Annotated in this window: 52 protein-coding genes and 3 pseudogenes; 36 read left to right on the forward strand and 19 right to left on the reverse strand. The window is 42.4% G+C overall.

The genetic code is table 11. The features are described from left to right. From ONT08_RS11165 to ONT08_RS11200, 8 genes and pseudogenes are all read left to right on the forward strand, one after another. Positions 1-755: hypothetical protein (locus tag ONT08_RS11165; protein WP_264959949.1), on the forward strand; the 755-nt coding region annotated here is incomplete at its 5' end. 29 nt (positions 756-784) lie between these two features. After that, positions 785-1,849: an NAD-dependent epimerase/dehydratase family protein gene (locus tag ONT08_RS11170; protein WP_264959950.1), complete on the forward strand. Its 1,065-nt coding sequence runs from the start codon at positions 785-787 to the stop codon at positions 1,847-1,849. A 39-nt stretch (positions 1,850-1,888) separates the two neighbouring features. Further along, entirely contained in the window at positions 1,889-3,604 is a 1,716-nt protein-coding gene (locus ONT08_RS11175) for a thiamine pyrophosphate-binding protein (protein ID WP_264959951.1), read from the forward strand. Further along, entirely contained in the window at positions 3,601-3,744 is a 144-nt protein-coding gene (locus tag ONT08_RS11180; protein ID WP_264959952.1) for a hypothetical protein, read from the forward strand. The genes ONT08_RS11175 and ONT08_RS11180 overlap by 4 nt, the downstream gene beginning before the upstream one ends. A 122-nt stretch (positions 3,745-3,866) precedes the next feature. Further along, entirely contained in the window at positions 3,867-5,090 is a 1,224-nt protein-coding gene (locus ONT08_RS11185) for a transposase (protein ID WP_264959370.1), read from the forward strand. Between the two features lie 60 nt (positions 5,091-5,150). After that, positions 5,151-6,227: a polysaccharide pyruvyl transferase family protein gene (locus ONT08_RS11190; RefSeq protein ID WP_264959953.1), complete on the forward strand. Its 1,077-nt coding sequence runs from the start codon at positions 5,151-5,153 to the stop codon at positions 6,225-6,227. A 553-nt stretch (positions 6,228-6,780) separates the two neighbouring features. Continuing rightward, a pseudogene (locus tag ONT08_RS16525) lies at positions 6,781-6,909 on the forward strand (DapH/DapD/GlmU-related protein); the annotation flags it as partial. A 308-nt stretch (positions 6,910-7,217) separates the two neighbouring features. Beyond that, on the forward strand, positions 7,218-8,387 hold the full coding sequence (locus ONT08_RS11200) for a glycosyltransferase family 4 protein (protein ID WP_264959954.1): 1,170 nt from the start codon (positions 7,218-7,220) through the stop codon (positions 8,385-8,387). Here the strand turns inward: ONT08_RS11200 and ONT08_RS11205 are convergent. Beyond that, positions 8,384-9,361, reverse strand: a complete 978-nt coding sequence (locus tag ONT08_RS11205; RefSeq protein ID WP_118201933.1) for an IS982 family transposase — start codon at positions 9,359-9,361, stop codon at positions 8,384-8,386. The two genes, ONT08_RS11200 and ONT08_RS11205, sit on opposite strands and share 4 nt — an antisense overlap. 88 nt (positions 9,362-9,449) lie before the next feature. On the opposite strand from ONT08_RS11205, the pseudogene ONT08_RS11210 reads away from it, so the two are divergent. The 22 genes and pseudogenes from ONT08_RS11210 to ONT08_RS11315 form a co-directional block, all read left to right on the forward strand. Beyond that, a pseudogene (locus ONT08_RS11210) lies at positions 9,450-9,545 on the forward strand (sugar O-acetyltransferase); the annotation flags it as partial. Between the two features lie 199 nt (positions 9,546-9,744). Further along, positions 9,745-11,052, forward strand: coding sequence for a hypothetical protein (locus ONT08_RS11215; RefSeq protein ID WP_264959955.1), 1,308 nt, complete (start codon positions 9,745-9,747; stop codon positions 11,050-11,052). Further along, complete coding sequence (locus ONT08_RS11220; protein ID WP_264959956.1) at positions 11,018-11,704, forward strand: glycosyltransferase family 2 protein; 687 nt, start codon at positions 11,018-11,020, stop codon at positions 11,702-11,704. Before ONT08_RS11215 ends, ONT08_RS11220 begins: the two co-directional genes overlap by 35 nt. Position 11,705: 1 nt before the next feature. Continuing rightward, positions 11,706-12,509, forward strand: coding sequence for a glycosyltransferase (locus tag ONT08_RS11225; protein WP_264959957.1), 804 nt, complete (start codon positions 11,706-11,708; stop codon positions 12,507-12,509). Then, entirely contained in the window at positions 12,506-13,168 is a 663-nt protein-coding gene (locus ONT08_RS11230) for a haloacid dehalogenase-like hydrolase (RefSeq protein ID WP_264959958.1), read from the forward strand. The genes ONT08_RS11225 and ONT08_RS11230 overlap by 4 nt, the downstream gene beginning before the upstream one ends. Then, the gene (locus tag ONT08_RS11235; RefSeq protein ID WP_264959959.1) at positions 13,161-13,949 is read left to right on the forward strand and encodes a hypothetical protein; all 789 of its coding nucleotides are present in this window, start codon (positions 13,161-13,163) and stop codon (positions 13,947-13,949) included. The genes ONT08_RS11230 and ONT08_RS11235 overlap by 8 nt, the downstream gene beginning before the upstream one ends. Positions 13,950-13,978: 29 nt before the next feature. Beyond that, complete coding sequence (gene rfbD / locus ONT08_RS11240) at positions 13,979-14,851, forward strand: dTDP-4-dehydrorhamnose reductase (protein ID WP_264959960.1); 873 nt, start codon at positions 13,979-13,981, stop codon at positions 14,849-14,851. A gap of 225 nt (positions 14,852-15,076) precedes the next feature. After that, positions 15,077-15,646, forward strand: a complete 570-nt coding sequence (rfbC, locus tag ONT08_RS11245) for a dTDP-4-dehydrorhamnose 3,5-epimerase (protein WP_264959961.1) — start codon at positions 15,077-15,079, stop codon at positions 15,644-15,646. Positions 15,647-15,657: 11 nt separating this feature from the next. Beyond that, complete coding sequence (locus tag ONT08_RS11250; RefSeq protein WP_264960166.1) at positions 15,658-16,473, forward strand: glycosyltransferase family 2 protein; 816 nt, start codon at positions 15,658-15,660, stop codon at positions 16,471-16,473. Between the two features lie 15 nt (positions 16,474-16,488). Continuing rightward, positions 16,489-17,505, forward strand: coding sequence for an NAD-dependent epimerase/dehydratase family protein (locus ONT08_RS11255; RefSeq protein ID WP_264959962.1), 1,017 nt, complete (start codon positions 16,489-16,491; stop codon positions 17,503-17,505). A 12-nt stretch (positions 17,506-17,517) separates the two neighbouring features. Continuing rightward, positions 17,518-18,426: a glucose-1-phosphate thymidylyltransferase RfbA gene (gene rfbA, locus ONT08_RS11260; protein ID WP_264959963.1), complete on the forward strand. Its 909-nt coding sequence runs from the start codon at positions 17,518-17,520 to the stop codon at positions 18,424-18,426. Positions 18,427-18,635: 209 nt separating this feature from the next. Further along, positions 18,636-19,763 (forward strand): dTDP-glucose 4,6-dehydratase, encoded by a 1,128-nt coding sequence (locus ONT08_RS11265; RefSeq protein WP_264959964.1) that lies wholly within the window; start codon positions 18,636-18,638, stop codon positions 19,761-19,763. Positions 19,764-20,058: 295 nt separating this feature from the next. Continuing rightward, on the forward strand, positions 20,059-20,841 hold the full coding sequence (locus ONT08_RS11270; protein WP_118200733.1) for a hypothetical protein: 783 nt from the start codon (positions 20,059-20,061) through the stop codon (positions 20,839-20,841). Beyond that, complete coding sequence (locus ONT08_RS11275) at positions 20,841-21,335, forward strand: hypothetical protein (protein ID WP_264959965.1); 495 nt, start codon at positions 20,841-20,843, stop codon at positions 21,333-21,335. Before ONT08_RS11270 ends, ONT08_RS11275 begins: the two co-directional genes overlap by 1 nt. A 411-nt stretch (positions 21,336-21,746) precedes the next feature. Further along, positions 21,747-23,054, forward strand: a complete 1,308-nt coding sequence (locus ONT08_RS11280) for a nucleotidyltransferase family protein (protein ID WP_264959966.1) — start codon at positions 21,747-21,749, stop codon at positions 23,052-23,054. A 168-nt stretch (positions 23,055-23,222) separates the two neighbouring features. Then, positions 23,223-23,390, forward strand: coding sequence for a hypothetical protein (locus ONT08_RS11285; RefSeq protein ID WP_167529954.1), 168 nt, complete (start codon positions 23,223-23,225; stop codon positions 23,388-23,390). Then, a complete protein-coding gene (locus ONT08_RS11290) occupies positions 23,390-23,587 on the forward strand; it encodes a hypothetical protein (protein ID WP_264959967.1) in 198 nt (65 codons plus the stop codon). The genes ONT08_RS11285 and ONT08_RS11290 overlap by 1 nt, the downstream gene beginning before the upstream one ends. Before the next feature lie 9 nt (positions 23,588-23,596). Beyond that, entirely contained in the window at positions 23,597-23,902 is a 306-nt protein-coding gene (locus ONT08_RS11295; RefSeq protein WP_264959968.1) for a DUF6169 family protein, read from the forward strand. Positions 23,903-24,266: 364 nt separating this feature from the next. After that, positions 24,267-24,890: a hypothetical protein gene (locus ONT08_RS11300; RefSeq protein WP_264959969.1), complete on the forward strand. Its 624-nt coding sequence runs from the start codon at positions 24,267-24,269 to the stop codon at positions 24,888-24,890. Between the two features lie 2 nt (positions 24,891-24,892). Next, positions 24,893-25,063, forward strand: a complete 171-nt coding sequence (locus ONT08_RS11305; protein WP_182438710.1) for a hypothetical protein — start codon at positions 24,893-24,895, stop codon at positions 25,061-25,063. Positions 25,064-25,213: 150 nt separating this feature from the next. Then, complete coding sequence (locus ONT08_RS11310; protein WP_147337034.1) at positions 25,214-25,543, forward strand: hypothetical protein; 330 nt, start codon at positions 25,214-25,216, stop codon at positions 25,541-25,543. 32 nt (positions 25,544-25,575) lie between these two features. After that, positions 25,576-27,138 (forward strand): DEAD/DEAH box helicase family protein, encoded by a 1,563-nt coding sequence (locus tag ONT08_RS11315; protein WP_264959970.1) that lies wholly within the window; start codon positions 25,576-25,578, stop codon positions 27,136-27,138. A gap of 236 nt (positions 27,139-27,374) precedes the next feature. Here the strand turns inward: ONT08_RS11315 and ONT08_RS11320 are convergent. From ONT08_RS11320 to ONT08_RS11375, 12 genes and pseudogenes are all read right to left on the reverse strand, one after another. Then, positions 27,375-27,647: pseudogene (locus ONT08_RS11320) on the reverse strand (MATE family efflux transporter); the annotation flags it as partial. A gap of 5 nt (positions 27,648-27,652) precedes the next feature. Next, positions 27,653-28,054: a hypothetical protein gene (locus ONT08_RS11325; protein ID WP_264959971.1), complete on the reverse strand. Its 402-nt coding sequence runs from the start codon at positions 28,052-28,054 to the stop codon at positions 27,653-27,655. A gap of 42 nt (positions 28,055-28,096) precedes the next feature. After that, positions 28,097-30,178: an AAA domain-containing protein gene (locus tag ONT08_RS11330; RefSeq protein WP_118085596.1), complete on the reverse strand. Its 2,082-nt coding sequence runs from the start codon at positions 30,176-30,178 to the stop codon at positions 28,097-28,099. 73 nt (positions 30,179-30,251) lie between these two features. After that, entirely contained in the window at positions 30,252-31,220 is a 969-nt protein-coding gene (locus ONT08_RS11335; RefSeq protein ID WP_264959972.1) for a serine/threonine protein kinase, read from the reverse strand. A gap of 36 nt (positions 31,221-31,256) precedes the next feature. Then, complete coding sequence (locus ONT08_RS11340) at positions 31,257-31,826, reverse strand: hypothetical protein (RefSeq protein WP_264959973.1); 570 nt, start codon at positions 31,824-31,826, stop codon at positions 31,257-31,259. A gap of 30 nt (positions 31,827-31,856) precedes the next feature. Continuing rightward, positions 31,857-33,503 (reverse strand): leucine-rich repeat domain-containing protein, encoded by a 1,647-nt coding sequence (locus ONT08_RS11345; protein ID WP_264959974.1) that lies wholly within the window; start codon positions 33,501-33,503, stop codon positions 31,857-31,859. A 3-nt stretch (positions 33,504-33,506) separates the two neighbouring features. After that, a complete protein-coding gene (locus ONT08_RS11350; protein ID WP_264959975.1) occupies positions 33,507-34,457 on the reverse strand; it encodes a hypothetical protein in 951 nt (316 codons plus the stop codon). A 1-nt stretch (position 34,458) separates the two neighbouring features. After that, positions 34,459-35,520, reverse strand: a complete 1,062-nt coding sequence (locus ONT08_RS11355) for a hypothetical protein (RefSeq protein ID WP_264959976.1) — start codon at positions 35,518-35,520, stop codon at positions 34,459-34,461. Positions 35,521-35,576: 56 nt separating this feature from the next. Further along, the gene (locus tag ONT08_RS11360; protein WP_264959977.1) at positions 35,577-36,473 is read right to left on the reverse strand and encodes a fimbrillin family protein; all 897 of its coding nucleotides are present in this window, start codon (positions 36,471-36,473) and stop codon (positions 35,577-35,579) included. 50 nt (positions 36,474-36,523) lie between these two features. Then, a complete protein-coding gene (locus ONT08_RS11365) occupies positions 36,524-40,054 on the reverse strand; it encodes a fimbrillin family protein (RefSeq protein WP_264959978.1) in 3,531 nt (1,176 codons plus the stop codon). Between the two features lie 86 nt (positions 40,055-40,140). After that, positions 40,141-41,058 (reverse strand): fimbrillin family protein, encoded by a 918-nt coding sequence (locus ONT08_RS11370; protein ID WP_264959979.1) that lies wholly within the window; start codon positions 41,056-41,058, stop codon positions 40,141-40,143. 238 nt (positions 41,059-41,296) lie between these two features. Further along, positions 41,297-42,166 (reverse strand): PfkB family carbohydrate kinase, encoded by an 870-nt coding sequence (locus tag ONT08_RS11375; RefSeq protein ID WP_117587045.1) that lies wholly within the window; start codon positions 42,164-42,166, stop codon positions 41,297-41,299. Positions 42,167-42,320: 154 nt separating this feature from the next. On the opposite strand from ONT08_RS11375, the gene ONT08_RS11380 reads away from it, so the two are divergent. Then, entirely contained in the window at positions 42,321-43,979 is a 1,659-nt protein-coding gene (locus ONT08_RS11380) for a putative transporter (protein WP_254974412.1), read from the forward strand. Positions 43,980-44,145: 166 nt separating this feature from the next. Here the strand turns inward: ONT08_RS11380 and ONT08_RS11385 are convergent, their stop codons facing one another. Further along, on the reverse strand, positions 44,146-45,765 hold the full coding sequence (locus ONT08_RS11385; protein WP_264959980.1) for an RluA family pseudouridine synthase: 1,620 nt from the start codon (positions 45,763-45,765) through the stop codon (positions 44,146-44,148). A 266-nt stretch (positions 45,766-46,031) separates the two neighbouring features. Between ONT08_RS11385 and ONT08_RS11390 the strand changes: the two genes are divergently transcribed. The 3 genes from ONT08_RS11390 (at position 46,032) to ONT08_RS11400 (ending at position 49,346) form a co-directional block, all read left to right on the forward strand. Continuing rightward, positions 46,032-47,318: an IS1380 family transposase gene (locus ONT08_RS11390; protein ID WP_264958933.1), complete on the forward strand. Its 1,287-nt coding sequence runs from the start codon at positions 46,032-46,034 to the stop codon at positions 47,316-47,318. 231 nt (positions 47,319-47,549) lie between these two features. Next, positions 47,550-48,470 (forward strand): histidine kinase, encoded by a 921-nt coding sequence (locus ONT08_RS11395; RefSeq protein WP_118200715.1) that lies wholly within the window; start codon positions 47,550-47,552, stop codon positions 48,468-48,470. 33 nt (positions 48,471-48,503) lie between these two features. Continuing rightward, the gene (locus tag ONT08_RS11400) at positions 48,504-49,346 is read left to right on the forward strand and encodes a LytR/AlgR family response regulator transcription factor (RefSeq protein WP_117587041.1); all 843 of its coding nucleotides are present in this window, start codon (positions 48,504-48,506) and stop codon (positions 49,344-49,346) included. Between the two features lie 69 nt (positions 49,347-49,415). Here the strand turns inward: ONT08_RS11400 and ONT08_RS11405 are convergent, their stop codons facing one another. Then, complete coding sequence (locus ONT08_RS11405) at positions 49,416-50,990, reverse strand: ATP-binding protein (RefSeq protein ID WP_264959981.1); 1,575 nt, start codon at positions 50,988-50,990, stop codon at positions 49,416-49,418. 249 nt (positions 50,991-51,239) lie between these two features. Here ONT08_RS11405 and ONT08_RS11410 point away from each other — a divergent pair, with 249 nt between their 5' ends. Then, positions 51,240-51,611, forward strand: coding sequence for a hypothetical protein (locus ONT08_RS11410; protein ID WP_118200713.1), 372 nt, complete (start codon positions 51,240-51,242; stop codon positions 51,609-51,611). Positions 51,612-51,948: 337 nt separating this feature from the next. On the opposite strand, the gene ONT08_RS11415 is transcribed toward ONT08_RS11410, so the two are convergent. From ONT08_RS11415 to ilvA, 3 genes are all read right to left on the reverse strand, one after another. Continuing rightward, on the reverse strand, positions 51,949-52,725 hold the full coding sequence (locus tag ONT08_RS11415; protein WP_118190219.1) for an ABC transporter ATP-binding protein: 777 nt from the start codon (positions 52,723-52,725) through the stop codon (positions 51,949-51,951). A 53-nt stretch (positions 52,726-52,778) separates the two neighbouring features. After that, positions 52,779-53,153, reverse strand: a complete 375-nt coding sequence (locus ONT08_RS11420; protein WP_006848032.1) for a RidA family protein — start codon at positions 53,151-53,153, stop codon at positions 52,779-52,781. An 86-nt stretch (positions 53,154-53,239) separates the two neighbouring features. Then, positions 53,240-54,439, reverse strand: a complete 1,200-nt coding sequence (ilvA, locus tag ONT08_RS11425; protein WP_117587973.1) for a threonine ammonia-lyase — start codon at positions 54,437-54,439, stop codon at positions 53,240-53,242. Between the two features lie 156 nt (positions 54,440-54,595). On the opposite strand from ilvA, the gene ONT08_RS11430 reads away from it, so the two are divergent. Further along, positions 54,596-56,557: a glycoside hydrolase family 97 protein gene (locus tag ONT08_RS11430; RefSeq protein WP_264959982.1), complete on the forward strand. Its 1,962-nt coding sequence runs from the start codon at positions 54,596-54,598 to the stop codon at positions 56,555-56,557. Positions 56,558-56,648: 91 nt separating this feature from the next. On the opposite strand, the gene ONT08_RS11435 is transcribed toward ONT08_RS11430, so the two are convergent. Continuing rightward, the gene (locus tag ONT08_RS11435; RefSeq protein WP_264959983.1) at positions 56,649-57,473 is read right to left on the reverse strand and encodes a Cof-type HAD-IIB family hydrolase; all 825 of its coding nucleotides are present in this window, start codon (positions 57,471-57,473) and stop codon (positions 56,649-56,651) included. Positions 57,474-57,671: the final 198 nt, after the last annotated feature.

Below are 57,671 nucleotides of genomic sequence, written 5' to 3' on the forward strand. Positions count from 1 at the left end.
ATGAAATTGATTGGGAGTGTGATTTGCATACTTTTTTTCGTGAAGAATGTGTAGATGTATATACATCCTTAATGAGTTCGAAAAAATGGATTTTCAAAAATGAAGATTCTGCTATTATTTTGGAAGATGATTGTGTCCCAAGTAAAGGCTTCTTTCAATATTGTGATTATTTTTTAGATATATACAAAGATAATCCTAAAATTTTTGCTATATCTGGTGATAATTATACTACGTATAAACCAAAAAATGATGAAGATCATATAATCTCCAGAAAAGGCAATGTCTATGGTTGGGCTACATGGAAGGATAGATTTGAGTCTGTTGATTTTAATATCGAGCCTAAAGATTTGACATATAAGGCTTTTAAAAAACACTTTAAGGGGTTATATTCTCATTGCTTATCACAATTCTTGTTTTATAAAACTTTGCAAAGTTTTGTGCATAAGACTCATTGCTGGGATTTTGCGTGGGGAATGTCATGTATTGAAACGAATCGTTATTTTGTCATGCCGATTAAACATTTGGTAAAAAATGCAGGTATTGTAGGGGAACATAGTTCTGGCAATACTAAAGATGTAGTTTTTACGATGCCTACAGATTTAGATGCAGATTATGTTTTCACTAATAAGAAAATAATAACAACCCCAAATAATGAGTTTGATAGATTGTTTTTTAATGCTCGATGGCCGATTTGTAAATGTTATGAGCGATATTTTATATATTTAATAAAGAAGTTTTTACGTAGAAATGTATAAAACATCTTTAAAGTCTAATAAATTATGCAATGATTGAAGTTCTTTTGTTAGGTGGAACTGGAGCGATGGGGACATTCTTAGTTGATATTTTAGCAAAAAGTAAAATTAATTGTGTTGTTACTAGCCGTTCAAAAAAAAATAGTTATAATTATGTTACGTATATTTGTGGCAATGCAAAAGATGACACATTTTTATTTCCTCTTCTAGAATCTAGGCATTGGTCTTCGATAATTGATTTTATGTCTTATTCTACTGATGAATTTGCTAATCGCTTTCAGAAGTTGTTGAAATGTACTGATCAATATGTCTATTTATCTTCGTCACGAGTTTATGCCAATAGTGAAACTCCATTAAAAGAAAGTTCACCACGTTTACTTGATTCATGTTCTGATAAGGAATATCTTTCAACAGATGAGTATGCCCTATCTAAAGCAAGACAGGAGAATCTTTTGCTTAGTTGTTGCCTCAAAAACTGGACCATAATACGACCTTATATAACATTTAGTGATGCGAGGCTTCAACTGTCATGTCTTGAGAAAGAATATTGGTTAAAGAGAGTTCTTGATAATAAACCAATAGTTTTCAGCAAAGATTTAGCTAATAAAACTACTACATTTACATATGGAAATGATGTTGCTAAAGGTATTGCAGCAATAATAGGCAAAAAAGAGGCTTTGGGAGAAATCTTTCATATAACAAACAATAAAAGTTATAAATGGGCTGATTTTTTACAAGTCTATACTTCCATACTTGAGCAATACTGTGGGCATAAAGCAAGTATCATCTATGTCGATAAATGGAGTGATTACTATTCCGGGAAATGGCAGATTATATATGATAGGCTTTATAATAGAACTTTTGATAATTCAAAAATTAATAAGTTTATAGATACATCAAATTTTGTTGATCCAAAAATCGCTTTATCTGATTGTTTGCTTAAGTTCCTTGAACAGCCTACTTTCAAAAGTTTATATTGGGAAACAGAGGCAAAACTAGACTCTCTTTCGGGAGATTGGACATCCCTTTCTGTATTTCCTGGGTTAAAGCAGAAAATCAAATATTTTCTTGCTCGTTTGGGAATATATCATTGTTGATATCATTTTGTAGAAAATTGTAGTTTAATTTGATATTTTATGTATACTGATAATTTAAATCAACAGATACTTATTGCATTATTAAAAGAGCATGGTATAAAAAAGATAGTAGCTTCACCAGGAGGTACTAATCCTGCTCTTGTGATAAGTATGCAGAGTGATTCGTTTTTTGAAATGTATTCTTGTGTGGACGAGCGTTCTGCTGCATATATGGCATGCGGTTTAGCAGAAGAAGCAAATGAACCTGTTATGATATGTTGTACAGGCGCGACAGCTTCTAGAAATTATATGTCAGCCTTAACTGAGGCGTTCTATCGCAAGCTTCCTATATTAGTTTTAACTTGTAGTAAACCAAATTTCAATCTTGGACATTTGTATCCACAAGTTACAAATAGAAATGTATATCCTGCAGATATCTTAACAGAAGGTGTTCATCTTCAGGTTATTAAGGATGATAATGATAAGTGGGATTGTGAATTTAAGGTTAATAAAGCTATTCTTGCTTTGACACATCATGGAGGTGGACCATCTCATATAAATATTGAGTGCATTACTCAAGATTGTACGACGCCTACATTACCACTTGTTCATCCTGTTTTTCGCATAAATTATTCTGGTGATTTTCCAAAAATAGCAGAAGGTAGAATTGGTATTTTTATTGGCTCACATAAAAAAATGAATGTAACATTGCAAGGGGCAATTGAACATTTTTGTGAACAATATAATGGAGTTGTATTATGTGATCATACCAGTGGCTATCATGGAAAGTATTCTGTTAAATATTCACTTATAGGCACACAGATACATAAGTCATATAAGGAAAGTGATTTTGATCTTATAATTCATTTGGGCGAAATGTCTGGGGACTATTTGACGTTTGAAAAGATTTATGCTAATAGTGTTTGGAGAGTTAGCGAAGATGGTGAGATTAGAATTCGATTTAGAAAACTGGACTATGTATTTGAAATGCATGAGATAGATTTTTTCAATCACTATATTACCGCCAAGGATATTAATAATGTAAGTTGTTATAATAGAATTAGCAATGTATATAAAGATTTATATTCACGTATTCCAGAACTCCCACTTAGTCATATTTATATAGCACACTTTTTAGCTCCAAAAATGCCTAAAAAATGCACAATACATTTTGCTATATTAAACTCATTGAGATCATGGAATTTCTTTGATTTAGATTCAACTATAAACTGTAATTGTAATGTTGGAGGATTCGGTATTGATGGATGTACTTCTTCATTAATTGGTGCGTCGCTTGTACATCCAGAAAAGTTATATTTCTTATTTATAGGTGATTTGGCATTTTTTTATGATCTGAATGCTTTAGGAAATAGGCATATACGTAATAATGTTCGTATTATGCTTGTTAATGATGGAAAGGGTGCTGAATTTATGCATTTTATGTCTCCCAAATATGCTGTAGATAAATCTTTATTCATGTCTGCTGGAGGTCATTTTGCAAATCAATCAAAAGAATTAGTAAAACATTATGCCCAAGATTTAGGATTTGAATATATGCAAGCAACAAATAAGGATGAGTTTTTGCAGTCTTATAAAAAGTTTATCGACCCAGCGATTTCTTCTAAGCCAATCCTTTTTGAAATAATAATTTCAACAGAAGGGCAGAGTCAGGCATGGGAGAAATTATGTAATCTTGCAGAATTATCAAAGATTGAAGAGGCTGAAGTTAATGTTAAAAAAGGTATCAAATCATTCATTAATGTTTTTAAAAAATGAAAATTGGAATTTTATCGTTTTATAGAGAGATAAATTTTGGGGCAACCTTGCAAGCGCTTTCAACTTATAAGTATCTTGAAAAAGCTGGCCATTTTCCAATATTTATCAATTATTATTCAGACAATACTGCGTTAAATTAATATTTAATCGTCTGCAAATCAATAACTTATATTAAGAAATGCTTATGAAAACTTAACTATAAAAAGTTGGTCAAGTCGCTGATTTTCAGTAACTTTGCAAATCACGACAAACGCAAAATTATATGAATACAGGACTTGACCAATATATGGATATCTTTAAAGATGCAGTTGAAGATTCGGCTGCAAAGTTAACAAAAAGTTTCGAGAAAATACTCATCGAGGTGATAATTTTGTTCATGGTAATACCAAGAAAGATAAATTTCACCCAAATGGGGAGGTATGGCTCGCATGTTGAGCAAACCTATCGCAACGCATTCGGCTTAAAAAAGTCGAAAAGCATTGACTGGCTCAAACTTAATGTCTCACTTGCCAAGCGCTTCTTTGGTAAACAGGGAAGATGGGCTATTGCCATTGATCCCAGTTACATCAGCAAAGCTGGCAAGAAGACTCCACATATCGGTCGTTTTTGGTCGGGATGTGCACAGTCTGTTAAACATGGTCTCGAAATCATGGGTATTGGCCTCATTGATATTGATGCCAAAGACTGCATGATGTTAAAAGCCCACCAGTCGCTAAGTAATAAAGAACTGAGTCTTAGAAACAAGACTATGGTAGATTTCTATATCGGCGTCATTAAGCGTTATCGCAAGGAACTTCTCAAACTCTCAACCCTCATAGTTGCAGATGCTTACTTCTCTACAAGTACATTTGTTAATGGGATAAAGAAAGAAGGGTTCTCTTTGATAAGCCGCTTTCGTGACAATGCTTGTCTCTTTTATGTCTATGCTGGTCCACGTACTGGAAAACGTGGTCGCCCAAAGACCAAGGATGGCAAGATTGATATGAAGAATCTTGACCTCACTCGAATGGAGAAGATGGAGATGGAAGATATAGAAGGAACAGCTTATACTTTGATAGCCTATTCCAAGGCACTCAGGTGTAAAGTTAGACTTGTCATCTGGCAGATGCCGAATGGCAAGAAGAAACTATTCTTCTCTACAGACACCTCACTTTCGGGTGAAGAGGTACTTCTTTATTATAGAACCAGGTTCCGGATTGAATTTTGCTTTCGTGACGCCAAAGGCTATACTGGTCTTATGGACTGCCAGGCTCGCGATAAGTGGAAACTCGATTTTGCTTTCAATGCTTCGTTCACATCACTAAATGTTGCCAAGGTAACTATGAAGGAGATGGGAATGGAATATTCTATGTCTTCATTCAAGTCACTGATGACCAACATTTATCTGGTGAAACGAATTTTTAAAGCAAGCGGGTACACCCCGAACCGAACTTTAATTAGCAAGATTTTCAAAAATCTCTCGTGCTTACAGCGTATAGCTGCTTAGCACATTATTGAATTATTAACGAACTATTGTTCAGAGAAAAAGGATAAAAAATATACTCCTTTGTTTGGTTTGAATCCTCAGACTGCTTGTTTTGCTAGTTTTGTTGATAAGGTTATAAAGAATCAAACTGTAATTTGCCATAATGCAAATGAAATAAATAAACAGGTAAGTGTTTGGGGAATAGAGGCTATTATAGTTGGATCAGATGCGGTGTTGCAGCATCATTTGTTACAAGACCGCATAAAATTTAATCCAAGACGATTGCTTAATATTGTCCCTAAATTGCCAGATACAACTTTTCCTAATCCATTCTGGGGAGTAGGTATAAAAGATAGTATAAAGATGGCTCTTATGTCTGTTTCTTCTCAAAATTCAGAATATACCCATTTTTCGGAGAAGGTAAGATCTAAAATGAATGAAGCATTGAACCGTTTTACTTATTATTCTGTCAGAGATGAATGGACTAAAGATATGTTGAATTATATCACTGATGGTCGCATAAGTAATCAGATTCGTGTTACTCCAGATCCTGTGTTTAATTTTAACAATAATGCAGGGGAGTTAATTCCGACAAAACAGTATGTTGAAGAGAAATTTTCATTGCCAACTAGATATGTTTTAATCAGTTTGTATGATCAATCTCTTTCTTTTGACCAACTTAAGGCTTTAAAAGACGGATTTGCATCAAGAGGAATACATTGTGTTGCTTTGCCGACCCAATTTGGTATTAACTTTGTTCATCCTTTTGAGTTTGAAATTTTGACCCCTCTAAATCCTTTAGATTGGTATGCTTTAATAAAATACTCTAATGGTTATATAGGTAATAATATGCACCCGATAGTTGTTGCATTACATAATGCCGTTCCTTGTTTTAGTATAGATATATGGGGGACAACTAACTTTTGGGGAAAGAAAAAAGATGATGGTTCAAGCAAGGTGTATCATATTATGAATGTTTTTGGTGTATCTAAGAATATTGCAAAGGTTGAAAATAATAAATGTCAGATTATGCCAGAAACTATAATTGATGGAATTCTTAATTTTCCAATAAAGGCAGTTAAAGAAAAAAGTCAGCAGTTGTCTTTGAATTATTATGAAATGATGAACTCTATATTAAAATCGTTATGTGTTCAATGAAATATAAATATAAGGAACTTCTTGGTATCATTTCTTATGGTTTGACCGAAAGATAAGATATTAAGTGAAGTAATGTCAGGATTGACTCTGCTAATGTGGAAGCTAGTGTGTGAGATATTTATTGATAGGTGATTCTACGATGAGGATGGTGAGAAGTACTTTCGCAAGTTTACTTCTTGCCCGGTTGATATGATTGGAACTTTGAAAGATAAAATCCATAAAAATGATAAAGTTTTGAAAAAAATAACCCGACCATAATTTTAGTGGATACTAGTGATTCCAATTATATATTTTATCAATCATAAAGCCTCTTGGGGGGGTAGTAAACGTTTAAATAAATAGATATATACAAATGTTAGGTTTAATTAGAAAAATAAGAATGAAACGGCAGTTAAAATTACATGCTGCTTATATTGATATAGATAAATCGGTTGTCATACAGACAACCTTTCATATGCGCCACGATGTTATGGGTCGCCAGACTCGCCTTACTATCGCTAATATTCGAAATGGACGAAATTTCATTGCTCATAAAAATTGGGATGTTGTAAACTCGAAACCTATCACTATCTGCAATGATGCTTGGATAGGTATGAATTGTATCATTCTGAAAGGTGTAACCATTGGTGAAGGTGCTATTGTGGGAGCGGGAAGTGTAGTTACAAAAGATGTGCCTGCATAGATCGTTGTGGCAGACAATCTTGCTAAAGTAACAAAACCATTAACAAAATGAAATTATTAGTAGTAGGTTCCAAGGGCTTTATAGGAAGCCATTGTGTAGATCTCTTCTCTCTAAGGAGAATGAAGTTTGGAAATGTGATGTGGTAATTGAATATGACAATCCGCATTATTTTCCTATTGACGCTCATTAGTTCCCATTTTTTTATTGGACACTAATGAATTGCTGATAAGAAAATAAACTGGGCTAACGTTGATGATAGACTTAACGAAATGAAAATTTCTTCGGAGGCCTTTTAAAATAAAATTGCAATGAAAGTACTATATGACCATCAGGCATTTACGTTTCAACGATTTGGGGGCGTATCAAAATGCTTTTGTGAATTGATTAGTAATATGCCAGCAGATATTTCTACGGAAATAGCTGTGAAGGAAAGTGAAAACGTACATCTTATAGAATCACATCTTTGTCCATTAATTAAAATGCCAAAGTTGAATCTTTCCAAATGGAAGAAGATGTTTCCTTTTAAGGGTTCTGGTACTATTTATCGAATCCTTATGAGACTAGGCTTAATTTTAACCTCAGAGACTGTCAATAAGCATTATGCAATTCAAAAACTTAAAGAACTGGATTTTGATGTATTTCATCCAACATTTTTCGATTCTTATTTTTTGAATTATATTGGAAATAAACCTTGGGTGATAACTGTGCATGACATGATGCCGGAATTGTTTCCAGATTATTTTAATCAGAATGACGAGCAAATTCAGTTTAAGAGGAAGTCTCTGAGTAAAGCATCTGCTATCGTTGCTGTATCCGAGCAGACTAAAAAAGATATAGTTCGCTTGCTTAATATACCTGCAGAAAAAATTACGGTGATTTACCATGGTGGTCCAGAAAGAGAGTCGGTAAATAATCCGTCAATAGTAGAGTCTCCTTATATATTATATGTTGGTACAAGAAATGCTTATAAAAATTTTCCTCAAACTTTGAAGGATTTTGCTGCTTTTCATAATAAACATACTGAAGTAAAAATGGTTTGCACAGGAGGAGGGTTTACTGCAGATGAGCGCAAGATGATAGAAGAATTGAAAGTAAAGGATGCTGTTCTTCATATCCCTGCCAGTGGAATTGAAATGAAAATCCTTTATGCTCATGCATTAGCGTTTGTTTATCCATCTCTTTATGAAGGTTTTGGCATGCCTATATTGGAGGCATTTGCTTATGGTTGTCCTGTATTATTGAATAATAAAAGCTGCTTTCCTGAAATTGCTTCTGATGCAGGCATATATTTTGAATCTGAACCAGGTAAATCAAACTTGCCAGAAGTGTTAGACAAGATTTATTTATTATCAATTGAAGAAAGAAATATAATTATAGAGCGAGGATTTGTTAGATTAAGAGATTTTTCTTGGGAAAAGTCTGCAGAAAAACTGGCTAGCGTTTATCGTAATATAAACAAAACCTGTTGGCGGAATTAGTTTAGCGCATATTTAACCCTGCCAATCGGTCTATTGTTTACATAATTTATATATTGCAAGACTGTGAATGCGCTAATTTTCCCGATGATTCGGGTAAACAGTCCTGGTGTTTGCTTTGCGTAATTTCTGAAGAGCATGAAGTGATCACAAAGTTGAGAGAAATTGGTCTCGATTCTCTTTCTCGCCTTTGCATAAGGCTTGAATGTTGGTCTCCAATTCTTCATATTCAGACGATATGGAACTTCCAACTTAATGCCTACAGAAGAAAACAGGTCTTGCTGTAGTTCTGCACTGAGGTAAGCACGATCACCTAGGATGCAACAGTCATGAAATTGAAACTTAACATCTTTAAGAAAATGAATGTCATGAACATTAGCTGGACTCAAATCATACGAGTGGATAACTCCACTTAACCCACAGACTGCGTGGAGTTTAAATCCATAATAGTATATCTTCTGAGTGGCACAATAGCCAAATGCTGGAGAGTTTGTCACGTCTGTTCCTTTCATCTTGCAACGCAATCCTCTGGACAAACGGCATACCTCTATCGGTTTGGAATCAATGCAGAAATATTCTTCTGCGCCATCCATCTTTGATGCAATGCGCTTACGAATCGTCTCGCATAATTCCGCTGTGAATTTTCGGCGGTCATTAAATTGACGTCGAGAAATCAGGTTTGGCATTTCAGTCTTATACTCCTTCAGTCTGTCGAACAAGTTGTTTTCACTGTCGATACTTAGATGCTCAGCAGTTAAGCTCAAAGCAACAACTTCGAGGTCTGAAAAACGTGGGACGACTCCTGGGCGAGGAATATTTCCTAGCTCATTAACTAAATTTATGGAGAAATTCTTGCATATCTCAAGAATTTTTACGAAATTTGCATACAAGTTGTGCATAGCGTGAAAGATTATAACTTTATGTTTTGACACCACAAAGTTACTAAAAATCAGCGAGATGCACAACTTTTTCTCCATAAAAGATACTAATTTTTAGGCGAATTTTAATTCCGCCAATGAGTAAACAAAGATTAATCGTATTTATGATTATGTTTTTCTTTTGATAAATGTGTTTGGTGCAGGTTCTGTTGTTGCAAAGGATATTCCCGCAAATTGTATTGCTGCAGGAAATCCATGCAAGGTGATTAAAAGGATGGAATAACTAACGTTTCACAAGTGAAAAATTAGATAATACAATGATACAACCAAAAATTACAGTAGTGACGGTATGCTACAATATCGCCAATTTTATAGAGAAACTCTTAGTAGATGGTTTGTATCTTACCTCAAAAGGTTATGAGTTTATAGGAGATTTAGTCTCACAAACGATAAAAAATTAGGTTATTAAAAACTAAGTACATATGACTTCTGAAGAATTTATGGGTTTTGTTTACTACCCACATGTAGGACTATATTTTATAGTGTTGTTTGTTGTTATTTGTTTGTATTGCTTTGCTCTAAAAAAAAGAATACATTCTATAATAGATCCGAGCTTGGTTGCTACTCTTAATTTGGCATTTGCTGCTGCAGTGCCAATATTTTTATACTATGCTGGCTTTTGTCCTGATAAACATATTATTTATTTTGCAACTAGCCAAATGATTCTAGTTGGTGTTTTTCTTTTAGTGACAAGAAATATAAATTATAACCAACTCTTAATGAATACTGTTAATCATGAATATGATAAAAATCGTTTTTTCTTTAATATTTGTTTGGTTATTTATCTATTTACGACCCTATATTCATGGTTGATAAATGGCATTCCGATTTTTAATGAAAATAGATTTGAAATAAATACTGATAATAGTAGTGGAATCTTGGGACTCCTTGGACGCTTTTCTAATGCCTGTCGATTGTTTTGTACACTCTACATCTTTTATTTGTATTTTCATGGCAGAAAAAAATATTCTTCAATTTTAATGCTCTTACTTATTGCTATAAGCATGATGTCTGGTTCAAAAGGATTTATTTTCAGTTTTGTTCAAGCTTATTTCTTTTATTCTGTTTTTTATGCAGGAAAAATGCCTAAAGTAAAGAAAAAGTATATCTTGCCAATAGCAGCAATGCCTCTTTGTGTAATACTATTGGCTGGTTATGCAAATGGCGGATTAAGTTCCGTGTTGTATTTTGGTTATAGACTCTTGGCTAATGGAGATACTTATTGGAATGCCTATCCATACTCGGTTATTGATAATATAAAAGTAGGTATGCCATTCTTAAATATAACATCAATATTTTGGGGACCTTTTCGCCACATCTTTGGATTTGATGTAGACAAGTCTCTTTTCGAAACGGTTGGTGCCTTATTGTTTGAATATAATTATCGTGTTTATCCTGATGGTGGTGCGCCAAACAGTCAGTTGTCTGTCGTTTCTTATGCATTCTATAGGTGGGGCGGATTATTGATGACAGCAATAATGGCTCTTATAGGAAGTAGATTATATTGTATGGGGTATAAACGAGCTCCACAAAATATATATGTATGTTGTAAAAGGGCTTTGTTGGTAATGATGGGACTTGCGGTATTTGGTGACATTTACTTGTTCTTCAACGGTTTGTTTAATTATTTACTATTTGTAGGTTTATATAAAAGCTCAAATGTTTTATATCCTTTAATTTATTCAGAAAAAAATAATGGTAAAAGTTTCAATTGTAACAGTGGTCTTTAATGACCAAGAGAATATCCTCAAAACAATAAAGTCAGTAACAAATCAAAGCTTCAAAGATAGAGAATATTTGGTAATTGATGGAGGTAGTACTGATAATACAAAGGAAATTATCAATCAAAATATTTCATCCATAGATAAATATATTTCGGAAAAGGATAAAGGAATCTATGATGCAATGAATAAAGCTATTGATATGGCTGAGGGTGAATGGATAATTTTTATGAATTCTGGAGATGTCTTTGTTGATGATCATGTTTTAGAAAAAGTATTTAGTTACCCTATAGGGGAAAAAATAAGTTTTATTTATTCCGATTATTATGTAGGCAAATCGTTAGTTCCTGCATCTTTCGATGAAGGTATGTTGTTGCATCAAGCTATCATATACAAGAAGGAAATGCATAATACTTATGGATATTATCAGGTAACCAAGCCGTATATTATATCTGATTTTATGTTTTTCATGCGCTTTAAGCCAGAAGAAGTAATGAAGATAAATGTACCTATTGCCCAAAATGACCAAGCAGGAGTTTCAAGTGGAAGTTGGTGTTTATATCAACGTTTATGTTGCGATTATATTTATCATAAGATTTCATTGAAAATTCTGGTTATAAAAATTCTATATTGGAGTTTGAAATTTTTGTTCAAAAAATAATATGAAGATATTATGTGTGCTAGTCTTGTATCATTGCAAATTGCAAGAGTCAAGAACGTATAAGACGTTAGGAGCAAATAATGAGCATTTGTTGGTTTTTGATAATTCAGAAAATCCTCAGGATATAACTAATATTGCTCCAGAAGCAATTTACATTCATAATGAATCTAATATCGGATTAAGTGCTTGTTATAATCAGGCAGCAAAGTATGCAAAAAAACATGAATATGAATGGTTGTTGTTTTTGGATCAAGATACAGATTTTGATGAGGTTTCTATTTCTGATTACCTAAAGGCTATTGAAAGAAATCCATCATGTAAAATGTTTGCTCCAATGGTGAAGTGCGGAGTATATACCATGTCTCCGATGAAATATAAACATCATTTTGCCCTTTTTAGCCAAAAACATTATGAGGGTATCACGAGCCTTCATCAATTAAGTGTCATTAATAGTGGCATGTGTGTGTCCCTTGCTGCGTTAGAAAAGTGTGGGGGGTATAACGAACGGGTATTCTTGGATTATAGTGATCATGAATTCTTGAGACGATTCAAAAAATATTATAATAAAGTTTTCGTTTTGTCCCAAACTGTTTATCAAGATTACTCAGCTAAGTCTGATCCTATTGATGTAGCATTGAAGAGGCTTAAGCTATTCTGTGAGAGTATACATGGTTGTGAAAAGAATACTCTAAAAGAAAAAATCGAGTTTTCTATACCTATATTGAAAAGAACTTTATTCTTGGTGTTGAAAAATCGTTCACTTTTACCTTTTGCTATTGCTTATAAATATTATTTTAGAAAATGAGTAGAGTTGTATTAATAGATATTGATGGTACTTTATTTAATTCAAATTCAACATTTGATTTTTTAGATTCGCTGCCTCATGGTAAATGGTATGGATTCTATAGAAAAGTTGGAGCCTCAATATTTGGACGTATCGTTAATAAATTGGCTATAATACTTTTTTCTAAGGATATTATTAGAATGATAGGTATTAACTGTCTAAAGGGATATTCACAAAAAAAGTTGTTGACTTTGGGCGAGGAATTTTATGATAATTTCTTGTTGCAACGTAAAAATAGTGAAGTGTTTAATATGTTGGATGAAGAGAAGAAAAATGACAGCAAAATAATCCTTGCTTCTGCTACCTTGGATTTCTTATCTGAAATAATAAAGAAAAGAGTTATGGCTGATTATGCAATTGCTACAGAGTTAAAATATAAAAATGGATGCTGTGTAGGGAAAATTTTAAAAGACCGTCTAGGTCGTAAGATGGACGCTTTAGTTGAAACTGGTATTTCTTTTCCTGTAGATATGACTATAACAGATAATGTTACAGATGCCAGATTATTGTTAGATAGTCTTTCACGGGTAATTGTCATATATCCAAGAGAGGCAAACAAATGGGCTAGAATTATTAAAAAATATAATTTTAAGGACGCAAAGCTACTACACTATGAATAATAAGTTTATATTTTTATGCCCAGGAGCTTACACCATCAGAAAAAGAATGGTCTCTAAAAATAAAAGATTAGGACTATTTTGTTATCATATAGTACCTGTTGCATTTCTTTACATGCTATCTCATGTTTACTCTATATGTTCATTGGTAGAGTTTGTTATGCTTGTTGTTGCATTTTATGCTCAATATGAAATAGGATATATTTATAATGATACTGAGACTATTAAGAAAGAAAAAAATCCATCTAAGAGACTTGATAGTATAGAAATGTACTTTTATAATAAGAATAAGTGTCAAATCTATATAGTACATTTCTTAACTTTTATATGTGTTTTGAGTGGACTTTCTTGGATGTCTGATGAAAGAGAGTTCTTATTGTTTTCTGCCATTTCAATGATAGTGGAACTTGTTATTTTCTACGTATATAATAATGTGAGGGGTCGAATATCTCTGCTTGTTTTTTTCTTCTTGGAACTTTTCAAATATATTCCTTTTCTGAATTTATTTGATACAGAAAGTGCAATGCAGATATTAATCGTTACTGCAATAATATATGCAATCCCTAATACAATAGAAAGACTATCTTTTAAAAGATATGGAATTTTATTTATGCAACGACTATTACCATCAGAAAAGTCTTATTTGAAGTTCCGTATAGCATTTTATCTTGTAGTCTGTTTATGTATGGCCATGTTTAAACAGTTCTTAATTTATATCCCATTATTTCTTTTTTTGTTAGTATTTAGGGGCATGGCTTTTCTTAAAGCAAAGAGGGAAAAGTAAATTAATAAGAATTTAAAAAAATTGATGATATGAATATTTTAGTAACAGGCGCTAATGGTCAGCTAGGCCATGAGATGCAAAAATGCGCCAAGAACAGTAAGCACAAATTTGTCTTCACCGATGTGGCAGAAGGCTATGAGAAGTTGGATATCACCAATATCGACGCTATCCGTGCAAAGGTAAAGGAGGATGATATCCGTGTTATCGTTAACTGTGCAGCCTATACCAATGTGGATAAAGCTGAGAGTGACTATGAATTAGCTAATCTGCTCAATAATACTGCTGCAGGAAATTTGGCCCAAGCTATGAAGGAGGTGGGTGGCACCTTGGTTCATGTGAGCACTGACTATGTGTTTCAAGGTGATAGGAACATTCCTTGCCGTGAAGATTGGGAGACGAACCCTCTGGGAGTATATGGTAAGACCAAGTTGGCTGGAGAACAGAGCATCATAGCCACTGGGTGCAATTATATCATTATTCGTACGGCGTGGCTTTATTCTCAGTGGGGGAAGAATTTTGTAAAGACCATGCAGAATCTTACTGCCACTCATGATACGCTGAAGGTTGTCTTTGACCAAGTGGGTACACCTACCTATGCAGGTGACTTGGCTGCCGTCATCACACATATTATAGAGACGGGTCAATTAGACAAGACTGGCATCTATCACTTCTCTAACGAGGGTATTTGTTCATGGTTCGATTTTGCCAAAATTATCTGTGAACTTAGTGGTAATACATGCGATATTCTGCCTTGCTATAGTGAGGAATTCCCAAGCCCTGTGAAAAGACCTCACTTCTCGGTTTTGGATAAAACAAAATTGAAGCAAGTTTTTGATTGGAAAGTTCCTTATTGGACTGACTCTTTGAAGAAATGTATTGCTGAACTTGAAAACGCAAAATAGGAAAGTGTATGAATGGAAAGCGTTCTTTATCAGTTTTTAAAGGCGTTTCTATTTATGCAATTGTTTTAGCGTATATCTGCAGTAGAAAATCTCTTTGATTTACCTCCAATTATTGGAAATAATATTCTGTTGCTATTCGTTTATGCTCTTTTTGGAGTAGGATTCCCATTAGTTTTTATGTGGGGATTTAGAGAAGGTAAAACAATAATTCAAAAATATTTTTAAATGAACATAATAAAGACAAATATAGAGGGCGTGCTTATTATTGAACCACGCCTCTTCCGTGATGCTCGTGGTTACTTTTTTGAGAGTTTTAGCGAGCGAGAGTTTAAAGAGAAGGTTGAACCTTTAGTTGGTTATCATGTAGAGTTCTGCCAGGACAACGAGAGCATGAGCTCGTATGGTGTGATGAGAGGCTTGCATTTCCAGAGACCTCCGTTTACTCAGAGTAAGTTGGTGAGATGCGTGAAGGGTAGAGTGCTGGATGTTGCCGTGGATATTCGTAAAGGTTCTCCTACATACGGTAAGCATGTGGCGGTGGAACTGACGGAGGATAATCATCGTCAGTTCTTTATTCCTAAGGGCTTTGCTCATGGTTTTGCTGTATTATCAGAAACTGCGGTATTCCAGTATAAGTGTGATAACTTCTATCACCCTGAGGCTGATGGGGGTATCTCTATCTTGGATGAATCTCTCGGGATTGATTGGTGCATTCCTACAGAACATGCTAATCTTTCGGAAAAGGATACGAAACATCCTTTATTAAAAGATTTTGATTCACCATTTACTTTATAATTTTTCCTATGATAATAACTGCATCAATCGTGACATATAAGACTGATCACGATGAATTAAAGAAGTGCATAGACTCTATGCGCAAGAATGGTATTGCCCCAATTTATATCAGTGACAATTCGCCTAGTGATGAACTTAGAGATTTCTGCTCTCAGTTGGATGGGGTGGAGTATATCTTCAACAATGCCAATATGGGATATGGTCCTGGGCATAATGTGGCTATAAAGAAAGCGCAGGAGATTCATGCCGACTATCATCTGGTTATTAATTCTGATGTATATTTTGAAGAAGGTGTCATCTCGAAGATTACAGAGTATATGGAAGCAAACAAGGATGTGGCTCAGCTTCAACCGATGCTTCGCTATCCTGATGGTCGCCTACAGTTGACCACTCGTTTGTTGCCAACTCCTTTCGACCTTATCTTCCGCAGATTTATGCCAAAGAAGATGGGAGAGAAAATGAACTATCGCTATACCTTGGAGTTTTGGAATCACAAAAATCCTGCAAACATACCATATCATCAGGGAAGTTTCATGTTCTTCCGCTTGTCTGCATTTGATAAGGTGGGATTGTTTGATGAGCGATACTTCATGTATCCTGAGGACATTGATATTACCCGTAGAATGCATAAGTATTATCGTACAATGTATTGGCCAATGGTGTCGGTGGTGCATGCTCATAGAGCTGCATCTTATAAGAGTAAGAAAATGCTGAAGATTCACATGGAGAATATGGTGAAGTACTTCAATAAATGGGGCTGGTTCTTTGACAAGGAACGTTCTGAATGGAACAAGAAACTGTTGAAAGAACTGGGATATAAGAAATAAAATAGAATTTCTGAAATGAACTATATTATCACTGGCGGTACTGGCTTTATCGGTACCCATCTTACAAATTTAATAAAGGAGCGTTATCCTAACGCCCAAGTATATAACCTCGACATCGTTAAGCCTGGTACTCCTAATCCGGTAGTGAAGGACTACAAGCCAGCTTTACGTGATGGCCAGAAGTTGCAGTCAACTTTTATTGAATATGATATCCGCAAGCCTATCGAGAACTTGCCATTTACTCCTACTGAGGACGATGTGATCTTCAACTTTGCTGCAGTTCATCGTACTCCTGGTCATGAAGATCATGAGTATTTCGAGACGAATATCCTTGGTGCTGAGAATGTGGTGGCGTTTGCTGAGAAGTGGAATATCAAGAAGATAGTGTTTACTTCAAGTATTGCACCATACGGAGCTGCTGAGGAGTTGAAGAAGGAGACTACTTTGCCAACTCCTAATACTGCATACGGTATCTCTAAGTTGGTTGCTGAGAAGATTCATGAGAAGTGGCAGAATGGTGATGCTGCTCATCGCCAGCTCACTATCGTTCGCCCCGGTGTGGTATTCGGAAAGGGAGAGAATGGTAACTTCACCAGATTGTATTGGGCAATCCGTGGTCATAAGTTTGCTTACCCAGGCAGAAAGGATACCATTAAGGCTTGTATCTATGTAAAGGAATTGGTTCGCTTCATGCTTTATCGTCTGGAGCATCATGAGCATGGTGTTGAGTTGTATAACTGTTGCTTCGAGCCTGCTTATACTATTCAGCATATTGTTGAGGCTATGAAGAAGGTAACAGGATTAACTCAGTTTGTACCTGATATTCCTAACTGGGTTATCATGCCTATGGCAAGAGCTGCCATGCTTCTTGGCTCACCAATGGGTATCTGTCCTGCGAGAGTAAAGAAACTCCAGATTTCTACTAATATCTGTGGTGAGAAGTTGAAGAACTGCGGTTATCAGTTTAAGTGGAGCTTCGAGGAAGCTCTTGCTGACTGGTACGAGGATAATGACAGGAAGGGTTTAAAATAATAATCAATAAACATGAAAGGAATCGTATTAGCAGGTGGTAGCGGTACACGGTTGTATCCTATCACAAAAGGAATCAGCAAACAGCTGATTCCTATCTTTGATAAACCGATGATATATTATCCTATCTCGGTATTGATGTTGGCAGGTATCCGTGAGATACTGATTATTTCAACACCATTCGACTTGCCTGGTTTCAAGCGACTCTTAGGCGATGGTAGTCAACTGGGTGTGAAATTTGAGTATGCTGAGCAGCCTTCACCAGATGGTTTGGCACAGGCTTTCATAATCGGTGAGAAGTTCATCGGTAATGATTCTGCTTGCCTTGTTTTGGGAGATAACATCTTCTATGGTGCTGGTTTGAACCAGATGTTGCATCAGGCAGTAGTAGATGCAGAGCAGAATAACAAGGCTACTGTATTTGGTTATCGAGTAAGCGATCCTGAACGATATGGCGTGGCAGAGTTTGATGAGCAAGGCAATTGCCTGAGTATCGAAGAGAAGCCTCAGCATCCAAAGAGCAATTATGCTGTGGTGGGCTTGTACTTCTATCCTAATAAGGTGGTGGAAGTAGCTAAGCATATCAAACCATCTGCTCGTGGTGAGTTGGAAATCACAACGGTGAACCAGGAGTTCCTGAAGGATAAGCAGCTGAAGGTACAGACCATGGCAAGAGGATTCGCCTGGCTTGATACCGGAACCCATGATTCCCTTTCTGAGGCTTCAACCTTTATCGAAGTTTTGGAGAAGCGCCAGGGCTTGAAGGTTGCTTGCTTGGAAGGTATTGCATACCGCCAGGGTTGGATAGATAGTGATACGTTGCGTGAGAATGCTCAGCCAATGTTGAAGAATGACTATGGCAAATATCTCCTTTCCATTCTCGATGAGAATGAAACTTCTTTGATAAAGAATCTTGAATATTAAACTTTTTCAAATCCCTCCGTCTCCCTTTCCAAAGGGAGCTCCACTTTCTCCCCAAGCCCCTCTTCCTCAGGAAGCGGGGATGTAACCGCACACTTTTGGCGTGCTCGGAACCGCTACGCTCTAAAGTTAGCGGACCGTCAGAGGTCTCGCCAGTTTTTGCGGGATGGGACCGCAAGGTTGAGGGATTCCTAAAAAATAAATTAGTAAGTATGCATAATATATTAATCACAGGCGGTGCTGGTTTCATCGGCTCACACGTAGTAAGACTTTTCGTGAACAAATATCCTGAGTATCACATCATCAACCTCGACAAGTTGACATACGCAGGCAACCTGGCTAACCTCAAGGACATCGAGGACAAGCCTAACTATACTTTCGTTAAGGGTGATATCTGTGATTTCGACCTGATGTTGAAGCTGATGCAGGACTACAAGGTGGATGGCATCATCCATCTCGCTGCCGAGAGCCACGTAGATAGAAGTATCAAGGATCCATTCACTTTCGCTCATACCAACGTGATGGGTACCCTGTCTCTGCTCCAGGCGGCAAAGATTTACTGGGAGAGTCTTCCTGAGGGATATGAGGGCAAGCGCTTCTACCACATCTCTACCGATGAGGTGTATGGTGCCTTGCAGATGACTCATCCTGAGGGCATTCCTGCTCCTTTCACTACCAAGGCATCCAGCGATAAGAACCACGAGGCTTACGGCGAGGAGTTCTTCGTAGAGACTACCAAGTACAATCCTCACTCTCCATACTCTGCATCCAAGGCAAGCTCAGACCACTTCGTCCGTGCTTTCCACGATACATACGGTATGCCAACCATCGTGACCAACTGCTCTAACAACTACGGTCCATACCAGTTCCCAGAGAAGTTGATTCCGCTGTTCATCAACAACATCCGTCATCGCAAGCCATTGCCAGTATATGGTAAGGGTGAGAATGTGCGCGACTGGTTGTATGTAGTGGATCATGCCCGTGCCATCGATATGATTTTCCACAAGGGCAAGATTGCCGAGACTTACAACATCGGCGGTTTTAACGAGTGGAAGAACATCGATATCATCAAGGTGGTAATCAAGACTGTTGATAGATTGCTCGGTCGCCCTGAGGGTGCTGACTTGGATTTGATTACTTATGTAACAGACAGAAAGGGTCACGATATGCGTTACGCCATCGATTCTCGCAAGCTCCAGAAGGAATTGGGTTGGGAGCCATCTCTCCAGTTTGAGGAGGGTATCGAGGAGACCGTAAAATGGTATCTCGATAACCAGGAATGGATGGATCATGTTACTTCTGGGGAGTATCAGAAGTATTATGAGAATATGTATTGTTGATGCCCCACCTGTCTTCAATAGTCTTTACTACCCCTTCGGTTCCCCTTGTAGGGGACAGAAACCCTAGAGGGAGGGTCCTTACCCTATACCCAAGCCCTAAATCCCTACCATAGGGATTAGGGATGTAACCGCCCTCCGGTGCTCAGAACCGCTTCGCTCTAAGGTTGGCGGACCAAAGCGGTCTTCGCCAGGTTGTGCGGGATGGGACCGCCTGGTTATTGAAGCTATAAATTATGCTAAAAAGAGAGGTATTTATATTGGAAAATGAAAAAATAATATTATATTTGCACCGATTATGGATAAAAATGAGATTTCACTAAGGATAATTGGCAAGAATGGGGATGAGCCTCTTTCTCCTGCCAATTTTGACATCGGGCAGATACGATTCTTGCTCGATGAGGTGGAAAATTTGCTTTATCCTGACAAGAAAAAGCGCAAGGATCGCCCTGTGATTTCATACGAAATGAAGGAGGGTTCTGTGATTAATATTTTTAGAACTTCATTGCAGAATGTATTGATGTTCTCTTCTATGCTTGGGGCGGTTGAGCAGAATAGTGGTTCTATTGATAAACTGGAGGTAAATAGTGCCCAAGCGTTGGAAAATTTGCAAGCGTTTGCTTTGCGTCATAATTATGACATTGAGATTGGTACATCTGATAAGCCAAGACGTGTGTTCAAGATTTCTCCTCTTACTCACTATGTTCGCCGTGAAAATGTCATGGTGGATGTGGAATGCTATTATTATGGAATCTTGACGGATGCTGGTGGCAAGGATAAGGCTAATATTCACCTTGATACCAAAAATGCAGGTACTTTGACAATTCGTACGGATAAAGAGTATTTGGCAGATTACAAGGGGAATCCTTTGTATAAGAAATTTGGTGTAAGAGTACGTGCCAAGAAGAATATTCTAACAGGAGATATTGATAAGTCAACGCTTACTTTGATTGAGTTGTTGGATTATCAACCTCGCTATGACGAGGACTATCTAAAGAGTCTTATCACCAAGGCGACTCCAAAGTGGAAGGGTGTTAATGCTGACGAATGGTTGGCTAATATAAGGGGAGATATTGCTTGATGGAACAGAATTGTGTACTTTTGGATACCAGTTTCTTCATTCGCCTTTTGAATGAAGCTGACCCTTTGCATGATAATGCTTTGGATTATTTCAGGTACTTCTTGGAGCATGACTTTGTTGTCAAGGTCAGTACCATTGCTATTGCTGAGTATTGTGTGAGGGGTGACGTAGATGAGTTACCTCTTAAGAATATGTTGGTGATACCATTCAACTATGACCATGCTATCAGGGCTGGCAAGATGATTGGTGAGGTTTATGCTGAAAAGCAAAGGCGTGGAGCTAAAATCACTCCTCGTACAGTAGTACCTAATGATACTAAAATGTTTGCACAAGCAGATGTTGAGCCTGATGTAAATTTTTATGGTACTGCTGATGTCGAGTGTAAGAAGGTATATGATATGATTAAGGCTGCTGAAGGTTCATTATCCTTCCGCTTTATTGATATTACAATTCCTTATCATCAATTCTTTGGGGAACTGAAGTTTGAGGATTGATGGATTCTTCGGATAGTCTTGTAGGGTAAGTGTCGGTGAAAGCCGTATCGTGCGCCTAGATAAAGTTTTGTACCTTTGTACCGTTATTTTAAATTTTCAAATTATGGTACAAGGCAAGAAACATTTAAACTGCAAGCCAAAGTTCGCCGAGGTTGTAATCGGTGACAATGAGGCGAAGAAGATGTGTGAGTCTTGATTCAATGATTACTCTTTACTTGGAATGGTTATGGACATTTTATGAACTTTCAGATTTTTGGCAATTAGAAAAAAGATTACGTGACACTGATAAGTTCCCGCTTTATAAAATGAGTAACTAAAGATTCTGAGGTAAAGTTGAAGGTGAAAACATATATGAATAGTACATCTCCATATTTTGCTTTTTTACGATATTGTCTGGGGAAAAAGAGGAATATGAGTAGAGTGATTGCTGGTATGAACTGGCAGGCGCTATATTCTTTTGCCTCTAAGCAGGCTTTGCTTGGGCTTTGTTTTGATGGTATCGAAAGGCTGGGAGAAGAGTATCCAGAAGAGCTGAGGCTGAATCCGATAGGGAGGGAACTGCTGATGACTTGGATGGGGAAGGCGCAACAGATTCGCAGACAGAATATGAAAGTGAATGTGGTTGCAAGCAAGCTCTATTCCATGCTTAGAGAAGATGGACTGAGGTGCTGCATTCTAAAAGGTCAAGGGAATGCCTTGATGTATTCAAATGCGTATTCCCGAAATCCGGGAGATATTGATGTATGGGTGAATGCAAGCCGTGAACAGATAACGGAATATGCCAAGACGCATTTTGAAATTGGCAATGATATAAGATTCCAACATTTGGAGACTTCTATGGATGGAGTGCCTGTAGAATTGCATTTTTTTCCTTGTACCATGAACAATCCGATTTATCATGTTAGATTGCAGAAATGGTTTAAGCGGAATGCGGATTTGCAATGCTCAAATGTTGTTAGCCTACCAGATGGTATTGGAGAAATTGCTATACCAACGACGGCATTCAATGTGATTTATCAGCTGACGCATCTTTATCATCATTTCTTTGATGAGGGGATTGGAATGAGGCAAATCATTGACTATTTCCTTGTAGTCAATGATTTCTCAAAAAATGTATTTTTGGATACTGATTTTTCGAATCACCCCGTCCCTCTTTCCAAAGAGGGCTCCACCTCTCACCCCGACCCTCTCACCCTCAGGGGAGAGGGAGGAAACCGCCCTACTCGGTGCTCGGAACCGCTACGCTCTAAGGATGGCGGACCATCAAAGGTCTCGCCAGATTGTGCGGGATGGGACCGCCGGGGTGTTAGTGGGGATATAGCTTCTGATGCTTCTGTCAGTTCTGCTTTCACTACAGATTCTTCTGCCTCTACTGCTTTGGATGTGGTGCAGAGAGAACTGAAGTATTTGGGATTGTGGAAGTTTGCAGGTGCTGTGATGTTTGTGCTGCATGAAGTGCTTGGATTGGCTGAGGATAAGATGATAGCTCCGATGGATGAAAAGCGTGGAAAGTTGCTGCTTTCTGAGATTTTGAATGGTGGCAACTTCGGAAAGCATTTCACCAAGTATGGGCATTTCACACAACAAGGAATGGCAAAGAAATATTTCCTGAAGATATGGAGGAATATGCACTTCGTGAGATATTATCCTGCTGAGGCTCTATGTGAGCCTATCTTTAGGACATGGCATTTCTTCTGGAGGATGAAGAATAAGGAATAATAGATTATCTCGGGCTTCTCCCCTCAATGAAGAAGAGATAACCGCTTATTTTAAGTCCCACAGATTTCACGGATTATCAAAGATTTCTTTTGATTTTCTTGGTGGTTTCGAGGAAAAAGCGTATTTTTGCGGCAGATTGCAATTAAAGAATTTTAAAGGAGAACTATTATGGATACATTGGATAAAGAATTTTGGGAAAAGCGTGAAGCTGCAATGAAAAGATTTATGGCAGCAAAAGAACGTAAAAAGGCTCGTGTAGCTGAAATTACTAAGAGTCTTTGTGAGGAATATAAGGAACGAACGGGGGTATATCCTAAATATATAAATGTTTGGTAATGAAACCGCTTTCTTTGGATATAATTAATGCTTCCGCTCCTTATGAGGTTTATTGGCATGAAAAGTCTCGAACTTATCGCTTTAAAAGTGATTTTGGTGTGCTACTTGCTATTGGCTTTGATGATGATGACATAATTGAAAATGCAGAATCATATGTCTTTTCTATCATCAATGTAAACAAAATACCTTCTCCATGAGACTTGAAAATGCGTGATACCGTGATGCTTATCATTAAGAACTTCTTTAATATGAACGAAGCAGCTCTCTTGTATATTTGTGAGAGTGGTGATGGTAAGCAGTATATGCGAAGCCGCCTGTTTGAATATTGGTTTTCCTCTTATCAAATGAAAGATAAGTTTATTTTAATGCCTGTCAGTATCGAAGATATGGAGGGAATTGAAAATTTTGCAGCTTTAATTATTCGAAAAGATAATCCGAATATTATAGATATTGTTGCAGATTTTTCTAACACAGTAGCAATGTTTAGGGTAAAACCTAATAGTCATGACTAATTTTTATAAGTATTGTAGCAATCCACAACATAGCCATTGAGCGATGCTTCCATGTTACTATGTTGAAAAAACAGATGAGGTGAAGGAGTTTGCTTAGCAATCCTTCACCCTTAAAACGATACAAAATATATTTTTTTTCAAAAAACTGATAGGTGTAACTGCTTGTAATATAGTGGGGACGCTGTATTGGTGATATACAAAAATCGGTTGTTGTCCAGTGCTTTGGTGATCCTCATCAGGCAATATATGACGAAAGTGAGACCGAAGGACTATGGAAGATCGGAAGGACTATGCCAATTATGTCAAGTTTGAGGTTTGGTGATAGTATAGCCAATGTATTAAAGTCTGTATGTGATAAAGAAAATTGCTGAATAGCTTAGGATATAGTTTTGATAAGGAAGGGAAAAACATTCGCTATACAAAATCACGCCTGTTGTCATATATAAAGATGGTCAATGAATCTTTTTATTTCAACTTAAAAAAGCGGATAGGAAATTGGGTACTTAACATAATCAATACTGATGAGGATATAGATACGAAGGTTGTTGAAGAAATAAAGGATTATATAGAAAAAGATTTACGTGCGTTATTTAACTTCTCACTAGATAATCTAGAACTTAGAAAATTTCTTCAAAATAGTAATAATCATGTTACCAAGGAAAGTAACATATCTAATAACATATTTCACTCCGATGATGTTGAAATAGAAGTGGGTACAGTACATTCTGTAAAAGGAGAAACTCATGTGGCAACTTTATATATGGAAACTTCTTTTCATGAAAAATGTGAGAGTGAATATTTTGGAGCCCAACTTGAAGGACTTCCATATAAAGGAAATAAGAAATATGAAAAGCAAGCTTTACGAATTGGTTATGTTGCAATGAGTCGTCCACAATATCTTTTGTGTATGGCTATATCAAAGGAACATTTTGAACTATTAGATGAAAAACTTCTAAAAAACAATTGGAAAATAGAATTTGCAGATTAATATTGAAGTTATGGTATCCAACAATACCCAACTTGGTTATTTTCTATGATGACGGCATCAAGGGTATGTACACATGTTGTGATGTTTCCAAGAAGCTTATCTTGGATTTTGTGGAGGAGGTAGAATACAATTACGGCAATCGTCCTGCTTTGATGCGATTGCTGAGAAACTGATTATTTTGATTTATAACATATAGATATGGTTATACTGAAGATTTTACCATTTAGAGATAAACTTGACTTGGTTACGATGATAGCGTATGATACCAAGAAAGTGATTCAAGAACATGCAAGATTGATAAATGTGAGCTTGCCATCATCCTTATGCCTGATTGCGTAAGGACTATACTAAGAGATACTACGGAAAGTCAGATAGGTGATATTCCCGGCATGATGGAATACCGCAAAGTATTGGAAAGTTTGACGGAATGTAACATCAAGTTGCAAGAAGTGATGGACAAAGAGGCTGGCAAGATTCCTATGTCACAAGCTTCCAAGCTGATTCTGAACCAACTGGAGAAGCAATATATAGAGAAGCGTGAGGAACTTCGCAAAATTCAAGCGAAATATTCATGGGCTTCGGACAAGAAAAATCCAGTACAGCAGAGCATCGCCGATGCTTTGATGTATATCGGATTTATGAAATTGGTATGAATGCCAGTTATGGTATTCTATATTTCTTTTGAATGAAGAAAATCAAACTTTATGATTACCAGCAGAAGATGCTGGAGGACATTATCAACGTGCTGACGACTGCTGCTACTGGCAGATTCTACGATGAGAATGGTAAGAAGGAGAAGGTGGGCAGTTCGGTGATGGTGCAGATGCCGACAGGTACGGGAAAGACCTACGTGATGGCGGCTGTGGTGAAATGGTTCCTTGATAAACATGACACGGGCGAAGTGTGGATTGTAGCGCACCGCCGTGAACTGGTGGAGCAAATGCAGCAGACGCTGGACAGATTCTGTCTGGACTATGGGGAGAAGGAAATGGAGCTGAAAGCGAAAGTAAGGATAAGGGTGCTGTCCATTCAATGGTTGAACATACATATCGACGAACTGGAAGGGGCTGGGTGTACGCCAGGACTCATCGTAGTGGATGAGGCGCATCACGCCATAGCAACCTCCTATCAAGACCTGTTTGGCAGGTACAGAAAGGCCCTGAAAATCGGTATGACGGCAACTCCATGCCGTATGAACAAGAACTCCTTTAGCAAGTTGTTTGAGAGGTTGATCGTTTCTCCTTGCACCAACGACTTCATTATGCGTGGTTATCTTGCACCATACGATTATGTGGTGATTGGTAAGTTTTCACAAGACCAGTTGACGGTGAACCAGTTGAAGGGACGAGGAAGCGATGGCGATTATGCCATCAAGGAGATGGACGAGAAACTGAACATTCCGCAGACTATTCAAAGGCTTTATGACAGCGTAAAGAAATATGCTGACGGCAAGAAGGGAATCGTATATGCCATAGACATTGTTCATGCCCAGGCGATAGCCGCCTGTTACAATGCCCTCGGAATAAAAAGTGTGGCACTGGACAGTAAGACTCCTGCCAAGAAACGCAAGGAGATGGTGGAGGCTTTCAGACGCAGTGAGATAGACTGCATGGTAAACGTGAACCTCTTCGACGAGGGCTTTGACTGTCCGGACGTAGAGTTTATCCAGATGGCACGCCCTACACTGTCGCTTGCCAAGTACCTGCAGATGGTGGGGCGCGGGTTGCGCATCAACCATAAGAACAATGATAAGGTGTGCATGATTATCGACAACGTAGGTAACTACCGCAAGTTTGGCTTGCCCGACAAGCCTCGCAACTGGGAGAGCATGTTTGCTGGGTTGAGGGTTGGTAAGGGTATCATTCCAACCTATGTGAAGAAGCTGCAGAGCATTATTGCCGTGAATGATGAGCTGATAGTGGTCAAGAAGGCGAATACGGCAAGGAAGAAGATGACCGTCCAACAACTTGATGAATATCTGAAGAATGTAGAGCCTTTCCAGCAGGATGGCAGATGGGGGCTGAAGGTGAAGGATGACATCATCGTGAAACCTATCTACTCTCATATCTCCAACTTCCGAGGTGATTATGCCGAATGCAGAATAGGTATGCAGAAATGTTTGTATGGACTGTTGGACAGGAGGGGCAATATTATCTTACCTCCAGAATATAAATACATATATAAATGGAATGACCATGAGGCGGAAGTAGAAGGTAGCAATGGATACTGCAGAACCATAGAGTTGTAACGACAAAGAAAATATATAAAATGGAACGCAAAGAACAGACCGGGCATATCTGCAGATGGATGTGAAAGAGTATCATCTCCATGGAGAGAATGAGGAGATGAAATGAAAAATGACGTTTGTCGTCTATAAACGATAAAATGTGGATCTTTGCACCGGATTCAGTAAAAAGAAAGGGAATTATTTCTGACTTTTACCTTTCTTTTCTGTTAGTATCCGTTGGCTCATGGCGTATGGGTTTACTCCTTCTTCAGATGTTTATAAAGCCAAAGGAAGGCGGGGATAAGGAAGAGAGCTGCCATGACCCATGCTACAGGGTCGCCGAAGCAGACTCCCGTCCACGCCAGGGCTGGCACCAGCCAGAGACTCACACCGCATCTCGCTATCATTTCCATTACGCCACTCAGTATCGAGAGATTGCTGTAACCCAGGCCCTGGATGCTGTAGCGCAGAATGGTGAGCAAGCCTAAGCAAGGATAGAAATAGTTGGCTATACGCATAAACTGGGCAGCATAAATTAGTAGAGTGCATCTCCAATCTTTTGTTTGATTTGTGCCATTTTGTTGCGGCGCTCGATGGAGAAGGTATCTCCGTGTGCTTCCACGTAATCGAAGAGCATGAAAGCCTTGTTCAGAAGTTCATCTCTTGCGGGCTGCCCCACGGTATCCGCCTCGTGATAGTAGAGTTCGGCAAGCATGTCCATCTTGGAGAGTCGCTTCTCCTCGTCGTCGATTCCTGCCATAGCCTTCATCACGTCCTCAATAGTGGCGATGCTGTAGAAGGCATAAGGACCTACGTATTGATTGTAGAGTTCCCTGATCTTCTCACGTCTCACCTCCACCTCTTTCTTTTCGAGCATTCTTTCGAGTGCCGCCATAAACTCGCGAATCAGTCGCTGTATGTAGTCTCGCTGTAGCATAATCTTGTTTTTGCCTATTTTACTTGCTGAAATTGTTTTTTTCTATTCATTGTTGTTGATTGCCTCTACATACTCCCACAGTTTCTTGTAGAAAGGATGTCGGGTCATTGTGTCCTTGTTGCCCAGGATGATGAGCTTCATTCGGGCTCTCGTCATCGCCACGTTCATGCGGCGGAGGTCTTTCAGAAAACCTATTTGGCCTTCATCGTTGGAACGCACCAGGGAGATGAGAATCACGTCTCTTTCCTGTCCCTGGAAACCATCTACCGTATTCACGCTGATCAGACGGCGGTAAGGCTTGAAGAACTCATACTTCTTGATGAGCTTCTTCAGATACTGCACCTGGGCACGATAAGGCGAAATGATGCCTACATCGATGCTCTCACTCAATACCCGCTGCTTGCCTATCTTGGTGAAGTATTCCGCCAGGGTCAGCAGGGTGAGCTCGGCTTCTGCCTTGTTGATGCGCCCGAAACTCTCGCCCACAAACTGCTCCTTGTAAAGTGAAGAGTGATGAGTGAAGAGTGAAGAATTCTCTTGTTCTTCACTTTCTTCCGAAGCATCATCAGAAGAGCTATTGAATTCTTCACTCTTCACTCTTCGTTCTTCACTTTCTTCCCCTGTATCAATCCACGTTATCGGATGGTCGTAATCCAATACGCTCCGGTATTTGATCTGTGGCGCACTCTCCACCTTGCCCCCGTAGAACCAGTCGCTGGAGAATCGCATGATTTCATCGTTCATGCGGTACTGAATCTTCAGTAGGGTCACTACCTCAGGCTTGTTTTCGGCAATACGCTCCATCAGGGTCTTGCCCAGTCCGGCTCTCAATGCCGCAATACTCTTCACGGTAGGCGGCAGCTGACAATGGTCGCCTGCCAGAATCACCCGACTGGCTCTTCTCATCGGAATCCAGCAGGCTGCTTCCAAAGCCTGGGCAGCCTCGTCGATAAAGAGGGTACCAAACTTCATGCCTTCCAGCAACCGGTGGGCAGAACCCACCAGGGTGCAGGCGATGACACGCGCCTCGCCAAAGAGTTCGCTGTTGATACGGATTTCTATTTCGGCGGCACGACTCTTCAGCCTCTCCATCTTCTGATGATAGTTTTCGCTGCCTTTCTTCCTGTTTTTTCTTAATTCTCTGATTGCCTTGCGGATAGCCCAGAGTTGCGGATAGTCGGGATGACTCTCGAAACGGCGCTCGTAGGTGAAGCCCAGCATCTTGTCGTTCACACGGGTAGGGTTTCCGATACGGAGCACGTTGATGCCTCTATCCACCAGTTTTTCGGAAATCCAGTCCACCGCCATATTGCTCTGTGCACACACCAACACCTGACTCTCTCGCATCAGGGTTTCGTTGATGGCTTCCACCAGGGTTGTAGTCTTTCCGGTTCCCGGAGGTCCGTGAACGATGGCTACATCCTTTGCCCAAAGTACCTCGTTTACTGCCCTTTCCTGGGTAGGATTGAGCCAAGGGAACTTCATCGGTTCGAAGGAGAATCTGTCTGCCTTCTGATGCGAATAGAATAAGTCGCGGAGATAAGCCAGGCGGTTGTTCTTCGCCTTCATCACTCTATCCAGAGCCTCGAACATCAGCTTGTAGCTGGTTTCATCAAAGGATAGCTGCACGCCGATAGGCTCCGTAGATTGCTGCAAGTCGAGCAATGGGGCAGAGTCGGGCATGGTAATCACCATTCTGTCGCCATCTACATAGCTCACGGTTCCCGTAAAAGAAAAATATTTTATACTTTGAACTTTGAGATTTGAACTTTGAACTTTATGATTAGCGTCTGAGGGATTTTCTGACAGCTGAAGGGCTGTGCTGCCCTGGTTCTCATTTTTCCCCATCTTCTTGACCATAAAGAACATGACGGGGCGACCGAACTCAAAATTGTGCTCGATATCCTGGTCAGAGGTGCGGAAGACCTCAATGGCTGTCTGGTTCAGCGAATTATAAAAGCTCTTTCCCACCTGTAGCGGGAACCAGGCATCACCTCGTTTCACCTTCCGCTGCATGCCCATCTGTTCGGTAAGCTTGCGGAAGGCTTCTTTCTCGGTATAATACTCCAGCTGGAGCAGGGTGCGTTGCTGCAATAATGCCTGAATTGGTGAAATCTGTTCCATATAGGGTGCAAAAGTAGCGTATTTCTGCCGAATATGGAAAGAAAAAGAGATAAATATGTTTAAAGTTCCTGCTTTATTTATCCCAAAGCTGATAGTCGATTACCTTATTGTCGTTGAGCTGAATGCTGTCGCTTGCCGAAGATGCAGGTTCTTGGGCATTCTTCTCCAGATGATAATAACTCCCGGCCAGGGCTGCCAGTAGGGCGATGATGAGGGCACAGAGCAGGAGCAAGGCGTGGCGGTAACGGGGCGTACAGGACAGGCGCTGGCGCAGTTGGACGATATTCTGCGGACGGCTTTGCGGGTCGCGGCAACTACAGATTTCTGCCATCTTGCTGAGTGCCTTATCGCCCGTAGTCTTGGCCATTTCGCCCAGAACCATGCCCAGAGAATAAATGTCGGCACGCGGTTCTGCCTTGGCGCCCGGCAACATCTGTTCGGGAGCAATATAGCCCGAAGTTCCGGCTGGCGATTTCAATACGCAGAAAGAATCGCTATCCGAGAGACCGAAATCAATGAGCTTCACGTTCTGTCCGTTATGTGTAATCATGATGTTGGAAGGCTTCAGATCGCGATGAATCATCTGTTTGTTGTGCATATATTCCAGCGCATCCATCAGCTGTCCTGCTATCTTGCGGGCGAGTTCTGCCGAGAGGGCATTCTTCTTGATGAGCTGCTCCAGATTATCGCCGTCAATATATTCCATCACCACTACCGTGCCCAGATTGTCAACCTTTTCCAGGTCGATGGTACGGCAGATATTGGGATGTTCCAGCTGCTGGCCTATTTCAAACTCCTTGGCAAGTGCCTGGCGGTAAATAGGGGTGTAGAGAAAATCGTTCTTGAGACATTTCAACATGAAACGCTTGCCGTATTTGGTGGCTGTAAAGATGCGTGTATGGCCCGAAATAGACACGTAGCATTGGTGGAGATTGCTGAATGCATCCTCCACAGGCAAGGGGTTTGAATTGCTCATCTCCTTGCTGATATCCTCGGTAAATCCCGATGTCGTTTTCTTCTTCTTTTCTTCAGTTTCTTCCATGCTCACGGATTCCTCTTTTTCTTGATTACTGTTATCTTATTTTTCGTTGATGCTGATGACGGTAAGTCCGCCGTTTCTGCCGGCTACGAACGAGGCTGTACGCTCGCCGCCACGCTCGATGTAGGGCAGGAAGAGGGGCTGCTCCTTGATGAAACAGCCTGTTACGAAGCGGTCGCCAGGCTGCAGCTTGCTGTTCTCTGATTTCTCTATTTCATAGGTGCTTTCGCCCAGATAGCGGAGCTGCAGCAGACGGTTGGGACTCCAACCGACAGAAACAAGAGTACCTTCTTGTAAATCGCTACTTACCAGCTGGTTTGCCTTGAAGAAGGAACTGTTGTACTTGGTGCTTGTCTTGAGCCAATGGGTAAATTCCATGTAGTTCCGATGACCGATATATTGGGAAAGCACATCGAGGGTTACCATGCGTGGCTTGTGATTGTCGCTCACGTATCCATAGAGTCGTTTGAGGGTGGATGGCGAAATAGTTCCACATGTATTCTTCTCCAGATAGAGTGAAAACTCTTCGAAGTCGGTTGTCGTGGCAAGAATCTTGCCGTATTTCTGTTCTACGAGCGATTTGAGCTCTTCTATTTCGGGTGTTGTCATAATTTATCTTTTAATTATTATTCAACATTTTTATTCTTCTACTATATGGGTGAATTTCCCCCATATTTTATGGTTCTGATACCTCTTTTTCATGCCTGCAGGCACGTGGAGCACGCAGGTGGCGAAGAAGCCTTCTACCTTGTTGGCGAAGGCGTTTTCTTCGCAGTAAGGAATCATGGAAGCTGAAACATAAAGGTCGGTAAGCGGACTTTCGTCGAAGGCGTAGTTGCTGATTTGTTCTGTGTTGGCTCCCAGATATACTTTCATGAGTTTCCGGCAGCCTTGGAAAACGCCTGTAGGAATCAGCTTGATGCCTGCCCCGAGATGTATTTCCTTTATCTGACTGTCCATGAAGGCGCCTTGTCCTAATGTTTCAACGTTGTCTGACAGATAAAACGCCTCGATGCTGCATTCCTTGAAGGCGTAGGCGCCAATGGAGGTAAAGGCGGAAGGAAGGGTGTATTTGCCCTTCTTGCCCATCGGAAACCAGACGATTTTGTTGCCTTCTGCATTCAGCAGCACGCCGTCCTGACTCTTGTAGTAAGCGTTGGCGGGCGAAACCGTAAGGGCTTCGAGCGCCGTGCATCCGCTGGAAGGGAGAATGCTGCCTGCTGAGGCAGGAATTTCTATCTCGCGGAGCGAAGTACAATCGGCAAATGCATCTTTCTCTATGGTGGTTGCATCGGCAGGAAGAACTACGTGGGTGAGTTTTTCGCAACCGGCAAATGTGCCTTGTACAATCTGGTTTTCTGCAGCTTCGTGATGATAAGGACCTACCATTCCGCCTGCTGCGAGGTGAACGTCGGTAAGGTCTATATCCGATAGCTTGCCGGGGGTGACTGCGTTATCGTTGTTGCGCCCCATCATCATTCTCATACAGCTGAGGTCTTCGCCGTTCAGGGTTCCGGCTATGGTCAGCTGGGTGTATTCGTAAAGATGGTTGCCCATCAGCTGTGTCAGTTCGCCTGTTTCGTTTAGCGTAATGGCGTCGCTCGTATCATATTTGATGGCGGTTCCTATGGTTTCTCCTACCATATTCCGGGCGAAAGGCTGGAATTCGTAGTGGGCATTCCGCTCCAGATTTCCGATGCGCAACTTGATTTTTCCCTTCTTTCCGTCAAAGTTTTCTACGATGCATTTCTGCTTGTTCTCCGGCTCGCCGGTCAGATAAACGTAGCATCCGGTTTCGGTCATCGGCTCGCCACCATCATCGGTTATTTCGTAGCTTACGAATGCGCTCATCGGTCCGTGACTCAAGAGTGTAGCCGACGATAGTTTCGGACTTATATTGGGCTGGGTGGTGAAACTCATCATGTTGCTGGTTGTGGTTGTTCGCCCGTTGTTGCCCTGCAGCATATAATAATAGGTAGTGCCCGCTTTGAGCCCCGTCAGAACCAGCGAGACGTCAGCTCCCTGGGCATGAACCTCGCTGGTATTGAGGTTCATGCTCTCCGAAGTGCCGTATCTGAACAGGAGTTTCGGCATTTCTGTTTCTCCCTCTATGGTAGCTGATCCGTTGAGGGTAGCCTCTGTTCGGGTGATGTGGGTCGCCTCTGTGGTTATCAGGTGCGGCTCCAGATAAGCAGGCTTATCGCTATTGCTGCAACCTGCCATCATCATGTTTCCTATCAGGAGGGCAAGAAATCTGATGCTGCGTAATATGCTTTTTATGTTCATTTCTTACTTCTTTTGTTTTCCTATTTTAATACCTATGCCGATGCTGCCCTGCCATTGTTTCCCGGCGATGGTGATGGCTGAGGCTGCAATGCTCACTCTGTTGAACGAGGCGAGCACACCCAGCTGGGCTGCGAAGCCTTTGTGGGTAAGGTCTTCGTTGAGCAGGTATCCGCCTCCGCTGCTCTCGGTCTGCTGCCAGGCTGTAGCGGCTTTGCCGTAGCCTACGCCTTCGAAGAGGCAGAAACCATGCGTGATGTGGTGGATGGCTCCAGCGGTAAAGGTGTAGTTCTGGTGGCGTGTACTGCCTGTATAATAAGGTTTGATGCTGCTGCCCGGCGTGTAGCCTTCTTTGTTGCAGGTTCCCTCTGTGCTGCCTATGCTCTTGAGGTTGCTGCTGGCATGGATGAAGAAGCCGTGGCGGCGCATCAGGGCGAAGAAGAGACCATAGGACGGTCCGTCTTCATGAAGGGATAGCGTGGCGAGCGTGTAGAGGGCGAGTGGCATCTTCTTACGTACTTGTGGGATGGCAATCGTATCTATTACCGTCTTTACCTCTACGATGGTGTCGTGCTTCTCCTGGATGATAGGAGTAGGCTTGGGCAGTTTCAGTTTCAGCTCGTAGGTCATTCTGCTTTCCAGCGGTTTGTTGAACCGGTAATCGCGGAGCACGCCCCATTCCGGATGCTTGATGGTGAGCAGTTTGGAGCCTTTAGGAAGATAGAGCCAGATTTCGCCCACTTTATCTTTTCGCGATACGATTCCGAGCGGGGTGGAGAAGGCAAAGTCGGAGGGTGCTTCTACCTTCACCAGGGCGCAAGGTTCATCGTTGAGGTCGCGCACGGGGGTGATAAAGGCACTCACGTCGTTGGGCAACAGGCGGAAACCTGCTACCGAAAATTCCTGTGCCTGAACGGATGCTGACCACAGGCTTAATATGAATAAGAGTATCATCATATTATTCTAAATTAAAGTCTTGTATACTGATTACATCGTCTCCGCTATGTACGGTTCCTGCCGGTTGCCAGGTGCGCACGTGGATGAGCGGCATGGACGGGTTGCGGAAATCCCAGAGCAGAAAGAGATAGCCGTCGTCTGCGTAGCGGTCGCTCTTGTATTGCTGCCGGAGGGTGACGCCGTAAATGCCGTCCATCGTAGGATGGCGCATGATGCGGAATCCCGAGAATTTCAAGTCTATCTTCTGGTTGGCTGTAAATACCTTCGCCAGTCTTGAAATATAGTCTTTCTTCGAGTGAATGGCGTAGGTTACTTTTGCTTCAGCCTGACACTTGTTGTCGTTGGCTACTGGTTTTATCACGTTTCCTACGATGATGAGTGCCTTGTCGCTAAACACCTGTTTCAGGAAATCTAGATCCTTGGTGGTATAGGCTGTGCGGAAATGTTCGCAGTAGTTGAGGATGGTATGGCGGCGTCTGGCATCGGTCTCTGTGAGTTTACCCTGCATGATTTTCGAGGCTTCCTTGTAGAATGGATTCGACTGTGCCATCGTCTTGAGATTTACCTGCGAAAGATGGCTGGTCTTTCCTGCTTTTGGTGCATTCGCTTGCCTGCTTGTCGGTTCTTCCGGTTGGTAATCAGCCGCACTCTTCGTGCCTTCTTCCGATTCTCCGTTCATCAGCATCTGCGCCTGCTGCCTGTTGGCTTCCGGAACCGCATTTTTATTGTCTTCTGTGAATACTACCATACCCTGTCGGTCGATAAATCCCTCTCTCTTAGAGTTTTGCTCGCGAAACCGGAGCTGCCCGTTGCGGAAACGGGTGTCTAGCAGACAGCCACGCAAAGGGATGGTAAACAGCTCGTTACCGTCTGCATCTTCTACCACGTATCGCTTGCCTTTCGTGCCGTTGTCCTGTTCTACAAGTTCCAGTCCTTCGTTCTCTCCGTATCGGATTTCCTGACAGTTGCCTTTATAAACGGCAGAGGGCAGCAGCCACAAGGCTGCCACCCATCCTCCGAGAAGGAGTGCTAGAAGGGATAATATCAATACCGTCTTCTTCATTTATAATTCTCTGTATTCTTATCATTCATAGCCCTTCGGAAGAAAGGCTTTCTTATTTATTTCCCCCAGTTCTGAATCTCGCCGCCTATCTCTATCTTCACCTGGTCTGGGTTGTCTGAAATGATGAAGTTGACAAGATGTTCGGTTCCGGGTTTAAACTGGAATCTGCTCTCGTAGAGATAACTTACACCTTTCATTACCACCTCGATGAGTGGTCTTCGGTTTTCGATGCGTTGAGGCACGATGATGGCCGAGTAGATGTAGTCGCTCTCCTGATGGGCGATGATGCTCTGCTGGGTTCCTTTCACATAACGGGTTGCCACGCCTGCCTGAAGGTCGATGGTGGCTGTAGGTACCGTGCTGTGGATGGTTACCTGGGCATGGGTAGGCATGTCTCCCTCAAAGTCTTCGCCCTTGATCAGACGTATCTTGAGCTTGCTCATGATGTGCTTGAAGTTGAGGCTGATAGGAGAGTTGGATGCCTGGATGTTCTTGCTGGTGGCAAAGAGCAGGTCGCTTGCCTCGTAACCGCCGGGTGCAGTTGCCGTCTTCGGGGTACTCTGGTCGAGGGCTACGCTGAAAGGCTGGTCTGTCGTGCTGCTTATGCCCTGGATGTATGGGTAGTAAGCGTAGGCATTGTAGGTGCCTTCGTCCCAATAGAGGGTGCGGGCGGCTTCCCATTTGCTGCCATCGTAGGTGAGCGCTTCGTTGTTCACGAGATTGCCGCCTATTTCGAGTGGAGCCTTGCTTTCTGCCACGTAGAGACCTATCTTGTCGTTTGACTCGAAACTGGTTGCCGTGGCACGGCTCTGGCCGGGATAGTTTACGGCAAAAGTCATCGGCGTAGATTGGGCATCCTTGTAGCGGGAGGTTGTTTCCACCTCCTCGCTACATGAAACCATTCCTAATATAGCCAACGCAAAACTGGCGTATCTTATTATATGTTTCTTCATTTTTTTTCTTGTTTTAATGGTCCATATTCTGATTTACCTTGCCCTCGCCCTTAGCGACGCTTTCTAACCTTTGCCATTTTCAGCGGACTGCCTTTATGGAAGACTGGAGCATGCTGGTAGGTTCCGGATGTGCGCTGGTCGCCATTGCCGCCGAAAGCACGGCTCTCTACGATTCCCGCATCCCGTTTGTCGTTCTTAACGAAATCTTCGAAACTGTAGGTTTCTCCGGCATAAGCCTTGATGCGCTTCACGATACTCTCACGGCTGATGGTACTGTAGTAAGGAATATCGTTGTTCATGCAGGAGTTCGGCTCCGAACGGAATACGCCTCGGTTGTGCATGTAGCCTCCCTCGTAGATGTCTACGATGTCGCTATATCGGTCGTCGAAAATCAGATGACTCCAACCTACGCTATGCATCTTGCCGGTAAGTTCCAGGTTATCAAACCAACCAAGCGATTTGGCTGCGTTGAATTCAAGAACGTGTCCGCAGCAGGTGCAGTCGCAGAAATCGATGAAGGCGTTGTGATAAATGTACTCATCGCCCAACTTTCCGAATCCGTGTCCGCCTGCCTCATGCTGGATGACGCCGCGGGTATCGAGCGGATAACCGTAGGTACTCTGCGGACAGAAAGCAATAGCCGAACCATCTTCCCACATCTGGCAGATGCCGCCGTAATCGGTAGAATTAGGAACCATGATGATCAGGGTCTGATTCAGATTGCCCTTGTTGACGGTTGGAGCGCCCAGAGCATAATCGAATACTTCATCATAATCTGCCTTCAATCCTACGCCACCGGTAAAGGTGGTATTGAATCGGTTGTAGCGGATGGTGTTCACGGTTCCTACACCCGATTCCGTAGAAAGCGGAATGGCGGTATAAACGTTGAAGTAATCACGGTAAGTCTTGTAAGGCTCGATACCGAAGAAATACTCCACTTCCTGCTTGATATCATTCAGATATTTGCCGCTGGCAATATCCTTTGCGTTAAAGCCGTCGCCGAGCAGAACGATGTTGATTCCACCATTATTGCCCTTGGTAGCCTTCTGCAGGGTAATCCATTCGTCCTCGCCATATTCATAACCATACTGCGAAACGCTACATTCGTGGGTGTAGTCTTTGTCCTTCAGTCGGAACACCACCTTTCCATCACGACTATCAGCATTCTTAGCCATTCCCTTGATGGTCAAAGTAACTTCAGTTTTCTTGTTGCCGCTGGCAGGAGAAACCTCACACCAGTCTGGCTTGCTGGCTACTTCCCATTCGCCCTCGGCGTTAATCACCAGTTTCTGCTTATGCTCCGTGCTTAAAGCGCAGGCTACAGATGGGCGGCAAACGAGCTCGTGGTGAGCTGCGATACGCTTGAAGTCTTTCCAGCCTGGTGCTGCCTGATATTGAGAAATGGCAGACTCAGGTACTTCGAGAGTGAAGTTATCTTTGGCTACGCCGTTGAAAGCACCACTCAAAACACGTGCAGGAACCTCTCCCCTGCAAACGATGCTGTAAATGCCAAAATCGTTGGCAAAAGCACCACCATTCTCTCCCCATGTTGGTTCATAACCAATACTAGATAGGCTTTCTGGGAAAATGAGTTGTTCTATACTACGGCAATTAGCAAAAGCTCCAGCACCAATCGATTCTAGCCCATCAGGAAATTCCAAAGTACCCATCAGACGCCAGTTCCCGGCAAAAGCGTTTCTGCCGATAGATACAAGACCTTTTGGTAATTTCAACTCTCCGGAAAAATCACATCCTGCAAAAGCATTTTCTCCAACAGAAGTTAGATTTTTTGGTAAGGTCAGTTCTCCTTTTAGTGGAACATTATTGAATGCGCCTTGATTGATGCTTGTAATTCCGTCATAAAGCTGGAGGGTTCCGTTGAAACCTGTACCGCCAAATGCATTTTGATTGATGGCCTTTACACCTTGTGGAATGATAAGATTTCCCGTAAGGTTGTTGTCGTTACAAAAAGCTCCATCACCTATGTATTCTAGTTTTTCAGGCAAAACTAAATTGCCGTAATAACCTGGATTCGATGCAAATACATTATGACCAATATATTTTAAGCTGTTTGGTAGCTTCAACTCGCAATTGAAGTGGCAACCGTCAAAGGCACCTCCAATATCTACAGCGCCTCCACCTCCAATGTATTCCAATGTTGTTGGAAGAGAGAGCGAGCCTGTTAAGGAATTACACCAAAGAAATGCACTAGGACCGATACGAGTTACTCCCTCTGGTATGATGATAGAACCAGTTAGATTAACACAATCTCTGAAGGCTCTTTCACCAATTCCTGTAAGACTGTCTGGAAGAACGACACGGACTAATGTGTTCTTTTCATCGAATGCACGTTGATGAATTACATATTTTCTCTCGACATCATCATGAGCTCTTTCGCCTGAGAACCATGGTTGTAAACCAAAAGATCCGTACACGATAGCTTCTTTCATATTCAGAGATTGAAGACTGCTCATTTCGTCACGCATAAATTCAAAGTCTGTTGGTCCTATCTCGCCAGTAATCTTAAGATTCTTGAGTTTTGTATAGTCCTTATTAGCCGCAGCAATCGCCTCTTTCAGATGCCCTTTCGTTGAGTTGATAACCACGTACTCCTTCGCCGTAGCATCATGACTTACCTGATCATTCTCCCAAGGAGTAATGCTTTCGCTTACCAAAGTAAGTTTGTAAGCGCCGCTTCCGGTCTGCTTATCTACTTTGATACCGAAGTTCATCATCTTGCCAGATACATAGGTAAATGCCTCGTTCTTAGTGAACTTGTAAGGCACGCCGCTGATGGTGATGCTGAAGAGGGTTGTGCCGGCAGCCACGGTTTGAGGAACCACGATGGTGCGCCACTCGTCGTTAGTACGAGATGGGATGGTCATGGTGTTCTCTACAGCACCTGCAGTCTTGATATCGCCAGTAGAAAGGTTGATGCTTGCCTTGCGGGCTACGTTGGCTGTCAGAACAATCTTCTCCAGATTCGCCCATTCGCCCTCGGCAAAACCGGAACCCTGAATTAGGGTAACACGGGCGTTAGACATGCGATGCGCCATAGGCAAACGGATTACGCTGGTGGTAGGAGCCACATCCGACACCTTGCCCCAGAGAAAATCGCTCGCTTCGTAGCCACCCATTTCGCCATTCTCGGTAGCCTTGCTCTGGTCTTTCTGTACTTCAAACTGATAATCCTCTATGCTCTCAGGGTTGGCAAACGGATAGTAACCATACACATCAATATGCGTATGCTTGTCTTTCCAGAAAAGGTCATAAGCGGAGTTCCACTTATAGTTAGGCTCATCGAAAGTGTGGCGCACATTATCGCCACGGTTGCCGTTTACCTTCAAGGTTCCAGGCTTGTTTCCCTCGTAATCTACGATATAAACGCCCATCACGTCGCCGTTGCAGAAACCGTTGTCGTTGACGCGGGTTACGGCAAGCTGGTCGATATCGCCCGAGAGTTGGATGCGGTTGCTGTCGTGCTGCTCGGTCTTGTCGCCGAAGAAGTCATCGCTACAGCCCGTCAGGAGCATGGCTCCTGCCGCAAGCAGATATAATAAGGTATGTTTTACTCTTTTCATAAATAATTCGTTTTGGGGAGATGACTTTTCTCTAAAAGAAAGATCATCTCGTATTATTTCTAGGATAGAAAATCGTCTGTACTTTTTTATTCGGCTGTACCACCATAGTCGATACCGTCGTCTTCCCACTTGCTGATGTTTACATTCACGCCGTTGCTGGTCTTGCTGAGCGTAACGGTAAACTTATGCATCCTGCCAGCCTCGAAAGCTGAAAACTTGGATGACTTAGGAAGATTGAAATCTCTGCCGTCAACATTTACGGTAATGAGATTTCCCTCGCCTACGGCTTGCGGAATGATGAGCGCCTTGTAGCTGTTGCCTTCTTCCTTGAGCGGAATGAGGTCTGTATCATCGCCCTTGACTGTTACGGCACCTGTAGAAAGATTGGCTGTAGCCTGTGTCTTTAAGCGGTTGATTTTTACGCTAATCTTGGCTGCAGCAAGCGAAGCCTCTGTAAATCCGTTTCCTGCCACGAGGTTGATAATCATCTGGCTCAACACGTGTTTGGCGTCTATTTTTACGGCGCTTTCTGTAGGAGCCGCATCTGTAGTCTTGCCTATCAGAAGTTCGCTAGCCTTGTAGTTCTCGGTTGTACTCTGGTCTGCATTTACAGTCCAAGGCATCGCCTCTATGTTGCTGATAGAACTTGTATATGGATAATAAATGTAGAAATCGGCGGGGGTGCTGTTGTCTTTCCAGTAGGTTGGAGTTGCAGCCTTCCAGGTTCCATCATAGGTGAATTTCGTGTTGTCTATATAGTTACCTGTCGTTTGGAGTGTTGCGGCAGAGCCGTCGGCTTGATGGTTGACAACAAACAGTCCTATCTGGTCTCCCGCTTCGAAAGCCAGATCTGTAGCACGGCTTATCGAAGTGCTGATGTTGATAGGTACTTTTGCTGCAGGGGTAGGCTTTTGTGTCGGGTCCAGTTCGGAACTGCCACCTGAACATGCGGTTAACGCGAGTAGCATGCTCCCTACGATTGCTAGATGCTTCTTCTGTTTCATGATTTCTTTGTTTTATATGATTACTTTTCCTAGGTGTATTTGGAACTGTCAGTTTCATTTACTCTGCAAAGGTATGAAAAAATGTGGTATTATACAAGTTCATAATGGTCCATATATGGAAAAAGTTGCTAAACAACATATTTTCAGAGGGTAAACGGAGGGTAAACTCAAAGCAAGAAGGCAGTTTCCTGCATGTAGGAAACTGCCTTTCTCTTCAAAGTGGGGATTGCCCCGTCTGTTATCTGATGATTTTCATTACATCTTCGATGGTGCGGTTGAATGGTCCGTTGTGCTCCAGTTTGATGGTACACATGGCTGCAGCAAACTTTCCGGCTTCTACCGGATTGGCTCCCTGCAGACGCTTGTAGAGATAGCCTGCCGAATAGGTATCGCCGCATCCCGTAGCATCCACTACTTCATGAGGAGGGTAGGCTGGAATATCATAGAAAGTATCATCTACATAAACCAAAGAGCCCTCGCTTCCCAGCGTGATGATTACTTCGGCTACGCCCCAGGCATGAATCAGCTTGGCGGCTTCCTTCGGGTCCTTCAGTCCGGTAATGGTCTCCATCTCGGTCTCGTTCACCTTCAGATAATAGGTGTTCTTGAGCACCTGGAGCTTGTCCTTCCAGTCGGTAGCGTAAACTTTCTCGTCTCTCACCTCGCGCAGATAGCCCTGCACATCGATGGAAACTTTTCCCTTCTTGGCAAGAAAGGCAACCACTTCTGGCGAGAAATCATCGCTCAACAGACTGCCCAGGTGAAAAACCTTTGCCTCTACATGCTCCAGCTGCTGGATGGTGAAAGGATCTGCCTTGGCAAGCACACGCTGCTTACGGTCGTTAGGATTATCGCCATAAATATTTTCGAAGAAAACCGTATTGCGTGATGGGTTCAAGGTGACATCTATTCCTGCCTTGAGCATCTTTTCAACAGGTTCCTTCTCGGTAGGATCCATCGCCGTAATAAGCGAGAAACTTACATCCTTTGGCAATTGGTTGATGGCGTAGGCAAAATAAAAAGAGGTGCCGCCAGCCATGTAAACCGTACTGTTCGGGGTCACGATTTTATCCTTTGTTACGTGCCCAATACAACAAATATCTTTCATTCTTATTACATTTTACGGATGCAAAGGTACTGCAAATCGAGAATAATACAAAAAAAAATGGGAATTATTTTGTTTTGTTCGCATTTTAATGTACCTTTGCATCGAGAAAAAGCAACTTTTAAAGTTTTATCTAGAATAGATATAAAGAAACATTATGTGGTTTGATAATTTAATCAACGTGCATTCGGCGGTGCAAGGCATCGTCATTCTGTCTTTGATTTGTACTTTGGGTCTTGCCCTCGGCAAGATTCATGTCAAAGGAATCTCCCTTGGCATAGCCTTCGTATTCTTTGTGGGTATTATAGCAGGGCATCTAGGGCTCTCTATTGACCAGAACATGCTGGAGTTTGCAGAAAGCTTCGGCCTTACCATGTTTGTGTATGTGCTGGGTCTTTATGTGGGTCCTAACTTCTTCGGTTCGATGCGTCACGAAGGCATTTCGCTCAATCTCTGGAGTCTGGCTGTCATCCTGGTGGGAACCTTGTTCTCGCTCGGCTTGTGCTGGATTTTGCCAATCAGTCTGCCTGATATGATGGGTATCCTGTGTGGAGCCACAACCAATACGCCTGCCCTTGGTGCTGCCCAGCAGGCGTTGCAGCAGTTGGGCTTGCCTAGCGAAGGTGCAGCTCTGGGCTGTGCCGTTACTTATCCGTTGGGTGTTGTGGGCGTTATCCTGGCGATGATGCTCTTGCGCAAACTCTTTGTGAAACCGGAAGATTTGGAGATTCGCAATAATGATGATGACGACCATACGGCTATCGGACAATATGTAATCGTGAATCCTGCCCTGAACGGCAATACCATAGCAGAGATTACGATGATGACGCATCGCAAGTTCATCATCTCCCGTGTGTGGAGAGGCGAACAGGTGATAGTTCCTCAGGCTGATACGGTTCTTCATACGAATGATAATGTGCTCGTGGTTACCAATAAGGATGAGGTCTCGGCGATGCAGATTCTCTTCGGAAAGAAGGTGGATAAGGAGTGGAATAATGATAAGGTAGACTGGAATGCGATTGATGCGAAGGTAGAAAGCCGCATTATCGTTGTTACCCGTCCTGGACTGAACGGTAAGCGCCTGGGCAGTCTGCAGATGCGAAATTCCTATGGCGTGAATGTGAGTCGAGTGCTTCGTGGTGATATCCGTCTGCTTGCTACAGATGACCTCCGTCTGCAGTACGGCGACCGGCTGACTGTAGTTGGCGACCCTACGAGTATCGACCATGTAGAGCAGTTTCTGGGTAATGCCGTAAAGACCCTGAACGAGCCGAACCTCGGCGCTATCTTCCTCGGAATCATTCTCGGTCTTGCCGTAGGAACCATTCCTCTGGATATTCCTGGAATGACGGCTCCTGTACGTCTGGGTATTGCCGGTGGTCCTATCGTGATGGGTATTCTGATTGGTGCGCTAGGGCCTCGTGTGCATTTCATCTCTTACATGACGCGAAGTGCGGGTCTGATGCTGCGAGAACTGGGTCTTGCCCTCTATCTCGGTTGCCTGGGATTGGCGGCTGGTGGACAGTTCTTCGAGACGGTAGTCCGTCCGGAAGGTTTGATGTGGGTAGGCATCGGTTTCCTTATCACGGTTGTGCCTGTGGTTATCGTAGGTCTCATCATCCTGAAGACCAAGAAGTATGACTTCGGCAGTATCTGCGGAATCCTCTGTGGAAGTATGGCGAATCCGATGGCGCTTACTTACGCCAACGAGACGCTGGATGGCGATACGCCAAGTATCAGTTATGCTACGGTTTATCCGCTCGGCATGTTTATCAGAGTGGTGATAGCTCAGGTTATCGTGATGTTCTTTGTCTGAAAGGACACTGGGTAAACTTTTAGGCACGGCTTTTTAGTTTTTTAGGCACGGATTACACGGATTACACGGATTTTTTTATGATACTATAAATACGCTTTATTCACATTAGCGCCATAAATCCGTGTAATCCGTGCCTAAATCAGTTTAATCCGTGCCTAAATCAAATTTAGAAATCAGCCTTTCTTGTTATAGTCATCTTCTTTCCCGTCATCGGGTGCTCAAATGTGATTTCCTCTGCATGAAGATGCAGTCTTGTAGCCGGCTCGTTGCCGTAGAGCGGATCGCCGATGATAGGGGCATTCAGACCTTCCTGATGAGCACAATGCACTCTCAGCTGGTGCGTCCTGCCCGTTTTAGGATAGAGCGCCAGGCGAAGATGGGTATCGTCTATACGCTCTAGAACCTCGTATTCTGTAATGGCTTCCTTGCCCTGTTCGCGGTTTACCATCTGTCGTGGACGGTCTAGAAAATCTGCTATCAGGGGGAGCGAGATGTAACCTTTTCTGCTTTCTGCTTCTTTCAGAATCCGGTTGCACGATTCCTTGTTTTTTCCGCAAACGATGGCTACGTATTTCTTCTGAACCCGATGATTCAGAAACTCCTTTTGCAGGCGATGATAGGCAAACTCGGTCTTGGCAATAATCATCAGTCCGCTTGTTGCCATGTCCAGACGATGGACGATGAGCGGACCGGTAGCTTCGGGATATTTCCTGCGCATCAGAGCGTAGACGGAAGGCTGGGCTGCATCTTTCCCCGGAACCGAGAGTAAATCTTCGGGCTTATAGATGACTGCCAGTTCACGGTCTTCGTAGAGCGTTTCCACCTTATTATATATAGTAGTTTCGGTCTGTTGGGTTTCAAAGACTGTTTTAGGCAGCATCCAATGTAGTATCGGTTTGCATTTTCCGTTGCAGGCAGGATAAAACTGAAGATGATGTCTGATTTCTTCTTTCGGACTCTCTCCCCACCAGAACATCGCCATCTGCAGAGGCTTGTAGCCATGCTGGTAAGCGTATTGCAGGAGTTTCGGCTCGCAGCATTCTCCACTTCCGGCAGGTGGAATCTTAACCGCCTCGTCCTTGAAAATCTCCAGCAGATCCTTGGTTTCTCCTTCCGCATTCAGCATCTGGAATTTCGAAAACAGCCATTGCTGAAGTTCTTCAGATAACTGTTTGCGGAGCTTTTTCGCCCTGTTCAAGTCCTTTTCGTAGTTTTCATATAGCGTTTCGTACGCCGTCTTTTCGTTTATCGACTTTTTTAGCCTCTTCAGTTCTGCCTTCATAAACTGGCTTTCTTTTATCATCGCCTCTTCCTCTTCCTGGCTCAGAGATTTTCCTGCAGAAAGGGCTTCCTGTCGCCTTGCATCCCGCTTTTCCTTCGCTTCTTTTATCTTTGTCTGGTAGTTTGCGATAACTTCCTGGCGCTTTTGCTGTAAATCATCAATCAGGCTTTTTGCCTTTTTCAGGGTTTTGTTGGCTTCAATCTGTCTGATTTGCTGGTTCAATTCCGAAATCTCAGCCTCATGTTTCTTGAAATATCCGTCGGGTTGAAGATAATCGAAAACGGCTGGCACAAAACCTTCCCAGTCGCTTCTGCCGCCAATCTGTCCGCTATAAGCTCTCAGATAGCCAATCTTACTGTTGTCGGCTTCTACGATAAGTACGCCGAACATCTTTCCACGGTCTATTTCCTCCCGCCAGTCGTTTCGCTGTGAGAGTTCATCCTGCAGCTCCCTGCATGCTTCGATGCAGAGCGGATGAGGTTCGTAGCTGAATGGATTGTTCATCCTTTCAGGTATATTTTGGGGGTTGATATTTTTAAATAATTGCATTTCCATACTGCAAAGGTACACTTTTTATTGCTTTTCTCTTTTTTTTTATAGAAAAAATGAGTTTTTCTGTTATTTTTTTGTTTATTCTAATTTCCGCAACACTATAATTTAATATTTTTTATAAGCACCTGAGCAACAAAAAGTTGCTCAGGATTTTGCCATGTCAGAAATTTCACTTATCTTAGTGTTGCAAAATAAAAACAAACAAAATTCTGAATGACATGGCAAAAGTACAAATAAAATCTGAGAAACTCACTCCTTTTGGAGGAATTTTTTCTATTATGGAGCAATTTGATTCTCTTTTAGCTCAAACAATAGATTCTACCTTGGGATTGAGATGCACATTGTTTGGTTATCAATATAGCGAGATTCTACGTTCTCTGATGTGCGTATATCTTTGTGGTGGCTCATGTATTGAGGATGTTACAACTCACCTGATGAAACATTTATCTCTTCATCCAACTCTTCGCACTTGCAGCGCAGACACCATATTACGTGCTATCGAAGAACTGACCTTTAAGAGCATCACCTATAAGTCTGCTTCTGGCAAATCCTATGATTTCAATACTGCAGACAAGATGAACTGCTTACTGGTCAATGCCCTGCTTGCTACTGGTCAATTGAAATCCGGTCAAGAGTATGATTTTGACTTTGACCATCAGTTCATTGAAACAGAGAAGTATGATGCAAAACCAACCTACAAGAAGTTCTTGGGCTATAGTCCAGGTGTAGCTGTCATTAACGACATGATTGTTGGTATTGAAAATAGAGACGGCAACACAAACGTGCGCTTCAACCAAAAAGAAACTTTGGAAAGAATCTTCAAGCGATTGGAGGCTTCGGAAATATATATTTCTCGTGCCCGCATGGATTGCGGCTCATGTTCGGAGGAAATCGTAGATATGGTAGAGGCTCATTGCAGGTATTTTTATATTCGTGCCAACAGATGCTCTTCTTTCTACGATTCCATGTTTGCCTTAACTGGATGGAAAACTGTTGAAATCAACGGTATTGAGTTTGAGTTGAATTCTATCCTTGTTGAGAAATGGAAAGGAAAACCGTATCGTCTTGTCATACAGAGACAAAGGCGAATAGATGGAGACCTTGACATTTGGGAAGGCGAATATACCTACAGATGTATACTGACTAACGATTACAAGTCGAGTGCAAGAGACATCGTGGAATTCTACAATCTTCGTGGTGGCAAGGAACGCATCTTCGATGACATGAACAATGACTTTGGCTGGAATCGATTGCCAAAATCGTTCATGGCACAGAATACTGTATTCCTGCTTATGACAGCTCTCATCAGAAACTTCTACAAAGCTATTATGCAGAGATTGAAAACCCATGAATTTGGATTGCGTGCCACCAGCAGAATCAAGACCTTTGTTTTCAAGTTCATCTCTGTTCCTGCGAAATGGATTAAGACATCACGTAGGCATGTATTGAACATTTACTCAGACAACAATGCTTATGCCAACCTGTTCAAGACAGACTTTGGTTAAAGACCATGCTTTTCTGGTTAAACCAGCGTATTACCTCAAGTCGCTTTATGGGGTAAGGGGATTTTGTGTCTGCGACATTTCTGTTATGCAAGAAATATGTACAATAAAATGAATTTTGTCGTTTTACAAGCAAAATCCCACTAAACCCTATAGGTTGCGGATTTGAGGTTTATTTGAATTTTTTGTCGTACTTTCGCAACGGGAACTTAAATTCATTTAAAATAGTCTATCATGGCAAATGAATATAGAAAGATAATGTTGATGCAGATAAAGAATGGAGTGTGCCTTCTGTGCATATTCGCTCTTATGCTGTTGCTTGCTGCTTGCTTCTCCCTTCACACCACGCAGGCAGAGGTAAGATCCTTTAGCGTTATCCTGTTACTGGTCATCGGTTTGCTGCTAATGAGCGTGTTGGCTCTCATCGCTTTTCTCCGATACAAAATGTTGCGCAACAAGCAACAGCATCAGGAGGAGATGAACCTGATGATGGCGCTGAAGATGGAGAATGTGCGCAATCGTTTCCCGCCTCACTTCGTGTTTAATGTGCTCAATATCTTTGTCTCTAATCTTCCGAAGGAAGTTGATGTCAAGCCGCTTCATCTCCTGATACAAATACTCCGTTCCTACTTGCTTACATGCGATAAGATGGCGGTAAGTCTGGAGGAAGAATTGCAGATGGTGATGGGTTATTCTTCCCTTCGCCATGAAACCAATCCGTTCCTCCCGAAACCTCGGTTCCATATAGCCAAGGATGTAGATATGAAGCTGATGCTGCCGTCTATGATTATCCAGATTCCTGTAGAGAATGCCCTGAAGCATGCGTTTGTGGGCATGGAAGAAACTGGTGAGACGCCTTTGCTGGATGTTAATATCTGGGTAGAGGACGCGATGCTCCGGATAGAGGTAACTGACAACGGATGTGGAGAAGCGGGGGCTATTGACAGAAAAAAGAAGAATGGTTTTGCCAGTACGGGAACCGGATTGAGAATCCTGAACAGCACCATCGAAATGCTTAATGCAAGCAACGAACGCAAGATGTTCTTTAAGATGCAGAGCAACAGAGGAATTCCTGGGGAGGAGAATGCTCCGAAGAAGGGTATGCACGTAAGCATTGGAGTTCCATGTAATTACGATTACGATGTCTTTAAGTAGAAAACTTTTCATAAGAATTTAAAACATACTAATATGCAAGCAATGCAAGATAAAATCAAGGTTGTGATTGTGGATGATGAGCCACAGAGCATCCACAAGTTGCAAGATGATTTGGCAACTCTGGTAGATTTTGAGGTGATTGCCACATCCTCTTCGGCGGTTTCGGCTAAGAACCTTGTGATGAGCATGCAGCCCGATGTGCTGTTCCTCGATGTTGAAATGCCTGGGCAGACGGGCTTGGAAGTATTGCAGTCTTTGAGAGAAGAAATGCCGATGGAACTTATCGTAGTGTTTTACAGCGCCTTCGATAAGTATATGATTGAGGCACTCAGAGCCTCTGCCTTCGATTTCCTGTTGAAACCTTATCAGCAGGAGGAATTAGAACTGGTAGTAGACCGTATCCGGCAGAAGATGGTGGATGGAGATGAAAAAGATTCTTCTGCAGCTCTTGAGTCCTCTTCCTGGCCTTCGGTATCTGCGATGGCTTCTCTGAAAGCTCAGGAATTGTCGGGAGTGAATGGACTGTTGAAAACATCAGCCAAGCGTCTTGCCATTCAGACTATTTCGGGCTTATTAATGTTGAAGCCCGATGATGTGTTTTGCTGTACTTTCGATGAAGATACTCATCTTTGGCAGTTGAAATTGTCAAACGGTCAGATTTATAAGTTGAAGAAGCAGACCACGGCAAAAACCATCCTTTCCATGTCGCCTTCTCTGGCTCAGGTGCGTCAGGATTGCATCATCAATCTCGATTATCTTCTCTGCATCGAGAACTATACGCTCCGCTGCATCTTTTCTCCTCCCTTCGACCAGGAAGAAATCACGGTTTCCCGCCGCTGTTATAAGGCGGTAAAGGATCAGTTGGAGATATTGTAGGAATCGGAAAAAAGAAGAGGGTGTGCAAGATATAATTTTGCACGCCCTCTTCTTCTATGTTTTTATTCTTCAGTAATTCCCCCAATCCAATAGCCCTTTGCCTTCCTCGTCCAGTTCGATGCCGAGGCCTATCACCTTTCGCTTGTCTGCTTGGAAAGGCTCCAGGTATTTGTTATCCAGTATCTGCTGAATGGCAGCCTTTTTACCACCATTATTTTTCAGTTTCAGTTCTATCACGTAGATGTAGCGTGAAGTTTGGGCGATGATGTCGATCCTTCCTGTTGCAAGCATATGCTCTACCTCCACTTTCAGGCCGATGGCATTCAGAATGGTACTGATGATGAGACGGTAGCGCTCTTCCATATCCATCGAGGCAAGTTTCTTGTTGCTGTAAGGCACATCGGCAACCAATGCTTTCAGTGTTTTCATGGCATCTGCGATTTGTCCGGTACCCAATTGGCGGAACAGACTGCCTTGCAGACTGATAATATCGCTTTCTGATTTCATGGTCAGGCTTGGCAGCACAACCTCGTAAAGAGCCTGTTTCACTTCTTGGTTTGGAAAACCTAAGAAATAGCCAAATTCATCGCTCGACTTGATGGTAAGGTAACCCGTCTGATAGAGAAAGAGTTCGGCACCACCATTTATGACATCAGAACTCTCAAGAGTCTTGCGTAAAATCGGACAATTTTCGAAATTCCGTAAGCGCAGTTCCATGTTGTCCACAAACTTAGGTAGCATGGATGTTGCTCCTGATGAAACCCAGAAACAGCTCAAGTCTTGTGCCTCGAGTGCATTAAGGAGACTGAAAGGATTGTAGATGTCCACCATGTTTCTGCGACTGAAATGGTATCCATCGTAGTAATCCTTCAGGTTATCATGAGTTTGCTGCAAGGTCCACTCGTTCACTTCAGCCATTCTTTCCAGTTCCGGCTTGAAGTTCTCCCCGATTTCTTCTTCTGTAATACCGCAGATAGCTGCATATTCAGGAAGGAAACTGATATTGGTCAGGTTGTTGAGAACAGAGAAAAGAGAAATCTGCGTAAACTTGGTGATACCCGTAATGAAGACGAAACGTTGGTACGCATCATCAGCTTTCAAGATGGAAAACACGCTTCTATATACTTCTGTGCAACCCTCATGCTCGGGAGTTTTCCACGAGTGCTGGAGAGGAGAGTCGTACTCATCGATAAGAATGGCAACCTTGAGCCCTGTTTGCTCATAGGCGGTTTTAATGATTAGGTCGAAGCGGTTTCCTAGTGAATCTGTAGGTTTGATATGGATGCCATATAATTGCTCATAAACATCAAAAGTTCGATCCAGGTATGCCTTAACTTCATTTGCAGTCGCTCCCCCTCGGCTCATGTCGAATCGAATAACCGGGTACTGTTTCCATTCCTTCTCCAACTCCATGATTTTCAGTCCTTCGAAGAGCTCTTTTCTTCCTTCAAAGTAAGCCTGGAGTGTATCAACAAGCACAGATTTTCCGAATCGACGAGGACGGATAAAAAAATTATACTTTAAACCTTGGTTCGCCAATTTCCAAACCATGTCAGTTTTGTCAACATAGAGGTATCCTTCTTCTCTGATGACATTGAAAGATTGTATGCCTACCGGCAGCTTTCTGCATTCATTGTTTGCCATAATCTTTTCTCCTATTCCTATCTTTAGCCGCAAAGATACGCTTAATTTTTGAATCATGCAAGTTTTTGGCAATTAAAAAGATGTAAATAGATACCTGATAAAAGAATATATTGTACATGCTCTAGAAAAATGCATTTTTTCTTGTTTTTTTCACGGAAAAAACTTACTTTTGCACCATAATAGAGGAGAATTATAAACAAAAAGGTGGAATGATTTGCTTATCACCACAACATTTAAACCCCATTAGTTATGACGGAAGATATTAATATATTGACATTCGATAACTTTATTCAAAAGATTAAGACTATCAAGACATATCGCAGTAACGCCAATAAGGAATACAAGGTAGTTAAGGTAAACAAGACCGCATTGGTACTTAGAGATCAGCGCACTAAGGCTGATTTTGAAGTACCAGCAGCCCAAGTATTCGCTGCCATGAAAGAACTTGGTATTGAAAACTGCACGGTTCTTAAAATGCGCCAGTATGTAGGAACACATGCTGCACCAGCCTCTGCCGCCCTCATCTTCTGGGCTTTCGGACGAGGACAGGTTCAGGCAGCAATAAAAAAGTTTACCGATTTGACGGTTAGGATAATAAGAGAACAGCAAAAACGGAAATAGTAAATCTGGCAATCTGTACGGTTGAAAGCGAATATGGCTGTATTGGCTTACGAACATGACTGTATCGGGTTACGAATATGGCTGCGTTGGGTTACGAATATGACTGCGCTGGGTTACGAATATGACTGCATCGGGTTACAGATATGGCTGCGTAGGCTAACGGAGCCGTATCCGTAGGCTTGCCGAGACGTCTGCATCAACTAACTGAGACGTCTGAACTCGCTGACTGAACTACTTGAGTTAGCAGATTGAGCTACTTGAGTTAGCAAACTGAGCCACTTGAGATTTTTTCTTCATGTGCTTGCGTGCAACCATAGAAAAAATCAATTACGAAAACTCATTTGATTTCGATGCGGAGGGAATCCTTGTTGAATCGGATGCCGTCACGATTGATGAATCTGGATAAGGAACCATCGGCAGCCAGTTCTTTAGGAGTGCCGATAGAGAAACGGCTTTCTTCCATCAGCCAGAGACGGTCGGAGAGCTGGAGCGCCAACTCTACATCATGGGTTGACAGTAATATGGATTTATGCTGTTCGTGCGCCAGACGGCGGAGCATCTGTAGGGTTTCTATCTTGCTGGGGAAATCGAGGAAGGCGGTTGGCTCGTCCAGGATGATGATGCGGGTTTGCTGCGCTAGGGCTTTGGCTATCATTACCTTCTGACGCTCACCATCGCTCAGTTCGCTGATGTTTCTCTGGGCAAGATGCTGAATGCCCGTTTCCTGAAGTGCAGAGGCAACAATCTGCTTGTCGGCAGCAGATAATGTGCCCCAGAAACCGGTATAGGGAGAACGGCCTATGCCTACAATCTCTTCAGCAGAGAGTTGGGCATGGTCTGTCTTCGATGTGAGAACGATGCTGATTTCTCTGGCGAGTTCCTGGGCTGAGAAATCAGAAAGAGATTTGTCTTGAATCAGAATTTCGCCATCAAGCGCTGGCTGAAATCCGGCTAAAGTTCTGAGTAAGGTAGATTTGCCCACTCCGTTGGCTCCGATGAGACAGGTCAGTTCACCGGCTTGGAGCGAGGCATGAACAGGTGAGGCTATCGCCCGGAGCTGATGCTTCGAACGATAGCCTATAATCAGATTCTTTAATGTAATGCTTGATACCATCTAAAGAATATTTTCACCTTGAATATTTACTTCCTGATAGAAAAAAGGAAGAATTACTTGGCAGCCAAAACCTCAACCTCTACGAGGGCGCCCTTTGGCAACTTCTCTACAGCTACGGCAGAACGAGCTGGATATGGCTGGCTGAAGAACTCGGCATAAACCTCGTTCATGGCTGCGAAATCGTCCATGCTGTTCAGATAAACTGTAGTCTTAACCACATGAGAAAGGTCGGTACCTGCTGCCTTCAGGATGTTCTGGGCATTGGTGAGGCTCTGGCGAGTCTGCTCCTTGATGCCGCCTTCTACGAAATTGCCTGTTGCAGGGTCGATAGGAATCTGACCAGATGCAAAAACAAAACCATTTACTTCGATAGCCTGGCTATATGGACCGATAGCTGCAGGCGCATTGTCTGTGTGAATTGCGTTCATAATCTTCAATTTATAATTTACAATTTATAATTTAACACTTAACACTTAATACTAAACATTGAACACTAACCATTCAACATTAAATATTATACTATCCAGAGATGGAATCCCTTTGATTCCAAAGCCTCCTTGATTTCTTTTACGTGTTCCTCGTCGCGAGTCTCCATAGTGAGGCGGAGCACGCAGGCATTCACCTTGTTGCGGTTGGCAGAACGGTCGTGGTGAACACCGGTGATGTTGCCGCCCAATCCGGCGATGACAGAGCAGACCTCTACCAATTCGCCCGGTTTGTCATCCAGCTCCATCTCGATGGTACAGAGACGGCCACTCTTGGCAAGACCACGGGTGATGACGCGGTTCAGGATGGTTACGTCGATATTACCGCCGCTTACCACGCAGATGGTTTTCTTGCCCTTCACCGGAACCTTGTTGTACATTACTGCTGCCACACTGGCCGCACCGGCACCTTCGGCTACCATCTTCTCACTCTCTATGAGTTTCAGGATGGCTGCACAGATCTCATCCTCGCTCACGGTTACGATTTCGTCAACATAGTTGGAGCAGGTTTCAAAAGTAATCTTTCCCGGTTCCTTTACGGCAATACCATCAGCTACGGTCGCTACAGAAGGCAACTTCTCCTGTTTATGATCGTGCAGACTCTGGACCATACTTGCTGCTCCTTCAGCCTGAACGCCATATAGCTTTACATGCGGATTCAACGATTTGATGGCGAAAGCCACACCCGAAATCAGACCGCCGCCGCCAACAGGCACTACTACAGCCTCTACATCAGGCAGCTGGTCGATAATTTCCAATCCGATGGTGCCCTGCCCAGCGATGACATTCTCATCATCGAAAGGATGTACGAAGGTGTAGCCATGCTCATCTCTCAGTTCCAGCGCCTTCTGGTAGGCATCATCGTAAACGCCAGGTACCAGACAGACTTCAGCACCCAGTCGCTTGGTAGCTTCGACCTTAGAGATAGGAGCGCCTTCTGGCAGACAGATGAGGCTCTTGACGCCCATGGCTGTAGCTCCCAGCGCTACACCCTGTGCATGGTTGCCCGCAGAACAGGCTATCACACCCTTTGCCTTTTCTTCATCGGTGAGTTGTGAAATCTTATAGTAAGCACCACGAATCTTGAACGAACCGGTCTTCTGCAGGCACTCTGGTTTCAAATAAACATCACTCTCTGGGTTGATTCTTGGCGTGTGAACCAACTCAGTCTTTCTTATTACCTTGCTCAGCACGAAGCGAGCCTTATAGAAATTGTCAAGTTGTAACATAACTGCTGATATGTGTATAGTTTATTTCGTGCAAAGTTACTATTATTTGAAGAAAATACAAAATAATTCGGTTAAATTTTTGTTTATTCGATAATATTGCTTAACTTTGCGGCATAAAAACATAGTAACAAATAAACTAATTACTTTTATCTGGAAATGAAGAAAAACGTTTTAGCAGTAGCGCTGGCATTGTTGGCTAGCATTGGTGCCTATGCCGAAAAGAATACCATCACTTCTCCTGATGGTAAGTTGAATGTTGTGGTGGAAGATCGCGATGGCAAACTCTATTATTCCATCGATTATGCAGGCAAGCGAATGATGGAGGAATCACAGCTCGGTCTCCTTGCCAATGTAGGCGATTTCAGTCAGGGCTTGACCTATCAGGGCAAGAATGAGATAAAGGTGGAGAAGAGCTATGACCTCCGCACCGCCAAGGTTTCGCATGTAGATTATCATGCCAACCAGCTCAACGTGACATACATCAACGGTAAGAAGCAGCCGATGACGGTTACCTTCAATGTAAGCAACAACGATGTGGCATTCCGTTATACTTTTGATCAACTGAAGGCTCAGCATCTCATCGTGAATGAGGAGAAGACTGCCTTCAATCTTCCTAAGGTAACCACCACTTACCTCTGTCCACAGTCGGATCCGCTCATCGGTTTTGCCCGAACCAAACCAAGTTATGAAGAAGATTATAAGGTGGATCAGCCTCTTACTGCCAAATCGGGTTATGGTCATGGCTATACCTTCCCATGCCTCTTCAAGGTAGGCGGCGATGGCTGGGTATTGGTCAGCGAGACGGGTACTCACGGCAACTATCCGGGTTGTCACATCAGCGATTACGATGCAGCCAAGGGTTATCAGATCGCCTTCCCAATGGAGAAGGAGGCAGATGGCATCGGTTCTACATCGGGCACCTTCATTCTTCCGGGTTCCACTCCTTGGCGTACCATTACCGTGGGTTCTGATTTGAAGCCTCTGGTAGAGACCACCATTCCATACGATGTAGTAGAGCCAAGATTCGAGGCTTCCCAGAAATACGGAACAGGCAAGTATACCTGGAGTTGGCTCATCTGGCAGGATGAATCTTGCAACTATAACGACCAGAAGCAGTTCATCGACCTGGCTGCTACCATGGGATATGAATATGTGCTGGTTGATGCGCTCTGGGATACCCAGATTGGTAGAGACAAGATAGCAGAGTTGAGCAAGTATGCGCAGAGCAAGAATGTGAGTCTGATGCTCTGGTATAATTCCAATGGTGTGGCCAACGATGCACCTCAGGGACCTCGTGGCATTATGGATAACATCGTGGCAAGAAAGAAGGAGATGGCCTGGATGAAGAGCATCGGCATCAAGGGTATCAAGGTAGATTTCTTCGGTGGCGACAAGCAGCATACCATGCAGCAGTATGAAGACATCCTCAGCGATGCCAACGATTATGGCATTCAGGTTATCTTCCATGGTTGCACCCTGCCAAGAGGTTGGGAACGTATGTATCCAAACTATGTATCCAGTGAGGCTGTACTGGCTTCAGAGAATGTATTCTTCTCTGATTATCATGCCAAGCAGGAGGCTTTTGAACTGACCATGCATCCATTCTGCCGCAACGCCGTGGGTGCGATGGATTGGGGTGGTACCATCATGAACAAGTATCTCTCCAAGGATAACAAGAGTCGTCATCGCCGTTATACTACTGATGTTTTCGAGATGGCTTCGGCTATCATGAACCAGGCAGCTATCCAATGTATCGCCATCTATCCGAACAATCTCTCTGAGCTTCCTCAGCACGAGATTGATTTCCTCAAGAGCGTTCCTACTACCTGGGATGAGACCAAGTTCATCGCCGGTTATCCTGGAAAATATGCCGTTGTTGCCCGTCGCCATGGTGATAAATGGTATGTTGCCGGTTTGAACGGCACCGACCAGGTGATGAAGCTCACCCTGAATCTGCCAATGCTTGCCGGCAAGAGCGTTACCTATTATCATGAAACAGCCAGCAAGGACAAGAAGGCTCTCTGGCCAGTATCGCAGATGAAGACCGTAAAGGTGGATAAGAAGGGAAACCTGAAGGTAGTCATGCAGCCTAAGGGTGGACTGATTGTTGAAAAGTAAAAAGGTAAAAAAGTAAAAAGGTAAAAAGAAACTAGGGAGATTATACCCCGCTAGGCTTTTTTACCTTTTTACTTTTTTACCTTTTTACCTTTTAAAAATCCTTTTTACAGAAATGTTCCAAGGCAGCAGCTATGCCATCTTCTTCATTGGAAAGCGTGATGTAGTCGGCTTCGGCTCTAACCTCTGGTGCTGCATTCTGCATGGCTACACCCATGCCTGCCAGTTTCAGCATGCTCAAGTCGTTGTAGCCATCTCCGAAAGCAATCATGTCGGCTGGGGTGAGATTGATTTTCGACAGAAGGCGGAGCAGGGACTTTGCCTTGTCGATGCCTTTAGGAACCAGCTCCAGGAAGAATGGGGCTGAGCGGAAGATGTCCATCCTGTCGCCCAGAATCTCGGAAAGCTCGTTTTCTGCCTTGAGCATATCTGCCGGGTCGCCTGTCATGAGGAGCTTGGTAGGGTGAGGCTCCAGGGCTTCGAACAGGTTTTCTACCTTTCGGATGTTCATCTTGTTGATACGCGATTCTTCCTTCACATACTGGTCGTCGGGCATCTCGGTGATAATCTCGTTGCCGGCATATCCCAGCAGGGCATGGTTCTTCTCCTTCGCGTACCTATATAATATAGGTATCACCTCATCAGGCAGGAACTGGGCGAAGAGTTTTTCGCCAGTCTTGGCATTCACGATGTTGCCGCCATTATAAGATAGGATGTATCCGCCTCGCTTATCCAGTTTCAGGCATTCTGCCACCGGTTCGATGCCGTAGGTCGGTCTGCCTGAAGCAAGGATGATAACAACACCCTCGGCTTCTGCCTGGAGCAGCGCTTCGCGGGTTTTCGGGGTAACCACCTTGTCGTGGTTGGTCAGGGTGCCATCCAGGTCAAGGGCGATGGCACGGTATGGAAGATGATTCATATTTGATATATTATTGTATTTCTAATTTGACTGCAAAGGTAAGATAAAAAAACGATTGTAACAAAAAAAAGCGTTAAATATGATATAAATATAGGTGTTTGACTGATAATTACCTGTTTTTTATTGTTTATTATACACTATAGTCGGAAAGTTTTCTTATCTTTGCAACTGAAATAACAAACAATAATATTAAATTAA

The sequence above is a fragment of the Segatella copri genome, from assembly GCF_026015465.1.
GTDB classification, from domain to species: domain Bacteria; phylum Bacteroidota; class Bacteroidia; order Bacteroidales; family Bacteroidaceae; genus Prevotella; species Prevotella copri_E.

What these genes read in the sequence shown, in the direction of transcription:
- ONT08_RS11170 (WP_264959950.1), top strand. Translation starts at nt 785, where the DNA reads ATGATTGAAGTTCTTTTGTTAGGTGGAACTGGAGCGATGGGGACATTC.
- ONT08_RS11175 (WP_264959951.1), top strand. Translation starts at nt 1,889, where the DNA reads ATGTATACTGATAATTTAAATCAACAGATACTTATTGCATTATTAAAA.
- ONT08_RS11180 (WP_264959952.1), top strand. Translation starts at nt 3,601, where the DNA reads ATGAAAATTGGAATTTTATCGTTTTATAGAGAGATAAATTTTGGGGCA.
- ONT08_RS11185 (WP_264959370.1), top strand. Translation starts at nt 3,867, where the DNA reads ATGAATACAGGACTTGACCAATATATGGATATCTTTAAAGATGCAGTT.
- ONT08_RS11200 (WP_264959954.1), top strand. Translation starts at nt 7,218, where the DNA reads ATGAAAGTACTATATGACCATCAGGCATTTACGTTTCAACGATTTGGG.
- ONT08_RS11205 (WP_118201933.1), bottom strand. Translation starts at nt 9,361, where the DNA reads ATGGAGAAAAAGTTGTGCATCTCGCTGATTTTTAGTAACTTTGTGGTG.
- ONT08_RS11215 (WP_264959955.1), top strand. Translation starts at nt 9,745, where the DNA reads ATGACTTCTGAAGAATTTATGGGTTTTGTTTACTACCCACATGTAGGA.
- ONT08_RS11220 (WP_264959956.1), top strand. Translation starts at nt 11,018, where the DNA reads ATGGTAAAAGTTTCAATTGTAACAGTGGTCTTTAATGACCAAGAGAAT.
- ONT08_RS11225 (WP_264959957.1), top strand. Translation starts at nt 11,706, where the DNA reads ATGAAGATATTATGTGTGCTAGTCTTGTATCATTGCAAATTGCAAGAG.
- ONT08_RS11230 (WP_264959958.1), top strand. Translation starts at nt 12,506, where the DNA reads ATGAGTAGAGTTGTATTAATAGATATTGATGGTACTTTATTTAATTCA.
- ONT08_RS11235 (WP_264959959.1), top strand. Translation starts at nt 13,161, where the DNA reads ATGAATAATAAGTTTATATTTTTATGCCCAGGAGCTTACACCATCAGA.
- rfbD (WP_264959960.1), top strand. Translation starts at nt 13,979, where the DNA reads ATGAATATTTTAGTAACAGGCGCTAATGGTCAGCTAGGCCATGAGATG.
- rfbC (WP_264959961.1), top strand. Translation starts at nt 15,077, where the DNA reads ATGAACATAATAAAGACAAATATAGAGGGCGTGCTTATTATTGAACCA.
- ONT08_RS11255 (WP_264959962.1), top strand. Translation starts at nt 16,489, where the DNA reads ATGAACTATATTATCACTGGCGGTACTGGCTTTATCGGTACCCATCTT.
- rfbA (WP_264959963.1), top strand. Translation starts at nt 17,518, where the DNA reads ATGAAAGGAATCGTATTAGCAGGTGGTAGCGGTACACGGTTGTATCCT.
- ONT08_RS11265 (WP_264959964.1), top strand. Translation starts at nt 18,636, where the DNA reads ATGCATAATATATTAATCACAGGCGGTGCTGGTTTCATCGGCTCACAC.
- ONT08_RS11270 (WP_118200733.1), top strand. Translation starts at nt 20,059, where the DNA reads ATGGATAAAAATGAGATTTCACTAAGGATAATTGGCAAGAATGGGGAT.
- ONT08_RS11275 (WP_264959965.1), top strand. Translation starts at nt 20,841, where the DNA reads ATGGAACAGAATTGTGTACTTTTGGATACCAGTTTCTTCATTCGCCTT.
- ONT08_RS11280 (WP_264959966.1), top strand. Translation starts at nt 21,747, where the DNA reads ATGAGTAGAGTGATTGCTGGTATGAACTGGCAGGCGCTATATTCTTTT.
- ONT08_RS11285 (WP_167529954.1), top strand. Translation starts at nt 23,223, where the DNA reads ATGGATACATTGGATAAAGAATTTTGGGAAAAGCGTGAAGCTGCAATG.
- ONT08_RS11290 (WP_264959967.1), top strand. Translation starts at nt 23,390, where the DNA reads ATGAAACCGCTTTCTTTGGATATAATTAATGCTTCCGCTCCTTATGAG.
- ONT08_RS11295 (WP_264959968.1), top strand. Translation starts at nt 23,597, where the DNA reads ATGCGTGATACCGTGATGCTTATCATTAAGAACTTCTTTAATATGAAC.
- ONT08_RS11310 (WP_147337034.1), top strand. Translation starts at nt 25,214, where the DNA reads ATGCCTGATTGCGTAAGGACTATACTAAGAGATACTACGGAAAGTCAG.
- ONT08_RS11315 (WP_264959970.1), top strand. Translation starts at nt 25,576, where the DNA reads ATGAAGAAAATCAAACTTTATGATTACCAGCAGAAGATGCTGGAGGAC.
- ONT08_RS11325 (WP_264959971.1), bottom strand. Translation starts at nt 28,054, where the DNA reads ATGCTACAGCGAGACTACATACAGCGACTGATTCGCGAGTTTATGGCG.
- ONT08_RS11330 (WP_118085596.1), bottom strand. Translation starts at nt 30,178, where the DNA reads ATGGAACAGATTTCACCAATTCAGGCATTATTGCAGCAACGCACCCTG.
- ONT08_RS11335 (WP_264959972.1), bottom strand. Translation starts at nt 31,220, where the DNA reads ATGGAAGAAACTGAAGAAAAGAAGAAGAAAACGACATCGGGATTTACC.
- ONT08_RS11340 (WP_264959973.1), bottom strand. Translation starts at nt 31,826, where the DNA reads ATGACAACACCCGAAATAGAAGAGCTCAAATCGCTCGTAGAACAGAAA.
- ONT08_RS11345 (WP_264959974.1), bottom strand. Translation starts at nt 33,503, where the DNA reads ATGAACATAAAAAGCATATTACGCAGCATCAGATTTCTTGCCCTCCTG.
- ONT08_RS11350 (WP_264959975.1), bottom strand. Translation starts at nt 34,457, where the DNA reads ATGATGATACTCTTATTCATATTAAGCCTGTGGTCAGCATCCGTTCAG.
- ONT08_RS11355 (WP_264959976.1), bottom strand. Translation starts at nt 35,520, where the DNA reads ATGAAGAAGACGGTATTGATATTATCCCTTCTAGCACTCCTTCTCGGA.
- ONT08_RS11360 (WP_264959977.1), bottom strand. Translation starts at nt 36,473, where the DNA reads ATGAAGAAACATATAATAAGATACGCCAGTTTTGCGTTGGCTATATTA.
- ONT08_RS11365 (WP_264959978.1), bottom strand. Translation starts at nt 40,054, where the DNA reads ATGAAAAGAGTAAAACATACCTTATTATATCTGCTTGCGGCAGGAGCC.
- ONT08_RS11370 (WP_264959979.1), bottom strand. Translation starts at nt 41,058, where the DNA reads ATGAAACAGAAGAAGCATCTAGCAATCGTAGGGAGCATGCTACTCGCG.
- ONT08_RS11375 (WP_117587045.1), bottom strand. Translation starts at nt 42,166, where the DNA reads ATGAAAGATATTTGTTGTATTGGGCACGTAACAAAGGATAAAATCGTG.
- ONT08_RS11380 (WP_254974412.1), top strand. Translation starts at nt 42,321, where the DNA reads ATGTGGTTTGATAATTTAATCAACGTGCATTCGGCGGTGCAAGGCATC.
- ONT08_RS11385 (WP_264959980.1), bottom strand. Translation starts at nt 45,765, where the DNA reads ATGAACAATCCATTCAGCTACGAACCTCATCCGCTCTGCATCGAAGCA.
- ONT08_RS11390 (WP_264958933.1), top strand. Translation starts at nt 46,032, where the DNA reads ATGGCAAAAGTACAAATAAAATCTGAGAAACTCACTCCTTTTGGAGGA.
- ONT08_RS11395 (WP_118200715.1), top strand. Translation starts at nt 47,550, where the DNA reads ATGGCAAATGAATATAGAAAGATAATGTTGATGCAGATAAAGAATGGA.
- ONT08_RS11400 (WP_117587041.1), top strand. Translation starts at nt 48,504, where the DNA reads ATGCAAGCAATGCAAGATAAAATCAAGGTTGTGATTGTGGATGATGAG.
- ONT08_RS11405 (WP_264959981.1), bottom strand. Translation starts at nt 50,990, where the DNA reads ATGGCAAACAATGAATGCAGAAAGCTGCCGGTAGGCATACAATCTTTC.
- ONT08_RS11410 (WP_118200713.1), top strand. Translation starts at nt 51,240, where the DNA reads ATGACGGAAGATATTAATATATTGACATTCGATAACTTTATTCAAAAG.
- ONT08_RS11415 (WP_118190219.1), bottom strand. Translation starts at nt 52,725, where the DNA reads ATGGTATCAAGCATTACATTAAAGAATCTGATTATAGGCTATCGTTCG.
- ONT08_RS11420 (WP_006848032.1), bottom strand. Translation starts at nt 53,153, where the DNA reads ATGAACGCAATTCACACAGACAATGCGCCTGCAGCTATCGGTCCATAT.
- ilvA (WP_117587973.1), bottom strand. Translation starts at nt 54,439, where the DNA reads ATGTTACAACTTGACAATTTCTATAAGGCTCGCTTCGTGCTGAGCAAG.
- ONT08_RS11430 (WP_264959982.1), top strand. Translation starts at nt 54,596, where the DNA reads ATGAAGAAAAACGTTTTAGCAGTAGCGCTGGCATTGTTGGCTAGCATT.
- ONT08_RS11435 (WP_264959983.1), bottom strand. Translation starts at nt 57,473, where the DNA reads ATGAATCATCTTCCATACCGTGCCATCGCCCTTGACCTGGATGGCACC.